This is a genomic window from Microbacterium trichothecenolyticum, assembly GCF_000956465.1.
GTDB classification, from domain to species: domain Bacteria; phylum Actinomycetota; class Actinomycetes; order Actinomycetales; family Microbacteriaceae; genus Microbacterium; species Microbacterium trichothecenolyticum.
In genome coordinates this window covers 115,344-171,812 of the sequence record NZ_JYJA01000033.1, presented here as the reverse complement: position 1 = coordinate 171,812, position 56,469 = coordinate 115,344, and the positions used below count along the sequence as shown (strand labels likewise).

The following is a 56,469-nucleotide window of genomic DNA, read 5'->3' as shown; positions in this document are numbered from 1 at the left end:
TCGACCAGATCCTCGCGCTCACCGGCGGAGGGCCGGCGGGGGCGACCGAGACTCTCGCCACGCAGGTCTACAAACAGGCGTTCTCGCTCGGCCAGTTCGGATTCGGCTCGGCGCTCGCCCTCGTGCTGACCGTCATCATCCTCGTCTTCGCCATCCTCCAGCAGTACGCGACCCGCGACCGCGACGCCGCGCGAAAGGCCTGATCCATGTTCCGGTACACCAAGCTCACGGCACTCCGCGAAGTCCTCATCTGGATCGTCGCGCTGATCGGCCTGCTGCCCTTCTACTTCCTGATCAACACGGCCCTGAAGTCCGACAAGGAGGCCTTCACGACCAGTGCGGTCGCTCCGACCACATCGCTCGACTTCGGTGCCTTCATCGAGGTGCTGACCACGGGTGGGCGCGACAGCATCCCGATGGCGATTCTGAACAGCGCCATCATCACCGCGGGCGCCATCGCCGGTCTCGTGCTCTTCGGCTCGGTCGCCGCGTACGTGATCACCCGTCGCACCCGGGCGTGGACGAACGTCACCTTCTACCTCGTGCTCATCGCGATCATCCTGCCCGCGCAGCTCGGCACCGTCCCGCTGTACATCGGCGCGCGCACCGTCGGGCTCACCGGCAACGCCCTCGGAATGATCCTGCTGTGGATCGGCATCCTGCTTCCGCTCTCCGTCTTCCTCTATGCCAGCTTCTTCCGGGGGCTCACGACCGAGTACGAGGAGGCCGCCGTGATCGACGGGGCTTCGCCGACGCAGGCGTTCTTCCGCGTGGTGCTGCCGCTGATGGCTCCGGCGACCGGCACGGTCGCGATCCTCGCGGGCCTGATCGTCTGGAACGACTTCTTCAACTCGCTGATCTTCCTCGGCGGCTCCACCACCCAGACGCTGCCGGTCGCGATGTACACGTACGTCGGCGGGCTCGTCTCGGCCTGGAACAAGATCTTCGCGGTGGTGATCATCTCGATGATCCCCATCCTGATCTTCTACATGGCCGCCCAGAAGAAGTTCATCCAGGGCTTCGCCGGCGGCCTGAAGGGCTAGCCGCCGGGATCCGACTCGATTCGAGAGCGGCCGGATCGTCGAGCGCAGGTGCCCGCGTCAGCGGGTTCCGGTGCATGCCGCCCACGACCACCTTGTTCCGACCTCCGACGGAGACCACATGTATCAGCTCGCACCCAACATCGAACTCCTCTTCACCGAGGCGGGCGATTACCACGACCGCGTGCGCGCGGCGGCGGCCGCCGGCTTCGACGCCGTCGAGATGTGGGGGCCGACAGGGGTCGACGCGCCGTCGACGCCCAAGGACCTTCCCGCTCTCAAGGCCGCGCTCGAAGAGACCGGCACGCAGCTGACCGCGCAGCTTTCGGAGCCGCGCACGCAGTTCATGATCCCGCCGTGGGATCACTCGGAGTTCTTCCGCAAGCTCGACGAGGGCGTCGAGATCGCGCACTTCCTCGGGACACCCCGCCTGGTGGTCGGCAGCGGAACCGGCTTCGGCGGCTGGAAGCGCCAGGTGCAGCTCGACAAGCTCATCGAGATCTACCAGAAGGCCATCGCGCAGATCGACGGCTCGGGCATCACGCTCGTGCTCGAGCCCGTCAACGTGCGGGTCGATCACCCCGGATCGCTCCTGGACCGCACGAGCGAGGGCGTCTATGTCGCGCGCGGCGTCGACTCGCCGTTCTTCGGCGTGCTGTACGACATCTACCACTCGGCCGTCGAGGGCGAGGACATGGAAGCGGAGCTCGCCAACGGCGGCGACCTGATCAGGTACGTGCAGCTCGCGGACGCGCCCGGGAGGGGTGAGCCCGGTACTGGCGACCTCGACTGGCCCGAGCGCCTTCGCATCCTTCGTGCGAGCGGCTACGACGGCCCGATCGGGCTCGAGTACTACCCGCAGACGGCGTCGGCGGAGTCGGTGAAGCACATCGCCGCCTTGGCGGCCTCGGCATGAGCACCCGCGTATACCCCGCGCAGGTCGACGTCGCGATCGTCGGCAGCGGCCCGGCCGGCGCGACCTATGCCCGAATCCTGAGCGAGCGGGCGTCATCGGCGACCATCGCGATGTTCGAGGTCGGCCCCACCGTGTCGGACCCGCCCGGGGCGCACGTGAAGAACATCGCGGACGCCGACGAGCGTGCCCACGCTCAGCGCCGGTCGGAGGGGCCGCACGCTCGCGAGGACGACGACCGTGTCGGCGGCATCGTGAAGTCCGCCCAACGGCGCGCGCGCCCGGGCACCTACCTGCTCGAGTCCGGCTATCAGGCGGACGGCGAGGACGGTCTGCCGGTCGCTGCGTTCTCGAGCAACGTCGGAGGCATGGCCGCGCACTGGACGGGGGCCTGCCCCCGGCCGAATGACAGCGAGCGCATCGGCTTCCTCGACGAGACGGGCGAGCTCGACGAGCTGCTCTCGGAGGGGGAGCGACTGCTCGGGGTCACCACCGACGCGTTCGATGCGTCACCTTATGCGGGGATCGTGCGCGAGCGGCTCGCCGCGGTGGAGGACGCTCATCGGGATGCGGATGAGCGCGTGCAGCGGATGCCGCTCGCGGTGCATCGCCGCGACGACGGGCCGCTGGTGTGGTCGGGTTCGGATGTCGTTCTCGGAGACATCACCCGCGGAAACCCGAACTTCACGCTGTTCGACGAGTCCCTCGTGACCCGCGTGCTGGTCGAGGACGGCCGGGCCGCCGGCGTGGTCGTCACGGACGTCCGGACGGGAGAACGGCGCGATGTGCGCGCCCGCTTCGTCGTGGTCGCCGCCGACGCGCTGCGGACGCCGCAGCTGCTCTGGGCCTCCGGCATCCGTCCCGATGCCCTCGGCCGGTATCTCAACGACCAGGCGCAGATCGTGTTCGCCGTGCGCATGCGCGACTTCACCCCCGTGGTCGATGCGGACGGTGTCCCGCAGACCGGCCTGAGCGAATACACCGGGGTGACGTGGGTGCCGTTCACCGACGACATGCCCTTCCACGGCCAGGTCATGCAGCTCGACGCGTCTCCGGTGAAGCTCGCCGACGACGACCCTGCGGCGCCGGGCTCGATCGTGGGGCTGGGGCTGTTCTGCGCGAAGGACCTCCAGGCCTCGGACCGCGTGGCGTTCTCGGACAGCGATGTCGACGGTTACGGGATGCCCGCGATGCAGCTGCACTACACGCTGAGCGACCGCGACCACGCGACGATCGACCGGGCCAAGGCCGAGATCGTGCGCCTGGGGAAGGCGATCGGCGACCCCCTCGACGACCGCCCGTTCGTGATGCCGCTCGGAGCGTCGCTGCACTATCAGGGCACCGTTCGCATGGGTCTGGCCGACGACGGCGCGAGCGTGTGCTCGCCCGACAGCGAAGTCTGGGGAGCGCCCGGGCTCTTCGTCGCGGGCAACGGCGTCATCCCGACGGCCACGGCCTGCAACCCGACGCTCACGGGCGTCGCGCTGGCGGTCCGCGGTGCACGGCATATCGCCGATGAGATCACCGCAGATCTTGCTTCTGTCTGATTCAGACATTACAGTGTAGAAACTAAGACAAAGTAGTCAGGAGAGAACTGTGATCCCCGATCGCATCATCGAGCAGGGCACGCTGCGGACCGACGGACCGCGTGCCGCGGTCGAGGTCCGGCTGCCCTGGTACCGGGCCCTGCCGGGGTCCTGCATCGCCGGCGCAGAGCTGACGATCGACGGCAAGACCGCCCCCGCGGAGTCGCTGCGCTGGGAGATGAACGGCGCTGAGTTCACGTTCGACGAGCTGCGCACGAACATCGACGAGTGGTGGTTCCCGACGGATTCGGCCGTGCTCTCGGGAGACCTCGACATCGAGGCGGACGCCGAGCACGAGGTGACGGTCGGGCTCACCCTCTACATCCCGTACATCATCATCTCCGACACCGAGACCTTGCACATCGACGAGAAGAACACCAAGACCATGAAGGCGGTGGCGGCATGACCGCGCTCGGCACTCCGATCCAGGGCGTGACCCTGTACAGCTTCACCCGGGCGTTCCATGGCCGGGAGTACGACCTCGAGGGACTCATCCGCAAGACGGCGGCGGACGGGTTCGGACCGGGCCTCGAGATCATCGGCTTCTCCAGCTTCCGCGGCTTCCCGGCGATCGACGATGCGTACGCGGGCTGGTTCCGCGATCTGATCGACGAAGTCGGGCTCGTGACGACCTCGCTCGCCGTCAACGCCGACATCGGCATCCACCGTGATCGCCTGCTGAACCAGGACGAGCTGATCGAGTACATGACCCTGCAGATCAAGGCGGCCGCGAAGCTCGGCTTCCCGATCGCGCGCGTGCAGATCTCGATCGAACCGGACTCGATGGAGGCTCTGGCCCCCATCGCCGAGGCGCACGGGGTCACCCTCGCCCTCGAGGTGCACGCCGACCAGTACGCCTCGCACCCGCGGATCCTCGCGCTGCGTGACCGCTACGAGAAGGTCGGCTCGCCGTTCCTCGGATTCACGATGGACTGGGGCGCCACCGTCAGCGGCTTCGCCCCGTCGCTGATCGAGGCCTACCGTCGCCGCGGTGCGTCCGAAGAGCTGCTCGGACAGGTCGTCGACCTCTGGAACACCTATTACGAGCAGGGCCCGCCGGCCGATCAGGCCGACCACGGCCAGCGCTTCGGCTCATTCATCGGACTCGCTGCGCGCCACGGTCGCCCCGACCTCGGGATCGACTTCGGCATCAACGGCACGGGCCTGTTCGGTCCGGCGCGCGTGGATGACTGGCGCACGATCGCGCCGTGGATCAAGCACGTGCACGGCAAGTTCTTCGGCATCGACGAGAACGGCGAAGAGCCATCGGTCCCGGTGCGCGACCTCGTGAAGCTGCTCGTGGAGAACGGGTACAACGGGGCCATCTCCAGCGAGTACGAAGGCTGGCACTGGAACTACTGGCAGTCCCCGTTCGACATCATCTCGGACGAGCAGGCTGTGCAGCGCTCGGCCGCCGAGGCGGCCGGTTCACGGATGATCACGGACCTCGCCGAGGCCCGCACGCAGCTCGGAGCCTGGCTGCCCAACACCGAAGGAGCACACGCATGAGCGACGGAATCGCCGGCACCGGCATCAAGCTGGGCACCACGCTGTATTCGATGACGAGCGAGTTCGCGGCGGGCCTCTATACGCCCGAGACACTGATCGCCGCGGTCGCCGAAGAGGGCATCGGCCCCGGCATCGAGTTCAACATCGCGCAGCTGCTGCGCACCTACCCCGACGTCGACGACGCGTTCGTCAAGCTCTGGTTCGACTCGATCGAGCGGTTCGGCCTCGAACCGAGCGCGGTCGGCACCAACCTCGACATGGGTCGTCGCAAGGACCGCGACATGACACCCGACGAGGAGCACGAGTTCCTGGCGCGCCAGCTGAAGACCGCGCACACCCTCGGCTTCAAGAGGGTCGTCATCCGCTCTCACGGCAAGGAGCTGCTGCGCAGTCTCCTGCCCCTCGCCGAGAAGTACGACCAGAAGCTCGGGTACGAGATCCACGCGCCCTCCGGGCCGAATGACCCCCACGTGCTGCAGATGCGCGAGATGTACGACGAGCTGCAGTCGGATCGCCTGGGCTTCACCGCGGACTTCTCGTCGACGATGCACTCGCTCTCGCCGACCCTGCTGCGCACGCTCAGCCAGATGGGCATGGACGAGAAGCACTTCTCGGTCATGGACGAGATCTGGCACGAGCCCACGCCGATGCACGTGCGCAACCAGAAGTTCGAGGACTACCTCACTGCCGAAGGAGTCGACTTCCTGAGGTTCGGTCCCTTCACCCGCCTCGCCTTCAACATGCACGGGCTCGTGCCGCCGGAGGAGTGGCTCGACATCATGCCGCAGATCTTCCACGTGCACGCGAAGTTCTACGACATCGGCGCCGACGGCGAAGAGCCCGCGATGGACATCCCGCGCATCGTGAAGCAGTTCGTGGAGGGCGGTTACCAGGGCTACCTCTCGAGCGAGTGGGAGGGTCACGCCTTCTCCGACCTCGGCGAGTCCGACCCGATCGATCTGGTCAAGAAGCAGCACACGCTGATGCGGCGTGCCATCGAAGAGACCGTCGCGCAGCGCCAGCCGGCCTGAGCGCGCACGCACGAGAACGAGCCGATCACAAGGAGTGACATGACCGACACCGTCGTCGACGCATCCATCGCCGGACTGGCCGCCGAGGTGGCCCGGCTCCGTGAGCAGGTCGAGGGCGCCCAGCGCCTCGCCCAGCGTGCGGAGGATCGGGGCCAGGTCGAGAACCTGTTCAACCGCTACATGTACCTGCACAACGCGTTCCAGGACGAGCAGATCATCCCGCTCTGGGTGAAGGAGGGTACCGAGGGCATCCGCGCGCGGTACACCAACGCCGGGCAGTACACCACGTGGGAGAGCGTCACGCGGTACCACCGCGACCGGCCGTCCCCGGTCGGAAAGCTCATCCTCCACGCCACCACGACTCCCGTCATCGAGGTCGCCGGCGACGGGCAGACCGCCAAGGGCGTGTGGCTGATGGCCGGTACGGAGTCGGGCCTGACCGACCCGACGGTCGCGGAGGCGTTCCCCGACATGTACTCACCGGAGGAGGTGCTCGGCAAGAAGGTCTGGGCGCACTGGGTGTGGTGCAAGTACGCGATCGACTTCCTGAAGCAGGACGGCGAGTGGAAGTTCTGGAAGTTCCGCTGCTACGAGCTCGCCCGTGCCCCGTTCGAGGAGAACTGGGTGAGCTTCGGCCAGAAGAACCAGGGCGCCTTCGACCTCGATCTGATGTACTTCGGCGACGACGGCAAGCCCGTCTTCATGCCGCCGGCAGACCAGCCGGTGCCGGAGACGAATCACCCCTACAGCCCCGAGACCGTGCAGAAGCTCGAGCCCGTTCCGCCGGTGCCGCACGACCACTTCACCGACACCTTCGCCTAGGAGACATCATGGCCACTCATAACTCCCTCTTCTCCGAGAAGGACGTCCGGCGCACCGACGACGGGCTGGCCGTCTCGGTGCAGCTGCCCTGGTACCGCAGCCTCTGGCTCTCGGCGGTCGACGGAGTGGCGGCATCCGTCGACGGCGTTCCGGTGCCGACGGAGAACATCCGCTTCGCTCTCGGCGGCCGCGAATACCGTGTCGAGGAGCTGCCCGAGCAGTCCGACACCCTCTGGTTCGTCGCGGACCGTCCGGACGTGCTCATCCACCTCGACGACGTGCCGGGGGCCGGTGCGAAGATCACGGTGGAGGTCGTGCTCACCATGCGCCTGCTGTACATGCAGATCATGCCGGGTGTCGACGGCGGCCCCGGCCGCTATGTGACCAACCGCGTACCGGTGGAGCGGGAACTGGTGCTGGCATGACGCTCCGGGTGGCCATGATCGGCTACGGGTTCATGGGCGCCGCGCACTCGGTCGGGTGGCGGCAGGCGCCGCACGTGTTCTCCCTGCCGGACGACATCGAGATGGCCGTCCTCGTCGGCCGCAATGCCGAGGCGGTGGCGGATGCTGCCGCCCAGTGGGGCTGGGCCGAATCGGCGACGGATTGGCGCGAGGTGATCGCCCGTGACGACATCGACATCGTCGACATCGTGACGCCCGGCGACTCGCACGCAGAGATCGCGATCGCGGCATTGGAGGCGGGGAAGCACGTGCTCTGCGAGAAGCCGCTGGCGAACACCGTCGAAGAGGCCGAGGCCATGGCGGATGCGGCCGCCCGCGCCGCCGCTCGCGGCGTTCGGTCGATGGTCGGGTTCACCTACCGTCGCGTCCCGGCTGTGACGTTCCTGCGGGATCTGATCGCACAGGGCGCGGTCGGCAGGATCGCTCACGTGCGCGCGGCATACCGTCAGGACTGGCTCGTCGACCCTGAGATGCCGCTGGCCTGGCGCTTGCAGAAGGAGCACGCGGGTTCGGGCGCGCTCGGCGACATCGGCGCCCACATCATCGACATGACGCAGTTCGTGACGGGCCTTGACGTGACCGCGGTGTCGGGCGTGCTCGACACGATCGTGAAGCAGCGTCCGCTGCAGGGATCCGGGTCGGGTCTGTCCGGGACCGCGGCAGACGGCGTGGGCGAGGTGACCGTGGACGACGTCGCCATCTTCACCGGGCGGCTGTCCACCGGCGCCCTGGTCTCGTTCGAGGCCACGCGATTCGCCACCGGACGCAAGAACGACCTCTCGATCGAGGTGTCGGGCGACAAGGGCGCCCTTCGCTTCGATCTCGAGGACCTGAACACGCTGTGGTTCTACGACCGCACCGCACCCGAGACCACCCAGGGCTTCACCCGGATCCTCGTCACCGAGGCGCAGCATCCGTACGTCGCCGCATGGTGGCCGGCCGGCCACATGCTCGGCTACGAGCACGGGTTCAGCCACCAGGTCGTGGACCTCGTGACCGCGATCAGCGAGGGCGCCGACCCGCACCCGTCGTTCGCTGAGGGGCTGTCGGTGCAGCGCGTGCTGGCCGCCGTCGAGGAGAGCTCGCAGAGCGACTCCGGCTGGGTGCGCGTCGGTGCGCCGGTCGTGGCCGAGACGAGCGCGGGATGACCCGCTGCCACCGGCGCATCGCCGGATAGGTTCATGACAACAAGCGAAGGAGCTTCGATGCCTCGTCCGATCACCCTCTTCACCGGCCAGTGGGCCGATCTGCCGTTCGAGGAGGTCGCGCGGCTCGCGGGCGAATGGGGCTTCGACGGCCTCGAGATCGCCTGCTGGGGCGACCACATCGACGTGTCCCGGTGGGACGACGCGGAATACGTGCAGTCCCGCAAGGACATCCTCGAGCGCAACGGCCTGAAGGTGTGGGCGATCTCGAACCACCTCACCGGTCAGGCCGTGTGCGACGACCCCATCGACGCGCGGCACAAGGACATCCTCCCGCCTCGCGTATGGGGCGATGGCGAGCCCGAGGGGGTGCGTCAGCGAGCAGCCGAGGACATGAAGAACACGGCCCGGTTCGCCGCGAAGCTGGGCGTGAAGACGGTGAACGGCTTCACGGGTTCGTCGATCTGGAAGGCGGTCGCGATGTTCCCGCCGGCGTCCGACGAGTGGATCGCCGCCGGGTACCAGGACTTCGCCGACCGGTGGAACCCCATCCTCGACGTCTTCGAAGAGGTCGGTGTGCGCTTCGGCCTCGAGGTGCACCCGAGCGAGATCGCCTACGACTACTGGACCGCCAAGGCGACGCTCGAGGCCATCGGGCACCGCCGGAGCTTCGGCCTCAACTTCGACCCGTCGCACTTCATGTGGCAGCAGCTCGACCCGGTCGCCTTCGTCCTCGATTTCGCAGACCACATCTTCCATGTGCACGTGAAGGAGTCGATCACCAACCTCGACGGCCGCAACGGCGTACTCGGCTCGCACCTGCCGTGGGCGAACCCTCGTCGCGGCTGGACGTTCGTGTCGACCGGACACGGCGCCGTGCCGTGGGAGCCGCTGTTCCGCGCACTCAACGCGATCGGGTACGACGGGCCCACCTCCATCGAGTGGGAGGACGCCGGCATGGACCGGCTGGACGGAGCCCCTGAGGCGATCGAGTTCGTGCGCAAGCTCAACGCGATCACGCCTCCCGCTGCGGCGTTCGACGCCGCGTTCTCGACCAAGGCCGACTAGGCCCCGACCCGCAGGGTCCCGGATGCACCGGGACCCTCTTCGGCGTGCCTTCGCACCGCCCCACACGAAGGAGTGTCCGCATGACCGACGTCCTTGACGTGCTCATCCTGTCGGGTCACATGACCCGCGAGCACGACAACGAGTTCCGCAGCTTCCGTCAGCACAACCAGTGGCTGACGACGCTGCTCGAAGACACCGGACGCTTCCGCGTCCGAGTGGTTGAGGACCCCCGCGGTCTGGGCGCCGAGATCATCGACAAGTACGACGTGGTCATCGTCGTCTTCGAGGGCCGCGACGGCTACCACGAGAAGGCCGTCGGCTTCGGGGCGGAGACGGATGCTGCGCTCCTGAAGTTCGTCCACGACGACGGCAAGGGCATCGTCTGGTTCCACGGCTCCGCCGCACAGGAGGATGACTGGGGCTACCCCGACGAGTACAACGTCATGCGCGGCTCTCGGCTCACCGTTGCCGGGGGACTGCGGCCCCGGCCGTGGGGCGAAGCGCAGTTGCGCACGGTCCATCCGCGCCACGCGATCACCGAGGGCATCAACGAGACGTGGACGGTGACCGGGGACGACATCCTCGTCGGCGTCGAGATCCTGGATGGCGCGCAGGTGCTGCTCACGACCTTCGACGACCTCGAGGCCTATGAGAAGGCCCCGGTGTGGCCGATGTCGCACTACCCGGTGGCCATCCCCGCGGAGGGGATCGCGGCGCTGCCCGGCATGAACACCGACCAGCCGATCGCGTGGATCAACGAGTACGGCCAGGGCCGTTCCTTCACGATCACCATCGGGCACGACATCGACACGTTCCGGCGCATCGAGTTCATCCGGATGTTCCCGCGGGGCGTCGAGTGGGCCGCGATCGGCGAGATCACGCTCAACGGCCCGGACCGCCGAGGCGAGCGGCGCTTCCTGCCGTGGCCGTACTACAACAAGGAGGGGTGAGCATGACAGCTTCACAGCTGCGCGTCGGGATCTTCGGGACAGGCGGCATCGCCGAGCGGGCCATGGTGGAGCCTTCGACTCTCGTCGAGAGCGTCCAGGTCATCGCGGTCGGATCGCGCGACCCCGAGCGCGCCCGCGCCTTCGCGGACCGGTTCGGCATCGAGGCCGCCGGGGACTACGCGAGCGTCATGACGAACCCCGACGTCGACCTCGTGTACGTGGCACTGCCGCCGACCGTCCACGCGCGGTGGGCGGTCGCGGCGCTGGATGCCGGCAAGCACGTGCTCTGCGAGAAGCCGCTCGCGGCCAACGGCACGGACGCGCGCGCGATCGCCGACGCCGCCCGCGCCAACCGCCGGTCGGCGTTCGTCGGGTTCCACTATCGGCTCCACTCGTTCACTCAGCGTCTGCTGGAGGTCATCCGGTCGGGCGTGCTCGGTGACATCGAGGACGTCGAGATCGACTTCAGCATCCCTCACTTCGTCGTCGGGCCCGGCAATATCCGGCTGAACGGAGATCTCGGCGGTGGAGCGGTGATGGACGTCGGCTGCTATGCCATCGACCTGCTGCGCGCCGCGTTCGGTGAGGCTGCCGTCCTTTCGTCGTCGGCCGAGCTGTACGACGACGACCCGCGCGTCGACCTGCATACCGACTTCGTGCTGTCGTTCGACGACGGCATCACCGCACGGGTGCGCGCGTCGTTCCTGGGCGACGACGAGGGGCAGATGTCGCTGCACATCGTCGGATCCTCGGCGACGCTGCACGCCACCAGCGTGATCGTCCCGCAATGGGGCGCCACGCTGCGCGTCACCGCGGGGGAGGACGTGCTCATCGATGAGAAGGCCGTCGATGGTGAATCGAGCTACGTGGCGCAGCTGCAGCACCTCGTGGAGGTCCTCGGCTCCGGCGCCGCCACGCCGCTGCGCGCCCAGGACGCCGTGGCCACGATGGAACTCGTCGACGACGTCTATCGCGCTGCGGGACTTCAGCCTCGCTGAACACACGACGATGGCTCCCGATCCGCGGATCGGGAGCCATCGTCGTACTCGTGCAGCGGCGCCAGCGCGCCTGATCGAGCATGCCGTGCCGCAGTGCGCCAGGGGATGTCGTCTTTCTCCTCCGGTCGACACAGGTCTCGAGTCGCTGCCCCGCGGGCCGCGTGCCTGTCGCACGAACGACCGCATCTCACGCTCTGACGGATGCTCCGGCCAGCGCGCGGCGCGAGAGCGCCAGGTGGGCTCGGGTCATCGTGGCGGCATCCGCGTCCAGCCACTCGTGGCCGCCCCACTCGCTCGTCAGTGTGCCGGCGAAGCCGGTGCGCCGCAGGGCTGCTCCGATGTCGCCGATCGGGCGCGACACCCGCCCTTCGGCGTCGTCGAGGTCCCAGAACTTCAGGTGCACGCCGGTGGTGAGGGGCAGCAGCGGTTCGAGGTCGGCCACCTCCGAGCGACCGAAGCGCACGAGCAGGTTCATGAAGAGCGTGTGGACCGACGGGGGCACTCGTCCCTCGCGGAGCGTCGCGATCACTGCTTCGTGGGTCTCGGGCGCCCGCCACGCGGTGTCGAGACGGTGAAGCAGAGAGTCGTCGACACCACCCCGGCGCAGCTCTTCGAGGTACGACGGCGGCAGCGACGGCATGAGCATGCTGATGTCGATCAGCACCCGGATGCGGGGATCGTCGAGCTCCTGGAGCAGCTCGAGGTTGGCCGCGTTCGCGGGCACGTCGAGGCTCTGCTGCCCCTGGATCTCTTCGTAGAGCACGACGCCGAGGTCGTGGAGAACCGGCTGCGCCAGGCGCAGCAGCTCGGACCCCGTCTGCCCGAAAGGGACGCGCACGCCCCGGGCGCCGAGGCGCGCGGCCGCGCGCAGCTGCGGCACGAGGAACGCGAGCCGCTCCTCGTCCGTGCGACGGCCCGAGGGCGACGCCCAATCGTCGAGGCTCGCGCCGACGATCGTCACGGCGCCGCCTGCAGCCGTCAGGCGCTCGCGGAACGCGTCGACCTCCGCGTCGGAGGGATCCGGGAACGAGCGCCACACCTGCCCGGCCTCGATCTCGATGGTCGCGGCGACACCATCGCCGACCACGCCGATCGCGATGTCGGACGCGGAGCGCTCTGCGCGGATGACCTCGGGCGTCCAGTTGAACGCGCTGGCTGAGACGGTCCACTCGCCCGGCAGGTCGCCGCCCGCCGGCACCGCCTGCTCGGCCGGGGTCGCCCTGTCTGCGACCGGGCGGCGAGCGACGGATGCCTCGTCCCGGAGGCCGAGCGCACGATCGGCGCGCAGCGGCAGCGCGAGCGGCCCGGACGGGCCCGCCTGCAGATACGGCACCACGAGCACGAACGACACCGAGACATCGTGCGCGCCGGGCGGCAGCATCCCGACGCCCCGCAGCTCGAGGCGGTCCTGGATGAACCACCATCCCGGCTCGGTGGAGAGGGCGCCCGGTGCGACGTCGCGCCCGTCGAGCCGGGCGGTGACCGAGACGGGGGAGCCGTCGATCGAGACCGCGAGATCGGTGACGGCCGCCAGCGGCATGGACCGGATCCACGGCAGGCTCACGCGCAGCGCGAAGCCGGATTCCGTCGAGACGAGCGCATCGTCCAGCAGCAGCGGCAACGCCATCGTGTTCACTCCCTTGTGCCGGCCGATCGGATCGGCTTCAGACAGGAAGCTACACGCTTTTGTCGTCTTTCGTAAGAAGTTTCCGGGTCTCTGTCACAGAGCTCAGGCCACGGCCTCGAGTGCCCCGCGGATGGCGACGACCGACGGCCTCCCGTCGCTGAACCACCGCGGGAAGGTGACCTCGAAGAGCTGCTCGCGCACCATCTCGACACCGCCGCGCAGCGGCTCGCGCCGGTCGTTGACGGACTGCGCGATCGTCAGGTCGCGCGTGGCGAGGGGGAGAGACAGCTCGTAGACGCGCTGGCGCACCTCGGCCAGCAGAAGCTCGCCGGCACCGGCCATGGCGCCGCCGATCACGATGACCGACGGGTTGAACATGTTGACGAGCGCGGCGATCGACTCGCCGACGACCCGGGCCGAGCGCTGCACGAGCCGGATGGCGAGGGCGTCGCCGTTCTCGGCCGCGATCGAGATGAGCTCGGGCGTGAGCTCCTCGCCGTCGGCGACGGCGGTGGTGAGCACGCCGGTGGCGCCGGCTTCGATCTCGGCGAGAGCGTCGCGGATCATCGCCCACCCGCCGGCGACGGCTTCGAGGCATCCGACCTTGCCGCATCGGCAGAGGGCGTCCGAATCGCGCACCCGCACGTGGCCGATGTCGCCGGCGGCGCCGTTGACGCCGCGATGGATGCGGCCGTGCGAGAGGAGTCCGGCGCCGATGCCGGAGCCGATCTTGCAGTAGATCAGGTCGAGGCGGTCGTCGTCGCGGCGGGCGCGCTCCCCGAACGTGAGGAGGTTCACGTCGTTGTCGACCCAGACGGGTGCGTCGTAGCGCTGCTCGAAGCGGCGCCGCACGTCGAAGCCGTTCCAGCCGGGCATGATCGGCGGTGCGACCGGCCGGCCGCTGTCGAAGTCCACCGGGCCGGGCAGGCCCACGCCGATGCCCCAGACCGGCACGTCCGGGGTGCGCGCGAGCACCTCGTCGATCATGCTCAGGGCCTTGTCGAGCGTCTCGGCAGGACCGCGGGCGATGTCCCACGGCGAATGCTCCTGATCGACCACGTCGCCGTCGAGGAGGGCGACGCCGACATGGATGTGGAGCGCACCGAGCGCACAGACGACGATGCGTCCGGCGTCGCCGCGGAAGCGGAGGGTGCGCGGTGCGCGGCCCCCCGACGAGGGGCCGAACTCGCCGTCTGCGAGGTAGCCCATCTCGATCGCGTGGTCGACGCGCTGCGTCACGACGCCGCGGCCGAGACCGGTCACGCGGCCGATCTCGGGACGGGTCGCGGCTTCGCCGGTGCGAACCATGTTGACGATCCGGAGAAGGCTCGTCATCTCGTCGGTCTGTGCGCCGAACCGCAGCGTGGACTCTCTGGCCATGGTCGATTCTTACATAACACCGGGCGTTAAACGCGGAAATCATGACATCTATAGTCAAACGACATCAAACTTAGGTACGCTTCCAGCCGAAGAAGGAGGCCTTCATGGCTCGTGGTGTGGGCATCATCGGTGCGGGACCGGGAGCGGCAGTGCTGCATCTCCCGACGCTCGCGCGGTTGAGCGACGCCTTCCGCGTCGTGCATATCGCCGACGGCGGCAGCGGGCGCTCGGCGGCGCTCGCGGCGCGCGTCGGTGCCCGGTCGTCGACCGGAGCCGAGGCGGTCCTTGCGGACCCTGAGGTCGAGGTCGTCGCGATCTGCAGTCCTCCCGCCCAGCACGCGGCGCAGATCATCGCGGCCGTCTCGGCCGGCAAGCGCGCGGTGTTCTGCGAGAAGCCCATCGGCACGACGGTCGCCGAGGCGGAGGAGGCCGTCGAGGCGTGCCGGCGTGCGGGTGCGGCGCTCATCATCGGCACGAACCACTACTTCGATCCGGCTTGGGGCCGGGCCAAGCATCACCTCACCGCGTCGGGCGGGCCGGTCGTGTCGATCTCGGTCACGCTCGCGCTGGCGCCCAACACGCGGTACCACGAGCTCGTGACCGAGCTGCCCGCCGCGGCGGCCGGTGGACGAGGCGCCCCCGACCTCACGCGACCCGCGGTGGCGGCCGGCGTCGTGCGTCAGCTGCTCACCGGGCTCGCGATCCACGATCTGCCGCTCGTGCGCGACCTCGTCCCGCGGTTCGAGCGCGTCGTCTTCGCGCGGGCGCTGCCCCCGCTCGGGTACGCGGTCGGCTTCGTCGCCGGCGGCGTCCCGGTTCAGCTCACGACGGTGATGCTCCCGGACGGCGGCGACACGCTCTGGTGCATCGCCGTCGCGACGGCCTCCGACCGGCTGGACGTGAGCTTCCCGCCGCCGTTCGTGCACGCGGGAGCTGCGCGGGTGCGCGTGCGCGCCGCGGACGGCCGCGACACGATCTACTCGCACGACCCCGGCGACGGATACGTCGCCGAATGGCGCGCCCTCGCGGAGGTGCTCGATGCCGGCCTGCCGGTGGAGTACGACGAACTGCTCGACGACGCACGCTACGCGCTGCGGCTGGCAGAGGCCGCGGCAGAGCTGATCGGAGCCGCAGCATGACGACGCCCGTTCGCACCGACCTCGACGCCTACCGCATCGCGGTGGCCGAGCTGCCCGAGAGCGCGGTCGCGAGCCTCGGCATGGAAGGCGCCGTCACCGTCGTGTCGGGGGGCGGCGCGTGGTGGGCGGTGGCCTCGGATGCGATCACCGCCGGCGCGGCGGCCGTCGTCGTCGCGCAACCTGCCGTCGCCCCGAGCGAAGCGCTCGATGCTCTTGCCTCACTCGCCGGTGCAACCCCCGTGATCGTCCAGCGCCCGCTGCTCCGCGCCGACGTGGTCGCCGCGGTGGGCGCCTCGATCCAGAAGCTGCCGGCCCCCGGCGCGCTCGCCGTGGAGTGTCATGCGCCCGCGCGCACGCTCGGTCCGGCGTTGCGCGACGCGATCGGGTGGGCGCGGGTCATCGCGGGCGCTCCGCTCGCACCTGGGGTGACGGAGTCGTGGGGCGGCCGCGTGCTCGCTCTCCTCGAATCCGCGCGGGGCTCAGCCGTGTCGATCGTCGCCGCGGCGCAGCCGGGCGCACCGTCCCTCGGCCGCGCGCGGATCACCTCGATCGCCCAGGCGCGCGTCGAGGTCGACGCCGATCTCGACACCGTCGCCTGCGTCACGGATGCCGCGGGTCGAAGCATCCTTCCCGCACTCTTCGAGAGCCCCGAGCGCGTCGCGCTGCGCCGTGCGATCGCCGCGGTGCGCGCGGCTGAACCACTGTCCGATCTCGCGGATCTGCGCCATGACACCGCGCTCGCCGCGGCGCTGCTTTCGGCACCTCCCGCATAAACGTCGGTGATCCGGGGGATAGGCGATATGGGATTCCTCGATATGCCTGAGTTCGGCGAAAGTGGTTGACGGGATCACCCCGATGACTCACCGAAAGGGATCGAAGATGATCAAGCTTCTGTCGCATCTGTCGTATGTGGCCATCACGTCGCCGGATGTCGAAGCATCCGTCGACTTCTACGTCAAGCAGGTCGGCCTCACCGTCGTCGACCGCGTCGACGGCGCCGTGTACCTCCGCTGCTGGGGCGACTACTACGCCTACTCGGTCGTGGTCGTGCCCGGCGACGAGCCGGGTCTCGTGACCGCCGCGTGGCGCACGTCGAGCCCCGAGGCGCTGGAGGAGGCCGCGAAGCGCGTCGAGGCCGCCGGCATCCAGGGCGAGTGGATCGACGTCCACAAGATCGGCCGTGCCTACCAGTTCACCGGCCCTTGGGGCCACACGCTGACCCTGCACTGGGACGTCACGCGCCACCACGACACCGAGGGCGACGCCGCGTCGATCTACCCCGACCGCCCGTCGCGTCGCAGCAAGGTCGCGGGCGCCCCGCGCCAGCTCGACCACGTCACGATCGCGACGAGCGACGTCGACGCCTTCGTCCAGTGGTACGTCGACGTGCTCGGCTTCCGCTTCATGGCGCGCACGCAGCTCGACGAGGCGCCGATCTCGGTGTTCTCGGTGCTCACGACGAACGAGAAGTCGCACGACCTCGGCGTGGTCCTCGACGGCTCCACCCGCGCCGGCCGCGTGAACCACTACGCCTTCTGGGTCGACACCCGCGAGGAGCTGCTCATCGCCGCCGACGTCCTCGGCGAGAACGGCTACCCGATCGAGTACGGCCCGTCGATCCACGGCATCGGCGAGCAGAACTTCCTCTACTACCGGGAGCCCTCGAGCCTGCGCATCGAGCTCAACACGGGTGGGTACCGCAACTACGTGCCGGACTGGGAAGCGAACACGTGGAAGCCCTCGCAGGGGTCGAACAACTTCTACCGCAACAGCGCGATGCCGATGTCGATGACCGAGTCGTTCCCGCCCGCCGACGGTCCGTCGGCGACGGAGGAGGGCGTTCCCGACGAGATCAAGGACGCCCTGCTGAACCCCTACGCCAAGCACGGCCAGGGCTGACAGGCTCGAGGGTGGGGATGCCGCGGAGGCGTCCCCACCCTCGCACCACGTTCCGAACCACGGATCTGGAGAGAACATGACGACGTCGTCACACGGACTGACCGCCCCCTTCGCCCTCGCGCGCTTCCGCGACGGCGATTCCGTGCGTCTCGGGCTCGTCTCCGGCGACCGCATCCGCGCGGTCTCGGACGACGATCTCGGGGCCGCCGGCCTCAACGCCTTCCTGGCGCATCCCGATTGGGACCGCCTCGGCGCGCTGGCCGGTGCTGCGGCGGGCCCCGAGCCTGTCGAGGGGTGGATGCCGCTCGCCGACGTCGTGCTCACCGCCCCCGTCGAGCCGCGCCAGGTGGTGCAGGCGGGCGCGAACTATCGCGAGCACGTCATCGAGCTGGTCGTGGCGGGCCTCACGCAGGACCCGTCCCGCTCGCCCGAGGAGGCGCGCGAGTTCGCGGCCAAGATGATGGACGACCGCCGCGCGAACGGCGAGCCGTACTTCTTCCTCGGGCTGCCCACCGTCGTCGTCGGCGACGACGTGCCGCTCGTGCTGCCCGGCTACAGCGAGGTGCACGACTGGGAGCTCGAGCTCGCCGTCGTGATCGGCACCGAGGCGTTCCGCGTCTCTCGCGAGGATGCGCTCGCTCACGTCGCCGGCTACACGATCGTCAACGACGTGACGACGCGCGATCTCGTCTTCCGCAAGGACATGAAGGAGATCGGCACCGACTGGTTCCGCGCCAAGAACGCCCCCGGCTTCCTTCCGACCGGTCCTTTCCTGGTGCCGGCGCCCTTCGTGGCGGGGCAGGACCTCACGGTGCGACTCGATCTCAACGGCGACACGATGCAGAACGGATCGACGAGCGACCTCCTCTTCGACATCCCGGCGCTCATCTCCGCCGCGTCGCAGACGACGGCGCTGCTGCCCGGCGACCTGCTCCTCACCGGAAGCCCTCCCGGGAACGGCCAGCACTGGAAGAGGTTCCTGCGGGACGGCGACGTCATGACGGGGTCCATCTCGGGCCTCGGGACCCAGGTGGTCCGCTGCCTCGCGGAAGGACCGGCGGTATGAGCGCGCCGAGCGAGGACCCCGCCGACCTCGACCGCACCGACCCCGCGGCCGAGATCGCCGCGCGCGCCGAGGCGTTCCGCAATTGGGGCCGCTGGGGTGAGGACGACGTGCTCGGCACGCTCAACCTCATCGACGCCGCCAAGCGCGTCGAGGCCGCCGCCCTCGTGCAGGATGGCGAGGTGATCTCGCTCGCGCAGGCGTTCGACACGAACGGCCCGCAGAAGGGGTGGCGCCGGCGCACCAACCCGGTGCACACGATGACCGACACCGGCACCGACGCCGAGCGCGGCAGCCAGGGCTTCCCGCACGGCATCGGCGGCGCCGACGACGTGATCGCGATGCCGCTGCAGTGCTCCACCCAGTGGGACGGGCTCGGCCACATCTTCGACCACGGCAACGCGTGGAACGGCCGGCGCGCGGGCGACGTCGTCACGAGCGACGGCGACCTCGTCACGGGCATCGAGCACGCAGCATCCGTCATCGTCTCGCGTGGGGTGCTGCTCGACGTGGGCCGCCATCTCGCGCCCGACACCGGCGAGCTCGCCGATGGCTACGCCATCACCGTCGCCGACCTCGAGGCGACCATCGCCGCGCAGGGCGCGTCGAGCCGGGTGGGCCGCGGCGACATCGTGCTGGTGCGCACCGGCCAGTACGCCCGCACCCGCCGCGACGGCTGGGGCGACTACGCCGGCGGACCGGCGCCCGGCCTCTCGCTGACAACGGCCGGGTGGCTGCACCGCACCGAGATCGCCGCGATCGCCACCGACACGTGGGGCTTCGAGGTGCGCCCCAACGAGTTCGACGCTCCGGCCTTCCAGCCGCTGCACCAGGTCGTGATCCCGAACATGGGACTCACGATCGGCGAGATGTGGAATCTCGACGCCCTCGCCGACGCGTGTGCCGCGCGCGGGCGCTGGGACTTCCTGCTGTCGGCGGCGCCGCTGCCGATCACGGGGGCGGTCGGCTCGCCGATCAACCCCGTCGCGATTCTGTAATCCCCCGAAGACGAAGAACAGAGAGGTTCTGACATGACCGCAGTGAACAAGGTCGCGATCGCCGGGAGCGGCGTCAGCGGACTCGCCGCCGCCATCCAGCTCGCCAAGGCCGGCGTCGAGATCGACGTCTTCGAGGCCAAGCCCGAGCTCAGCGCGCTCGGATCCGGCATCTCGCTGCAGGGCAACGCCCTGCGCGTGTTCGACGCGCTCGGCGCGTGGGACGACATCCGCGCCGCCGGCTACCCCTTCGAGGGGCTCAACCTGCGCGCTCCCGGGCCGGATGCGCCGATCGTCGCCGAGCTTCCGGACGTCAAGACCGGCGGACCCGACTACCCGGCGGCGATGGGGATGCCGCGGCCTGCACTCGCCCGCATCCTCCTGGACCACGCGCGGAAGGCGGGTGCGAACGTCCACTTCGGAACCAAGGTCACAGGTCTCGAGCAAGGCGGCGACGGCGTCGAGGTCTTCGTCGATGGCGCCTCCGTCGGCACATACGATCTGCTCATCGGCGCCGACGGCCTGAACTCCGCCGTCCGGGGGCTCATCGGCATCGAGACCAAGCCCGAGCCGACCGGCATGGGCATCTGGCGCTCGTTCGTCTCGCGGCCGGCAGAGGTCGTCCGGAGCGAGCTCTACTACGGCGGTCCTGTGTACATCGCGGGCTACACGCCGACCGGTGACGACACGATGTACGCCTTCCTCGTGGAGAAGGCGCAGGACCGCTTCGACGTCAGCGACGAGGAAGCCACCCGGATCATGCTCGAGGAGTCCCGCGCCTACAACGGCCCCTGGAACTCGATCCGCGCCGACCTCGAGGGCGGTGCGCACGCGAACTACACCTGGTTCACGAAGCACATCGTCGAGGGGGCGTGGAACCGCGGCCGCGTCGTGCTCATCGGGGATGCTGCGCACTCGTGCCCTCCGACGATCGCGCAGGGCGCGGCGCAGGGACTCGAGGACGCCCTGGTGCTCACCGAGCTGCTGGCCGGCCGGGACGCCGTCGACGCGTCGCTGTGGGACGAGTTCCACGCGCGCCGGCTGCCGCGCGCCACGGCCGTGGTGGAGGCATCCGTCCAGCTCGGCCAGTGGCAGCTGGACGGCGTCCGGGATGCGGACGTCGCGGGCCTCATGTTCGGCATCGCGCACCAGATGGCGGTGCCCGCATGACCGAGGTCATTTCGGTCAGCGGCGACCGGATGCCGGTCGTAGACGTCCACGCGCACCTGCTGCTGCCGGCCCTCCACGCCGAGGTCGAGCGCCGCGCGCCCGCCGAGGTGGCCGCGGCCGCCGATCTCGAACGCCGGCGCAACGGCGTCGAGAGCCTGCAGGCGTCGGGCGCCATGATCGGCGCCCGGATCCCGAAGCTCACCGACGTGAACGCCCGACTCGCGGCGATGGACGAGCAGGGCGTCGATCGGCAGTGGGTCAGCGTCTCGCCGAACCACTTCTACCCGTGGGCGAACGAAGGGCTTTCGGGCTGGATCGCGGGGGAGACGAACCGGCTCATCGCCGAGCACGTCGCCCAGGCGCCCGACCGCCTCGTCGGCCTCGGCGTCGTGCCCTTGCAGCACCCGGCTCACATCGTCGAGTACCTCGACGATGCGGTGCTCGGGCGCGGTCTCGCGGGCGTCGAGATCTCGTCGTTCGCCGGTGACGTCGAGCTCTCGGACGAGCGGCTCGAGCCGTTCTGGGCCCGTGCCGCCGAGCTCGGCTGCGTGGTCTTCCTGCATCCGTTCGGCTGCAGTCTCGACGAGCGCCTCGACCGCTTCTACCTCTCGAACACGGTGGGGCAGCCGACGGAGAACGCCGTCGCCCTGTCGCACCTCATCTTCGCCGGAGTGCTCGACCGGCATCCGGGGCTCAAGATCGTCGTCGCCCACGGCGGCGGCTACCTGCCGTTCGCGATCGGACGATCCGACCGGGCGTGGCGGGTGCGGCCCGAGGCGCGGCGCTGCGCGCACGAGCCGTCCAGCTACCTGAAGAAACTGTGGTTCGACACGGTCGTGCACGACCCCATCGCGGTGCGGCACCTCGTCGAGGTCGCCGGTGGCTCGCGCGTCGTGCTCGGCAGCGACTTCCCCTTCGACATGGGGCTCGACGACCCGGTCGCCTTCGTGCGCTCGGCGGACCTTCCGGCCGAGATCACCGACCGCATCCTCGCAGGCAATGCCGACGAGCTGCTGCGCACGAAGGTCTCGGCATGAGGCTCGCGCGCTGGAGCGACGGCACGGTCGTCGGCGAGGGCTTCGTCGTGGGCGATCGCGTCGTCCCGTTCCCGGACGGCCAGACCGTCGCCGACATCCTCACCGGGGGATTGGATGCTGCGCACGCCGCGTTCGGCCGGGTGGGGGGCGAGTCCGGAACGGCGCTCGCCGCGGTGCGCCTGCTGGCGCCGGTGGTGCCGGCGTCCGTGCGTGACTTCGTCGCCTTCGAGGAGCACGTCGAGGGCGTGAGCGCGTCGGTCGACGGCAAGAGCGAGGTCGTGCCCGAGTGGTACCAGGCGCCAACGTTCTACTTCACGAACCCGCACACGATCCTCGGGCCGGACGAGCCCGTCGCCCCGCCGGTGACCGAGCGCCTCGACTTCGAGCTGGAGGTCGCGGTCGTCGTCGGCAACGCACCCGGTGTCGGCGAGGCGAACCTGACGGCGGCGCAGGCCGCCTCCCGCATCTTCGGCTACACGATCATGAACGACTGGTCGGCGCGCGACCTCCAGTCTCGGGAGATGAAGGTGCGCCTCGGACCCGCGAAGGGCAAGGATTTCGGCACCAGTCTCGGTCCGTGGATCGTGACGGCCGACGAGCTGGAGCAGTACGTCGACGCCGACGGCTTCCTCGCGATCCGGGCGGAGGTGCGCATCAACGGCGACCTCGTCGGAGAGGACCTCGTGTCGAACATGGGCTGGCCGTTCCCCGAACTGGTCGCGTACGCCTCGCGCAACTCCCGGGTCGTGGCGGGGGACGTGCTCGGCAGCGGCACGGTCGGAAACGGCGGATGCCTCGGCGAGCTGTGGGGCAGGGGCTCGACGATCCCCGCTCTGCGCGAGGGCGACGAAGTGTGCATGACGGTCGAGGGCATCGGCGAGCTCGTCGGGACCGTGGGTGCGGAGGTCGCCGCACCCAGTCCGCCTTCCGCGCGTCCGCGCTCCCGCGCGAGGCAGCGCTCCTGAGTCTTTAGTTGCTTTTCGACTAAAGAATGGCTACAATCGACAGTGACGTCGGGGCCCACGGAGGCCCGTTCCCTGCGGCGAGGCCGCCCAGGGGCACACCCCGTCGCGTCGATCGCCCGGTCGTACGGGCCAGAACGCGTATGAGCATGTCACCGTGGAGGCTCCGCCTCCTGATCGTCTCCCTCCTGACCGTCGCGATCCTCGGAGCCCTCGACCACACGATCGTGTCGACCTCCCTCGCGACCGTCGCCGGAGAACTCGGAGCCCTCGCTCAGATGGGGTGGGTCGTCGTCGGCTACACGCTGGCGAGCACCGTGCTGCTGCCGGTCCTCGGAAAGCTCGGGGACGCGGTGGGACCGCGCGCCGTGTTCCTGGTGTCCCTGGTGCTGTTCCTCGTCGCGTCGCTCGCCTGCGGCTTCGCGCAGGACATGCCGCAGCTCATCGGCGCGCGCGTCGTGCAGGGCATGAGCTCGGCGGGCCTGCACCTGATGTCCCAGACGATCGTCGCCCGCGTGACCACCCCGCGCGAGCGGCCGCGGTATCTCGCCATCATCGGCGCCGCCTTCCCCGTCGCGATCCTCATCGGCCCCGTGCTCGGCGGCCTCATCACGGACTACTGGGGCTGGCAGTGGGTGTTCTGGATCAACATCCCGTTCGGCGTCGCCGCGCTCCTGCTCGCCCTCGTCGCCGTGCCGCACCTGCCGGGCTTCGGCCGGCGCCGGTTCGATGTCGGCGGGTCCGTCTCGTTCGCGATCGCGATGGTCGCGCTCGTACTCGCGGTGACGTGGATCGGTGATCCCGCGCTGGCTGCAGCATCCGTCGTCTCCTTCGTCGTTGCGGGAATGGCGTTCGCCGCGTTCTTGCTCATCGAGCTGCGGGCGCCCGAACCGCTGGTTCCCCTGCGGCTCTTCGTCGACCGGACCATCGCGGTCGGCACGGTGCTGTCGGCCATCATCGGCATCGGCCTGTTCTCGATCACGGCGTATCTGCCCACGTACATTCAGATGGCCTACCGCACGAGCGCGACGGTGTCGGGTCTCGTGCCCATCGCGACGGTGTTCGGGATGCTGGTCAGCAATCTCGCGACCGGGTGGCTCGTCAGCCGCACCGGCCACTACCGCGTCTACTGCATCGCGGGCACGGCGCTGAGCGCCGCCGGGCTGTTCGCCATGTCGGTCCTCCCGGTAGGCCTGCCGCTGTGGGTGCCGATGATCGTCATGGCCGTCGTCGGGGTCGGCACCGGCGCCTTCATGAGTCTCGTCATCGCGGTCGTGCAGAGCGCGGCGCCGCGTCGCGACACCGGCAGCATGACGGCGACGGTGAACCTCGTGCGACAGGTCGGCTCGACCGTCGCGACCGCGATCATCGGCGGGGTCATCGGCTTCGGCGTCGCGGCACTGCTCCCGTCCTCGCTCGATGCCGCGACGCTGACACCGCAGTTCGTGCACGAGGCGTCCGCCGCCGTGCAGAGCCAGGTCGCCGGGATCTACAGCGGCATCTTCGCTCCCGTGTTCGCGGCACTCGCCGTCGCCTACGCCGCCGGCGTCGTGGCCGCCGTGCTCCTTCCGGCCGGTCGCCTCTCGGACGAATCCGAGCCCGCACCGGCACCCAGCTCCGAACCCCTCACCGCGTGACCAGAAGAGGTACTCCCATGTCTTCCACCACCACCGTCGCCATCGTCGGCTCCGGCCCGATCGGCTCCGCGTACGCCCGCGTCATCCTCGAGGCGAGCCCCGACGCCCGCGTCGTGATGTTCGAGGCGGGACCTCAGCTCACCGCCGTTCCCGGTCAGAGTGTCCGCAACATCGCCGACCCCGACGAGAAGGCCCGTGCCCGCGAGATGTCGCAGGGGCCGCAGTCGGGCGCGTTCCGCGAGAGCCTCGGCATTCCCGCCGGCGTCGTCGTCGAGGGCATGTTCACCGCCCGCCAGGGGACCCACCTGCTCGACTTCGGGGGCCCGGGATCCGCGCACGCCGCCACGTTCCCCGCGGCGGCCGCGGCGACGAACGTCGGCGGCCAGGGCGCGCACTGGACCTGCGCGATCCCGCGCCCGGCCTTCAGCGAGAAGGTCGACTTCATCGACGACGCCGAGTGGGAGGACCTGATCTCGACGGCCGAGGGGCTGCTGCACGCGCAGCAGGCGGCGTTCGCGGATTCGGCCATCGGCACCGCGATCCGGTCGCTGCTGAGCGACGAGTTCGGCGCCGAGCTGCCCGCCGGCTACGGCGTGGGCACCCTGCCGGTCGCCGGAGACCCGCAGCCCGACGGCTCGATGATGTGGGCGGGCGCGAACACCGTCCTGGGGCCCCTCATCGAGGAAGGCACCCCCGAGGCGGCGCGGTTCGAACTGCGCGACCTCACGCTGGTGCGGCGGGTCGAGACCGAGGACGGCGTGGCCACCGGAGTCACGATCGAGGATCTCCGCACGAAAGAGGTCTCGTTCTTCGCCGCCGACGCGGTCGTCGTGGCCGCCGACGCGTTCCGCTCTCCGCAGCTGCTCTGGGCCAGCGGCATCCGCCCCCGCGCCCTCGGGCGCTACCTCACCGAGCACCACGTCGTCATCACGACGGTGGCCCTCGACGAGGAGCGCATGAGCGCGCGCATCACGGACGACGAGTTCGAGGCTGAGCTCGCCCGGCGCGCGCAGAATGCGGCCGATCCGGTCGCGGCCGTCAACCGGATCCCGTTCTCCGAGCCGGGGCACCCCTTCTCGCTCCAGGTCATGTACGCCGAGAACCCGCCGTTCCAGCTCGACCCGTCGCACCCCGCCGCGGGCAACCGCTGGGGCTACGTGAACATGGGCTACGGCGTGCGCAAGCACCCGCGCGTCGAGGACGGAGTCACCTTCGACGACAGCGAGCTCGACTACCGCGGCTTCCCCAACATGACGATCGAGTACGCGCTGACGGATGCCGAGCAGCCCGAGCTCGACGAGGCCACCGAGCGCGTGCGCCGCGCCGGCGCCGCCCTCGGCGCCTTCGTCGCCGAGCCGCGGCTGCTGCCCAACGGCTCGAGCCTGCACTACATGGGCACCCTGCGGATGGGACAGTCCGACGACGGCACGTCGGTCGCGGATCCGTACTCGCGGGTCTGGGGCTACGACAACCTCGTCGTCGGCGGGAACGCCCTGATCCCGACGGCCAACACCATGAACCCGACGCTCATGAGCGTCGCGATCGCCGTCCGCGGCGCCCGCAAGCTCGTCGAGCAGCTGGCCGCGGAGCGTGTCGAGGAGGTCGCCCGGTGACCGGGGGAGATGCTGCACTTCGCGCAGGGAATCGCGCGGTGGTCGAGGCGTTCTTCACCTCGAATCTCGGCAATCCGGCCGAGCGGATCGCACTGTGGCACCCGAACGGGGTGAAGGAGCTGCCGTTCGCGCCGTCCGAGCTGCCCAAGACACGGTGGGAGGGCCGCGACGACATCGTCGCCAACACGCACGCGAACGCCGGCATGTTCGAGAACGTCGTCCACACGGACCTCGTGATCCACGACTGCGTCGACCCTGGGCTGTTCTTCGTGACGAGTCGGATGGTCGATGAGGCGCGGTTCCTCGGTGAGCCCTACCCGCAGTCGTTCGTGCACCTGATCCGCGTGCAGGACGGCGCGGTGATCCTGCAGCAGGAGTTCTTCAACTCGGAGGTCCTCGCGGGCGCCGAGCGCGCCGCGCGCGCGAAGGGCCGCACGCCCCTCGAGTCGTGACGCGGGCGCTCGCCCTGCAGAACTCCACTGATCTGGTCGGTCAGCGGGTGAGGAACCGCTCCCTCGGCTGCCGCAGCCTCGAATCCGTGGAGTTCTGCGGGTGGGGTCAGGACCCCGCGATGCGGTCGGCCATGAACTTGGCGCCCGCCGACGACGTCGCACCACCGTCGACCGGGATCTCGGCGCCGGTGAGGTAGGACGCCGCGTCCGACAGCAGGAAGGCCACCGCCTCGGCGACCTCGTCCGCCTGCCCGAGACGGTCCAGCGGCGTCAGGGCCAGCTGAGCGGCCCGCATGGCCTCCGGCGCACCGGCGGTCATCGGCGTTTCGATGAAGCCGGGGTGCACGACGTTGACACGGATGCCGCGCGCCCCGAGCTCCGTCGCCGCGACATGCGTGAGACCGCGAAGCCCCCACTTCGACGTCGTGTACGCCACGGGGTAGTGCGCGTTGAGCGCGGCCGACGAGCCGATGTTGACGATCGACGATCCCGCGCCCATGAGCGGCGCGAGCGCCTGGATCCCGAGCATCGGCCCGGTGAGATTCACGGCGAGCACACGATCCCAGTCCGCACGCTCGACCGTGCCCAGCCGCGCGCGATGCGTGATGCCGGCGTTGTTCACGAGTCCGCGGAGCGGTTCGCCGTCGAGTATCTCCGTCAGGTGGGCGGCGAGTGCGGTCCAGTCGCCCTCGTCCGCCACGTCGAGCCGCCGGTACTCGACGCCCTCCGTGGGTGAGGCCGGGGCGTCCGTCACATCGGTGGCGATGACGCGCGCTCCCGCCTCCGCCAGCACCCGCGCCTCCGCCGCGCCCTGGCCGCCTCCCGCCCCGGTCACGACGATCGTGCGTCCCTCGAGGCCCGGATACCTGGTCATGGACGCGACGCTAGCCCGCCGCCCGGCGTGCGGGAACCGGCATCCGCTGATGCCGCGCATCGGAATCCCCGAACCCGCGCCGGGGCCCGGCGCGCGAGGATGAGCACATGGAGTCCTCGCCGCTCGCGCCTGCGCGGCTCTTCTCGTGCGCGGGCCAGGTCGCCGTGGTCACGGGGGCCGCGACCGGCATCGGGCGCGCGGCTGCCGAGGCGCTCGCCGCAGCGGGTGCGCGTGTGGTCCTCGCGGGTCTGGCGTCGTCGAAGCCCGAGCGTGCCGCAGCCGGACTGGTCGGCCAGGGCGCCGATGCGATCGGCGTCGTGTGCGATGTGACGGATGCCGCGGCCCTCGCGGGCCTCGTCGACACCACGGTGAGGCGATTCGGGCGCATCGACACCGTCGTGGCCAACGCCGGCGCCGCGCTCGACGACCCGGGCGCCGACGCCATGGAGATGCTCGACCGCATGTTCGACCTGCACGTGCGCGCGGTCGCACGGCTGGCCGACCGCGCGTTGCCCGTCATGGCCGGCGGCGGCGGGGGAGCGTTCATCGTGATGTCGAGCCTCTCGGGCCTGCGCGGGAATCGCCTGCTGTCGGGCTACGGCGTCACCAAGGCCGCGAACGCGCAGCTCGCGCGCAACCTGGCCGTGCAATGGGGTTCGCGCGGCATCCGCGCGAACGCGATCTCGCCCGGCGTCATCGCGACCGACTTCGCGCGGCCGATCACCGACGACCCGTCCGCCGCACCCGCGCGCCTGGCCAAGACGCCGCTCGGTCGCTTCGGGACGCCGGCGGAGGTCGCCGGTGCCGTCGTCTGGCTGGCGTCGCCCGCCGGCGCGTTCGTGAGCGGCCAGAACATCGTGATCGACGGCGGCACCCTCGTCTCGGACTGAGGATCACGCCTCCGGGCGATATCGAGCCACCAGCTGCCGGTAGACATCCGCGCTCGGCTTCTCGGTGCGTGCGAAGGTCTCGGGATCCACCTCGTGCAGACCGAGCCTCGGGCCGTAGCCGAAGATCCACTCGAAGTTGTCCATGAGCGTCCAGTGGCAGTACCCGATCACGGGGACGCCGTCGGCGATCGCCTGAGCGAGGCCGTCGAGCGACGGCTCGATGAAGTCGGCACGGATGCTGTCATCCGGCGTGCTCACGCCGTGCTCGCTGACGAGGACCGGGACGCCGGCCACGGCGTAGGCGTACTCGACGGCGCCGCGCAGCGAGTCGGGGTCGACCGTCGTGCCCATGCCGTTGAGCACGGCGCCCTCCGGCGCGGGGAGCAGTCCATCGGGTCCGTAGACCAGGCGCTCGTAGTTCTGCACACCGACGAAGTCGTCGTCGGCGGCCAGTCGCAGCCAGTAGTCGTAGACCTCCGCGCGCTTGCGGTCGCGGACCGCTTCGCCGCCGGGCACGGCGACGTCGTCGCACATCGCGAGCGAGAGACCGACCGGAAGGTCGGCGCGGCGCTGCTTGATGGTGGCCTTGGCCGCGACGTGCGCCGCCGTCATACCGGCGCGCATCCCGGGGAAGTCCTCACGGGTCATGACGTTGCCGGCCCGGTATCTCTCCACACCGGCGGCTTCGGATGCCGCCGCCAGTGTCGCGCGTTCGAGATCCGCGACGAAGGAGGGAAGGTCGGCCCACGTCAGCATCTCGGGCAGATCCGGTTCGTTGAAGGTCACACCGAGCTCGATGCGGTCGCCGAAGCGGTCCATCACGACGCCGCAGTAGCGGGCGAAGAGCTCCGGCGCCTCGGGGTCCAGCCACGCCCCGCGACCTGCGAACCAGTGCGGCGACGTGAAGTGGTTGAACGTCACGATCGGGGCGAGACCGCGGGCGCGGCATCCGTCCACGATCGCCTCGTAGTGATCGAGCGCCTCGGACGAGAACTCGCCTTCAACAGGTTCGACGCGAGCCCATTCGACCGAGAAGCGATAGGCGTTGAGCCCCAGGCCCGCGACGATGTCGAGGTCACCCTCCCACAGCTCCCAGCCGTTGGTCGCCTTGCCCGAGCGTGCCTGGAAGACGGTCGGCGTCACGTTCTCGAGGAACCACGTGTCGCTGGTGACGTTGTCGCCCTCGTTCTGGTGGCCGGCGGTGGCGACTCCCCAGAGGAAGTCGGCGGGGAAGGATGCTGCGGGCATGAGTGGTCCTCTCTGAACTCGTGCTCCATCATGCACTACTTGTTCATTCTACGAAAGGCGATTTCATCAGATGCAGTGGCGAGAATGGCGTGCGTTAGGCCGCGACTAACGCGTCGCAGAGGAATCCGAATGGCCAAACCGCCCGTGGATCGTCACTCTTGACCGAAAGATCGCATCCCGAATCGCGATCACGACACCGAAGTCCGCAGCAGCACACCGATCACAGGAGATCAGGATGTCCCGACTCATCACAGCACGCGGCGCCGCCGTCATTGCGGCCGTCGCCGTATCAGCCCTCGCACTCGCGGGGTGCAGCGGCGCCGGCGATCCCAGCCAGACCGGCGGTGCAGCCGACACGTCGAAGCTCGTCATCGGCCTCGACTCCGACCAGGCCGCGCTCGGGTACGACCCCGTCCGCTACGGCAGCGGGCAGCGCTTCTTCTTCGAGGGGATCTACGACTCGCTGTTCCTGCTCGACGAGGACGGTCAGGTCGTCCCCGATCTCGTCACCTCGTTCGAGTACAACGAAGACAACACCCAGCTCACGCTGGACCTCGACACCACCGCGACCTTCGACGACGGCACGGCGTTGAGCGCCGATCTCGTGAAGGAGAACCTCGACGCGCGCGGCAACCCGGATCTGTCCGCGTACAACGGCTTCGCGAGCGGCGGACAGAACGAGATCTCGGACGTGACCGTTGTCGACGACGACACCGTGACGCTCACCTTCGCGGCGCCGCAGCCGGGCTTCGAGGCGAACCTCGTGCTGCCCGCAGGAGCGATCGTGGGGCCGACGGGCGCCGCCGACCGCTCCACCCTCGACACGACGCCGGACGGCTCGGGACCGCTCACGGTCGACGAGGACGCCACGGTGAAGGGCAACTCCTACCTGCTCGTCAAGAAGGAAGGCAGCGACGCCGCCGCGGACTATCCCTTCGACTCCTATGAGTTCCGTCCGGTCCTCGACCCGCAGGCTCGCGTCAACGCGGTGATCTCAGGCGAGGTCGATCTGGCCTACATCACGGCCGACACGCAGGCTCAGGTCGAGTCCGCGGGTGTCGGACTCGTCGCCAACGGCGGCACAGTCCAGAACATCGTGGCCTTCGACAAGACGGGTGCTCTCGGTCCGCAGTGGGCAGACCCGCGTGTGTACCAGGCGCTCTCGATGGCGATCGACCGCGAGGCGTTCGTCGAGGCGATCCACCCTGGCGAGCTTCCCACGGCGAACGCGCTGCCCGCCGACAACCCGGGCTACCTTCCCGAGCTCGACGAGGAGTACGCCTACGACCCGGATGCCGCCAAGGACCTGCTCGCCGAGGCGGGCTACCCGGACGGCTTCGACTTCACCTTCACGATCTCCTCCGCCAGCCAGCGTGATCTCGAGGCGCTCCAGCCCTACTGGGAGGCCATCGGCGTCAACATGACGCTGAAGAACGCGGCATCGACAGAGGAGATCTTCGCCGTCGTGCAGACCGAGCCGCTCGGCGGGCCGCTCCCGCTGACGTGGACCAACCCGCTCGGCAACGTGTTCGGCGTGCTGTTCGGCTTCGCGAACTTCCACGGCGCGGACAACCCCGAGATCAAGGCCGCCGCCGGCGCGTACGGCGCGGCGACCGGCGATGAAGCGGCGCAGACCGCGGCTCTCAAGGACCTCAACCGCGCGATCGTCGACTCGGGGTGGCTCATCCCGCTGTTCGAGCAACTGGCGCCGTGGGCGTACAACGCGAAGAAGGTCGCCGAGCCGACGTTCCCGGGCGCCGAGGCCTTCCCGATCCTGGCCTCCATCCAGCCCGCATCCTGATCCGACGACGGTGCCGGCGACCCGCGTCGTCGGCACCGCCCGTCAGGGAGAGTTCTGATGCTCATCTTCATCCTCAAGCGCGTCGCCTGGGGCATCGCGACGCTGCTGATCGCATCATGGATCGCGTTCATGCTCGTCCACCTCTCGGGATCGACGCCCGGCGGCGTCGCCCTCGGCCAGTCGGCCACACCCGAGCAGGTGGCCGCGTACAACGAGTCGATCGGCTGGTACGACCCCTGGATCCAGCAGTACCTCGCCTGGGTCGCGCAAGTGCTGCAGGGCAACCTCGGGACGTCCCTCATCGACGGGCGCCCCATCGGCCCCGATATCGCCAAGCGGCTCCCCGTGACCGCCGCGCTCGCGGTCTTCGGAACCCTCGTCGCCGCCCTCATCGGCGTCGTGATGGGCGTGATCGCGGCGGTGCGCCGCGGAGCGGTCGACAAGGCCATCACGGCGACCTCCGGCATCCTGCTGTCCGTCCCGGCCTTCTGGGTCGGAGTCCTGCTCGTCTACGTCTTCGCCGTCCAGCTGCGGCTGCTCCCGGCGACCGGGTTCGTGCCGTTCGCGAACGACCCGGCTGCGTGGGCGCGCTCGCTCGTGCTGCCCGTCCTCACGATCGCGATCACCTCGGCCGCCGGGATCGCCCGGCAGACGCGGGCCTCGATGTCGGAGTCCCTCGCGCAGGAGCACATCCGCACCCTCCGCGCCGTCGGCACGCCGACGAACCGCATCATCTACGTCCACGCGCTGCGCGGAGCGAGCCTCCCGATCCTCGCGAGCGTGGCCGTCATGTTCATCGTCCTGTTCAGCGGCTCGGTGGTCATCGAGGTGCTCTTCGCCCTGCCCGGCATCGGTCAGGCCATGCAGAGCGCCGTCGGCTCCGCCGACCTCCCGTTCGTGCAGGCGCTCGTGCTCGTCGCCACCCTCGTGGTCGTGATCGTGAACGTCGCGCTGGAACTCCTCAACCGGACCCTCGACCCGAAGCTGCGTGCCTCATGACCGTCTCGACGACCTCGATCGTCCGCCCCCGCCGCTCGGAGCGGAAGCTGCGCCTTCGAGTGCTGCGCTCACCGGCCGCCGTCGTCTCGATCATCTGGCTCGTCGGGCTCGTCCTCGCGTCGCTCACCTCGCCGCTGTGGCTGCGGTACGGCCCGCTCGAGCAGGACCTTTCCGTCGTACTGCAGGGCCCCTCGCCCGCGCACCTCCTCGGGACGGACGAGCTGGGCCGCGACATCCTCTCGCGTCTGGTGACCGCCGCCGCCCCGACGATCTTCATCGGACTCGTGGTGCCGATCGTCGCGGTGCTCGTCACGATCCCCATCACGCTCTGGGCGGCTCGGAGCCGGCGCGGCGAAGGGGCGATGAACCAGGTCAGCGAGATCGTCCTGTCTCTGCCCGGAACCGTCATCATCCTGGCCTTCATCGCGGCGGTCGGCACCAACATGCCGCTCGTCATGGCGGCGTTCGGACTGCTGCTGTTCGGCGCGATGTACAAGATCTTCTTCGGCCAGGCGAAGTCGCTGCACACGCAGCTCTACGTCGAGGCGGCCGCGATCGACGGCGTTCGGCCGATGCGCGCCAGCATCCGCCACGTGCTGCCGAACATGTCGACGACCGTCATCGTGCAGTTCGTCCTGCTCTTCGGCGTCGGCATCGGGATGCAGGCCGCGCTCGCGTTCATCGGGCTCGGCCCCCAGCCGCCCGAGCCGACGTGGGGCGGGATGATCCAGACCGCCTCGCGCTTCATCTTCCAGCAGCCCTGGATGATGGTGCCGACCGGCGGCATCCTCGCGCTCACACTCATCGCCGCCAACTCCCTCGCGGACGTGCTCGCGGGCGGTACGGCCGTTCCGCCGCCGCTCGTCGCCCTCCGTCGCCGACTGCGACGCGCGCCAGCGACCGAGGTCGCCGCGTCCGCCGTCGCCGACGATCTCCCCGTCGTGGGGGTGACGGACGACGCCGCCCCCGAATCGCTCGACATGATCGCGGATGCCTCGTATCCCGGGTCGAATGCCGACCCGCTGCGCGACACAGCGGCGCCGGTCGACGTCATCGCGATCCCGCCGCTGCTCACCGGCGAGGCCGACGAGCCCACCTCCGGGCCGGCGACGCCGGGCGCCTCGACGAGCCACGAGCAGCTCGCGAACGACCGCCAAGGGCTGGTCGTCGAGGATCTCGTGATCGGTGTCGACGGGGGCCCCGCCCTCGTGACCGGCGTCTCGATGCGGGTCCGCCCCGGCACGGTCATGGGGCTCGTCGGTGAATCGGGCTGTGGCAAGAGCGTGACGTCCTACGCGCTGCTGGGCCTGCTCGCCCCGGGACTCTCCGTGCGCTCGGGGCGCATCGGATGGCGTGATGCCGATCTCGCCGGGGCCACCGAGAAGACCCTCCAGCGGGTGCGCGGCCACGAGATCGCCTTCATCTCGCAGGAGCCGACGCGGGCACTCGATCCCATGTTCACGGTCGGCGCGCAGCTCGCGGCCGCGATCCGGCGCCTGCGCGGAGTCCGTCGGGCCGAGGCCAAACGCATCGCATCCCAGCTGCTCACCGACGTCGGCATCGTCGATCCGCCGCGCGTGCTGAAGAGCTACCCGCACCAGATCTCGGGCGGCATGGCGCAGCGCGTCGCGATCGCCCTCGCGCTGAGCGGCACGCCGAGTCTGCTCGTCGCCGACGAGCCCACGACGGCCCTCGACGTCACGATCCAGGCCGAGATCCTCGCGCTGCTGCGCGGGCTCATCGCGGAACGCGGGATGTCCATCATCATCGTGACCCACGACCTCGGTGTCGTCGCCGACATCTGCGATGACGTGTCGGTCATGTACGCGGGCGAGATCGTCGAGACCGGCACCGTGCGCGACGTGCTGCTGCGGCCCGAGCATCCGTACACGATGGCGCTGCTCGCGGCAGATCCGCACGCCATCCTCGATCTCGAAGGGACCGCGCGCCTTGCATCGATCCCCGGTCAGGTGCCGCTCCCGGGTTCGTGGACGACCGGGTGCCGCTTCGCCCAGCGCTGCCGCTTCGCGCGCGACGAGTGCCTCGTGACGGTGCCGCTCGACCCGCGCGCTCATGGCGAAGGCGGAGTCCGCTGCGTCCGGCGAGACGAGGTGCAGGGTCGCCAGGACGAATGGCGGCTGCCCGTGACGACAGGAGCAGGACGATGAGTGCCCCAGACACGGTGTCCGTCGGCGCGCAGGGCACGGATGCGCCGCTGCTCGAGGTGCGCAACCTCGTCGTGCGCTACGGCAGGAATGGACCGGCCGCGGTCGACGACGTCTCGTTCGCGATCGCCCGCGGTGAGACGCTCGGGCTCGTCGGCGAGTCCGGTTCGGGAAAGACGACGATCGGCCGGGCGATCCTCGGTCTGCAGCCGGTGAGCGACGGGCAGATCCTCTTCGAGGGACGCGAGATCACGCGCGCCAGCGTCGCCGAGCGTCGCGCGTTGCAGGGAGACCTTCGCGCGGTGTTCCAGGACCCGTTCTCGTCGCTCAACCCGCGCCGGGTGATCGGGGACGCTCTCACGGAGCCGCTTCGCGTCGCCGGTGTCGCCCGCGAGGAGCGGGAGCGCCGCGCGAACGAGGTCCTGGCATCGGTGGGGCTTCCCGCCGGCTCGTACGACCGGTACCCGCGCCAGTTCTCGGGCGGGCAGCGGCAGCGGATCGCGATCGCGCGGGCACTCGTGACGGATCCGCGCCTCGTCGTGTGCGACGAGGCGGTGAGCGCGCTCGATCTCTCGACGCAGGCGCAGGTGCTGAACCTCCTCGCCGAGCTGCGTGCCGGCGCCGATCTCGGCTACCTCTTCATCGCCCACGACATGGCGGTCGTCGAGTTCCTCGCCCAGCGCGTCGTCGTGCTCCATCGCGGAAAGGTCATGGAGCAGGGAGCCACGGTCGACGTCATCCGCAGCCCGCAGAGCGAGTACACGCGTGTGCTCATGGCAGCCTCGCCCGTGCCGGATCCCGACGAGCAGGCCCGCCGCCGCGAGGTCTGGCAGAGGCTGCGGGCGCAAGCGAAGGCCGCGGCCGGCTGACCCGACAAGTCAGTGGAGCGTCCCATCGACGAGCGGCGAGAGCTCCTGCGCCGTCTCGCGGAAGGTCCTGACCATCGGGTTGGGCGAATCGCTGAGGCTGCACAGCACGATCGTCGCGGGCTCGATGTCGGAGATCGGCACGAAGGCGAGTTCGTCACGGCGGTACTGGCGCGACGCGGACTGCCCCGCGATGTTCACCCCTGCCCCGGCCGCGACCAGTTCGAAGAGCCCGTCGACGCTGTCGGCCGTCGGGCCGCGTCGGGGCCGCGTCCCGTCCGGGCGCGGGTCGACGATCCACCAGTTCACGACCTCGGGAACCCCTCGGGCGACGGCCACGAACACCTCGTCGTTGGTCTCGGCGATCGTGACCGACTCACGTCCGGCGAGGGCGTGATCAGCGGGCACGACGAGCACCCGCGGTTCGCGCCACAGCGGCTCTACACGGATCCGCGGTGGCAGCACCATGGGTGACGGCGCGAACACGACGTCGACCCGCCCGGCTTCCAGCTCGGAGGCCACGTCGAAGAAGCCCAGCCGCCGCATCTCGATCCGCGCCGCCGGGATCGCCTGCATCGTTGCGGCGATCGCCGCCGTCGTCAGCGCGCCGGCCCCCGCGGCCACGACACCGACGCGCAGGAGCGGCGTGTGCTGATCCCGGCGCACCGACTGCGCCCAGGCGAGGAGCTGGTCGTGGTCGTCCTGGACCCGGCGGGCGAGGGGGAGCAGGTCGCGCCCGTAGCCGGTGAGCTCGACTTTGCGGGGACTTCGATCGAACAGCTTGACACCGAGCTGCTGCTCGAGGCGGCTGATCTGCTGGCTCAGCGACGGAGGCGTGATGCTGAGGCGCTCGGCGGCGCGACCGAAGTGCAGCTCTTCGGCGAGCACACAGAAATACCGGATCACGTGGATGGGCACGTCCATGCTCGGATCTTAGCCTCAGGCTAACGCCGGGTAGGGATGTCGAACTTCCTCCGGCCGCGGAACGTCGTGAGACTTGAGGCATCTGGAACGGTCGATCGGAATGGCCCGATGTTCCCGTCTGCCTAACGGCACCACCGTCTTACATGGAGGTAAGCATGACCACTTTCGCCGCTGACGACCCCGACAAGGTCGCGTTCGCCGGAATCCTGCCCGCGGCCCCGAAGCCCTACGTGATCGGCAACGGGCAGGGTGAGAAGTCGCTCGTCTTCGACCAGCTCTTCGAGATCCTGGTCTCGGGAGACGAGACGGACGACCAGTACGGCGCGTGGACGATGAAGGCGCGTCAGGGGGACCGCATCCCCGCCCACACGCACCTCAGGACCCACGAGTTCTTCTACGTCGTCGACGGCGAGATCTCGGTGTGGATGGACGACCAGGCGGAGTACCACACCAAGACCACGCTCACCACGGGCGACTTCGCGTTCGTGCCGGCGAACATCGTCCACGCATTCAAGATCGAGAACACCACGACGGTGTTCGGCGCAGGCACGGCGGGCTTCGAGCGGTTCTTCCACGCGATCGGCCAGAAGACCGACCTCGACCAGCCGCAGGGCGTCTACGTGCCGGACTTCTCGATCATGCGCGCCGCCGGCGAGAAGTACGCCACTGTCTTCATGCCCGAGTTCCGGTTCCGCGACTGACCTCCTCGTGTCGTCGCTGTTCGAGGTCGACTTCGCCCAGCCCGAGGGCTTCCGGCCGCTCTCGCTCGACCTGCGCACGCCGGAGTCCGCCGGCGCGCCCCTCATCGTGTTCCTGCACGGTGGGGGGTGGCTGCGTGGCAGTCGCAAGGTCTTCACCCCGGGGATCGGCGTCGGCCGGTCCTTCGATCTCATCGTCGCGGCGGGCTTCGCGATCGCCTCGTGCGAGTACCGCCTGAGCGGCGAAGCGCGATTCCCTGCGCAGCTGGACGACGTCGACGCCGCCCTCGAGTGGCTGAGGAATCACGCGGCCGACTACGGAGTGGATGCCTCGCGCCCCGTGCTGTGGGGAGTCTCGGCGGGCGCGACGCTCGCCGCGCTCACGGGGCTCGGTCGCCGTGATGTGCGCGGCGTCGTGGACTGGTTCGGTCCCGCCGACCTCTTCACGATGGCTGAGCACGACATGGGCGATCCACCCGAGAAGACCCGTGAGGCTCGCTGGATCGGCGGACCCGCCGCAGAGCATCCCGAGATCGCACGCCGGGCGAGTCCCGCCTACCAGGTGCACGCCGGCGCTCCGCCGTTCCACCTCGCGCACGGCACCGCCGACGAGCATGTTCCGTTCTCGCAGAGCGAGGCGCTCGCCGAGGCGCTCCGAGGCGTCGGAGCCGATGTCGACTTCCACACCGTTGCGGGCGGAAAGCACTTCTGGCAGGGGCTCGACGACCCGTCCACGGTGTTCGACGCCGCGATCGACTTCTGCTCGCGCGTCACACATTCACAAGGAGACTGAAGTGACAGACCCCGCTCGAGCCGACGATGCCGGCGCTCCGCGCGCTCGCGTCATCCTCGACAACGATTTCGGCGGTGATCCCGACGGACTGTTCCAGCTCGCGCACCATCTGCTGAGCCCTTCGGTGCATGTCGCACTGGTCGTCGCGTCGAAGATCCCCGACTCCTTCGCCGAGTTCGACCCGGGAGTGGTGGAGCGCGGAGTGATCGCGGCGGATCGCATCGTCGAGATGCTCGGTCGTCCCGAACGCGCTCTTGCGGGCGCCGAGACGGGCTTGCGCGCCGGGGTCACGCCGCGGCTCACCGACGCGGCGCGGGCGATCATCGCGGAGGCGCTCCGCGATGATCCGCTGCCGCTCTTCTACTGTGCGGGCGGGGGGCTGACGGACCTCGCCACGGCGTATCTCCACGAACCCGGCATCGCGGATCGACTGACGCTCGTCTGGATCGGCGGTCCGGGCTATGACCCGGCGCATGCGGACGATTGCCGCCCGGCGGAGTTCAACACGACCATCGACCCTGTCGCCGCGGGGGTGGTCTTCGCGTCTTCGATGGCCATCTGGCAGGTCCCCGAGACGACCTACGAACAGTGCCTCATCACCTGGGCCGAGCTCCACCGCCACGTCGCACCGCTCGGACCTCTCGCGGCACACCTCGTCGATTGCCTGGACACCTTCACGGCGATGATGTCCGCGATGCTCGGGTTCAACCGAGGCGAGACGGTCGTCCTCGGCGACAGCCCGCTCGTCCTGCTGACCGCCCTCCGCGGGCCCTTCCATGTCGACCCGTCGTCGTCGCCGTCAGCCCTGCAACCACGGCGTGCGATCAGCGATGACGCCACTTACGGCGACCTACTCGCCGGGGCGCCGCCCGTTCGCGTCTTCACCGCCCTCGACACCCGGCTCATGTTCGGCGACCTGGTCGCGAAGCTCGCTGAAGTCGGAGGGGCCGCATGACGAAGGCGATGATGATCGCGCCCGATCATCCGGCGGAGGCGGCGCCTCTCCTGCGTCGCGAGTTCACGCTCGATCCAGGGCACGGCCCGGTGGACAGCGCGATTCTGCGCACGTCCGCCCAGGGGGTCATCGAGGCGTGGGTGAACGGCATCCCGTCGTCCGACGAACTGCTCGCGCCAGGGTGGACGAGTTACGAGTGGCGCGTGCGTCTCGTCGAGCACGATGTCACCACCGCCGTCGCCGAGCGGACCGTCGTCGCGCTGCGGCTCGGGAACGGGTGGTACCGCGGCTGGCTCGGCTTCACCGGCCAGCGCGCGGTTTACGGAGACGAGCGCGCCGGGTACGCCGAGCTCGAGATCCGCTTCGCCGACGGTCACGTTCAGCGCGTCGGCACCGACGAGTCGTGGCGCGCCGGAACGGGTGAGGTCCTCGCCGACGACCTCTACAACGGCGAGACGATCGACGCCCGCCTGCGGGACCGCTCCTGGCAGCGTCCGGGATTCGACGACGCGCAGTGGGATGCGGTGCACGCCGTCGACGTCGACCCGGGCCGCCTCGTCCCCCGAACCTCACCGCCCGTCCGGCGGCTGGGTGAGCGGGCCGTGGAGCGGGTCTGGACCTCGCCATCAGGGCGGACCCTCGTCGACTTCGGTCAGAACCTCGTCGGGTTCGTACGGGTGCGGGTCTCAGGTCCGGCCGGCAGCGAGATCGTCCTTCGTCATGCGGAAGTGCTCGAAGGCGACGAGCTCGGCACACGCCCGCTGCGGCGCGCCGAGGCGACGGATCGATTCGTCCTCAGCGGCGGCGACGACGTGTTCGAGCCGACGCTCACTTTCCACGGGTTCCGCTATGCGGAGGTCACCGGCTGGCCGGGCGAGCTCGACCCCGAGGCGCTGACCGCGGTCGTGGTCGGATCCGACATCCGCCCCACCGGCACGTTCGCGTGTTCCGACGCACTCCTGAATCAGCTGCACAGCAACGTGGTGTGGGGGATGAAGGGCAACTTCCTGAGCGTGCCGACGGACTGCCCGCAGCGCGACGAGCGTCTCGGCTGGACGGGTGACCTCGCGGTGTTCGCTCCGACGGCGGCGTTCCTCGGCGATGTCGAGGGCTTCCTCGCGGACTGGCTCATCGACGCCGAGCTCGAGCGGCAGGCGACGCCGTTGAGGACAGTGCCCGTCGTGGTCCCGAACGTCATGAAGCACCTCGAGACGGGATTCCCCGAACCGGGCGCGACCGCCGTCTGGGGCGATGCCGCCGTGTGGGTGCCGTGGGCGCTGTGGACCGCGTACGGCCACGAGCAGACGCTCCGCGACGCCTACCCCCTCATGACCGCGCACGTTCGCAGCGTCGAGGCGGCGCTCGCACCCGACGGTGCGTGGGACTCCGGGTTCCAGTTCGGGGACTGGCTGGATCCGGACGCGCCCGCCGATGACCCGGGCAAGTCCAAGGCGCCGGCAGAGGTCGTCGCCACGGCGAGCGCCTATCGCAGTGCGGGCCTTGTCGCCGGGGCGGCGGCGGTGCTGGGCGCGGAGTCGGATGCTGCGGAGTTCCGCGCGCTGCGCGATCGCATCGGCGTCGGCTTCCGCACTCGGTACGTCCACGACGGGCGTGTCGAGAGTGACAGCGCCACGGTCTATGCGCTCGCGATCGTGTTCGGCATCCTCGACGATGCCGACGTGCAGCGCGCCGGCGATCGGCTGGCCGAACTCGTGCGCGAGGCGGGGCATCGCATCAGCACCGGGTTCGCCGGGACCCCGTTCATCCTCGATGCCTTGACGTCGACCGGCCACCTCGACGATGCCTACGCACTGCTGCTGCAGCGCGAGGTGCCGTCGTGGCTCTACCCGGTGACGATGGGCGCCACCACGATCTGGGAGCGCTGGGATTCGATGCTGCCCGACGGCAGCGTCAACCCGGGCGAGATGACGAGCTTCAACCACTATGCGTTCGGGGCCGTCGCCGACTGGATGCACCGGTCGATCGGCGGCATCGCACCCCTCGACCCGGGTTACCGACGCATCCTGGTGGCACCGCAGCCGGGCGGCGGCCTCACGTGGGCGGAGGCGAGCCTCGAGACGCCGCACGGCCGCGCCGCGGTCCGCTGGGATGCGGATCCCGAGCTGCGCCTGCGCGTCGAGGTGCCGGCGGGCGTCGAGGCTGTGCTCCGGCTTCCCGGGCGTGCGGACGAGACGCTGGCGTCCGGCATCCACCATCGATGAAAGGAACCGACCGATGACCGAGATCCACGACGTCGCCCTCGCTGGTGGCGGCTTCGACTTCCGCGTTCGCGTGTATCCCGCGGCCGAGCCGAACGGCTCGCTGCTGGTCTGGCTGCACGGTGGCGCCTTCATGTTCGGCGACCTCGAGATGCCCGAGGCTGACCAGGTCGGTCGCCGTCTCAGTGACAGCGGGATCACCGTCGTCTCCGTCGATTACACGCTCGCGCCACTGGACGCACTGGAGTCGCTCGGTCCGCCCGAGCCGGGCCTCGACATCCCGTCACCCGCCGAGATCCGGACCACCGCGGAGGCTGCGGGGCCGCGGGCGCGGTTCCCGGTCGCGTCGCTGCAGATCGTCGCGGCCTTCGACTGGGCTGTCGCGAACGCGGGCGAGTACGGTGCGGACCCGGGCCTCGTGTCGCTCGGCGGGGCGAGCGCGGGCGGCAACCTGGCCACAGGTGCCGCGATGCGGCTTCGCGACCGCGCGACGTCGCTGCCCGCTCTTCTGGCCCTCGTCTACCCGGTGCTGCATTCGCCACTGCCGGCGGCTGGAGCGGAGCTCGAGTCGCTGCTCGAGGGGCTGCCGCCGTTCCTGACGTTCCCGCCAGAGTCCACGCAGGCGATCAACGCGAACTATCTCGGGGGCGCGACCGACGACGAGGGCTACGCGTTCCCGGGCGGACACGACCTCGCCGGCCTGCCGTCGACGCTCATCGTGAACGCCGACCGCGACCGCTTGCGGGCATCGGGTGAGGCGTTCGCCGCGGAACTCGCGCTCGCCGGTTCCGACGTCAGGCTCGTCCGTGAGCGCGGCGCGGTGCACGGCTTCCTCAACGAGGTCGGCGACGCGGCCGCCGAAAGGACGCTCGGGCTGCTCGCGGGTGCCATCACCCACGCGCGACCGGTTGCCGTCGCGCGGGCGGTGTGACGGGCGATCAGGTGGCGCGCAGGAGCCTCGAGATGTCGTCCGCCGTGGCCCGCAGGCGATCGAGGATCGGTCCGCGCAGCGAGGCGAGATCATGACGCTGCGTCGACACGGCGATGTTGATCGCGGCGGCGGGCTTCGAGGCATCCCGTCCGAACACGGGCACCGAGACCGAGCGCAAGCCGGCCGCGACCTCCTGGTCCTGCAGCGAGTAGCCCTCCTCGCGGATGACGGCCAGGCGCTCGCGCAGCTCGTCGAGCGACGCCGCGGCGTTGGGTCCGGCATCCGTCCCGAACTCGTGAGCAGCAAGCGCCGCGGCCAGCTCCGCGTCGCTCAGGTAGGCCAGCAGGAGCTTGCCCATCGAGGTATAGGCGGCGGGCAGCGTCGACCCGACCTGGATGTTCGCGGTCACGAGATCCGAGTTGCGCAGGCGCGCGAGGTAGAGAACCTGGTCGCCGACGAGCACGCCGAGGTTGACGGTCTCGCCGGACTCCTCGGCGAGGTGGCGCAGCGGCTGCTCGCTGAGCTGGACGAGGCTCGACCCGCGCAGTGCGGCCGAGCCCAGCAGCAGCACAGCGACACCAGGACGGATGGCTCCGTCAGCCAGGCGCTCGAGGTAGCCGCCCTCTTCGAGGGTCGCGACCACGCGGAAGGCGGTCGGCATCGGGATACCCGTGCGCTCGCTGATGTCGCGGAGCTTGAGCGACGTGACGGACTCGTCGAAGAGCCGCAGGACGTCGAGTCCTTTCGCGAGCGCCTCGATGCGATAACGGCTCGGCGTCTTCTCGGCGGACTCGCTCGGGGTCTCTTCGGCTTTCATCGTGTGAAACCGTATCTCTCGGTCCGGAGGCGTGCAATCTCAGCTATCGACGCGGAACGCGCGCAGCTGCAGGGCGAGGGTGGCGTAGTAGCCGACGAGCGTCGTGAGCTCGAACACGACGGCTGCGCCGAGGGCGACGGATGCCGCGTCCCACAGTTCGTCGTCGAGATCGCCGCCGACCAGCTGGAGGGTGACGGCGCCGACGAGCCCTTCGTCGCCCTCGAAGGGCGTGATGTCGCCCCTGCGCAGCGCGGCCAGCTCGGCGTCGCCGAGGCCCACAGCGGCGCCCACCGCCTCGTGGGCTTCGCGCTCGAAGGCGCTGTCCCAGTGGGCCGCCACGAGCAGGATCGCGATCTCTCGCGCGCGCTCGGTGAGCGCACCCCGGTAGCGGATGGCGGAGCCGACGTGCTGGAGCGCGCCGCCCAGGTCGGGGGCGAGCAGAAGGGCATTGAAGGGGCCGCGCAGCGAACCGTCCGGCCTGGTCAGGGCGAAGTGCTGCGGCCCCTGGGCGCGCGGCCCGCCGGCGATCGCGCCGTACAGGTCGGCCTGTGCGGGGGAGAGCTCCTCGGGGCGGAGCGGGGGAACGCGGGGCGGCATCTGTCTCCTCCATTTGACGAATCGCTGGGATCAGCCTACATTCAATCAACGAAAGTCGCTTTCACCCAATGAACTCGATTGCGAGAGACGTCATGGCAGACACCATCCACGCCGCGAAGGCCGCATGGCTCGGACTCGAGGGCGCGCGCGTGCTCGTCGCCGGAGCCGGCGGGATCGGCGGTGCGTGTGCCCTCGCGTACGCCGACGCCGGGGCATCCGTCGCCGTCGTCGACCGCGACCAGCGGGCGCTGGACGCGATCGGCGCCGACCTCGACGCCACAGGGGCGCGGTACGCCCTCTTCCAGGCCGACCTCACCGAGCACGGCGCGGGGGAGCGGGTCGTGGTCGACGTCGTCGAAGAGCTGGGCGGCCTCGACGTGCTGCTCCATGCCGTCGGCATCAACGATCGGCGTCCGATCCTCGAGTTCACCGAGGATGAGTGGGACCACATCCTGCGGGTCAACCTGTCGTCCCTCTTCGGCTTGGCGCAGGCAGCCGGCCGCCACATGGTCGCGCAAGGTCACGGCCGCGTGCTCGCGCTGTCGAGCGTCTCCGGACTTCTGGCCCACCACTCCCACGGCCCCTACGCGGCTTCGAAGGGCGGGATCAACCAGCTCCTGCGGGTCATGGCACGCGAGTGGGCCGCGTCGGGGGTCACGGTGAATGCCCTGGCGCCGGGCTACATCGAGACGCCGCTCACCGCGGGCGAGCTCGCCAAGCCCGGCAAGCGCCAGGATCTGGAGAGCCTCGTCCCGGCCGGCCGTCTCGGCACCCCCGACGAGCTCACCGGCCCCGCGCTCTTCCTGTCCTCACGGCATGCCGGGTTCGTCACCGGCCATGTCATGTACATCGACGGCGGACGCACGCTCGTCTGAGCGCGCTCGACGATTGGAGAACCCCATGACCGACCCCACCCCGCAGATCTTCCCCCGCTTCGCCGGCAAGACGGTGCTCGTCACCGGTGCCGGCACCGGCTTCGGCGCCGAGATCGCCGTCCGCGCCGCACAGGAGGGCGCGAAGGTCGCCGTCCACTACCGCTCCTCGAAGGCGGGCGCCGAGGCGACCCTCGAGCGCATCCGCAAGGCGGGCAGCGACGGCATCCTGGTGCAGGCCGACATCGGCTCGTGGGACCAGATCAAGCGCATGGCCGACGAGGTATGGGCCGCGTTCGACACGCTCGACGTGGTCGTCAACAACGTCGGCGACGTCTCGAGCGAGCAGATGAACTGGGACGAGCTCACGCAGGAGGCCCTCGACGCCGTCATCGACATCGACGTCAAGGGCACGCTCCTCATGACGCACGAGTTCGGCGAGCGGATGCTGGCGCAGGGGCACGGCAACATCGTGCAGGTCGGTTCGACGGTGATCGTGCGCGGCTCGGCGCGGGCACCGCAGTACGCCGCGGCGAAGTACGCGATCCTCGGCATCACCAAGTCCTACGCCAAGGCGTTCGCCCCGGCGGTGCGCGTCAACACCTTCGCGCCCGGGTTCATGGAGACCGAGCGCCTGCTGAACCGCGAGGACTGGAAGAACGGACGCCGCGAGGTGCTGCTGTCGCAGACGCCGATGGGCGTCATCCCGCCGCCCGAGTTCGTGACCGGCGCATGCCTCTGGCTCGCGACCGACGAGGCGGCGCACCTGACCGGCGGCTACATGCTCGCCGACGGCGGATTCAACATGGTCGGCGCCTGAGCGCCCGCCCGATATCTAGGAGACAGAACCCATGAAGCTCATCACCTTCGACGGCGGACGCGTCGGCCGGCTGGAACTCGAGGAGGGAGTCGTCATCGAGCTCGACGTCCCCTCGACCCGCGAGTACTTCGAGCGCGGCGGCGATGTCCGCGAGACCGGAGAGCGGCTCGCATACGCCGACGTGAAGCTCGAGGCGCCGATCCGCCCCAAGAAGTTCTTCCACACGGCGGGCAACTTCGCGGACCACCACAACGAGCTCGAGGCCGTCAATTGGTCGCACCCCGTGCACAAGGGCATCGTGTTCTTCCAGAACGTGGACGCGATCATCGGCCCCGATGACGACATCGTCTACCCCGACCACCTCACGAAGGAGATGGACTACGAGCTCGAGCTCGCCATCATCATCGGCAAGTCGGGAAAGTTCTTCGGTCCCGACGAGGCCGACGACTACATCGCGGGCTTCACGGTGTTCAACGACATCTCGGCGCGCGACATCCAGCGCAAGGAGATGGAGTCGGGCGTCTTCTCGTTCTCGAAGGCGATCGACACGTTCTGCCCCATCGGCCCGTGGATCGTCACGCGCGACGAGGTGCCCGACATGCACGAGCTGCCGATGCAGCTGCGCGTGAACGGCGAGGTGCGCCAGCAGGGCAACACGAACCAGACCCGCATCAAGTTCCCGCACCTGGTGGCCTACCACTCGCCGCAGATCTACAGCGCCGGCGACATCATCACGACCGGCACGATCTCGGGCGTCGCGGCGATCCAGGACAACCCGTTCGACTTCTACCTGAAGCCCGGCGACCAGATCGAGGCGGAGATCACCGGCATCGGGACGCTGCGCAACAAGGTCATCAGCTGGGAGGACCGCTACGGCGAGCCCGCCCCGCAGCGGGTCGACTGGTGAGGCTCGCGAACCTCGCCGGTCGCGCGGTCGTCGTCATCGGCGACCGCGCGGTCGACGTCGAGCAGGCATCGCGTGGGCGCTTCGGCCCCGATCCGCAGGCGCTGTTCGGCGACTGGCAGGCGTTCGCGGAATGGGCGGCGACGATTCCGGATGCCGCCGCTGCAGCATCCGTCGCCCTCGAGGCGACCGAACTCGGCGCACCCGTGCCTCGCCCGCGACAGGTGTTCGCGATCGGGCTGAACTACGCCGAGCACGCCGCGGAGGCCGGATACCCGCCGGACTCGATTCCGGTCACGTTCACGAAGTTCCCGTCGTCGATCGTCGGCCCGAGTACGGTCGTCGAGCTCCCCGAGGGCAACGTCGACTGGGAGGTGGAGCTCGTCGTGGTGATCGGCCGTGAGGCCCACCGTGTCGACCGCGAGCACGCGTGGGAACACGTCGCCGGGCTCACGATCGGCCAGGACCTCTCGGAGCGCGTCACGCAGCTGCAGGGCGCGGCCCCGCAGTTCAGCCTCGGCAAGTCGTTCCCGGGCTTCGGGCCGACCGGCCCCTGGCTCGTGACGCCCGATGAGTTCGCCGACCGCGACGACCTCGCGATCTCCTGCGCGCTGTCGGGGGAGCCGATGCAGTCGTCGAGGACCTCGATGATGCTCTACGACGTGCCCGAGCTGCTGGTGCGGCTGTCGGCCGTGTGCCCGCTCCTGCCCGGCGACATCATCTTCTCGGGCACACCCTCCGGTATCGGCAACCGGCGCACGCCGCCGCGGTTCATCGGCGGGGACGATGTGCTCGTGAGCGAGATCGAGGGCATCGGCACGCTCACCACGCGGTTCACCGACGCGCGCTGACACCCGGTCACCGATGACAGTCGCGCCCTACGACCTCCGCGTCGAGTACCTCCGTGCCCCGATCGGCGTCGGCACGCGCAGCCCGCGCTTCTCGTGGTTCGTCGACCATGCGCGCGCGGCGTGCCAGCTCGAGGTGTCGACCGCGGACACGGTGGTCTGGGCGAGCGGCGAGATCCGGATCGCGGATGCTGCTCCCGTCGTCTACGCCGGCGAATCGCTGACCTCGAACACCGCGTACGAGTGGCGAGTGCGCAGCCGTGCCGCCGACGGCGAGTGGTCGGACTGGGCAGGTTCCACGTTCGAGACCTCGCTGCTGGACGCCGCCGACTGGGTCGCGCCCTGGATCGAACCCGTTCAGCAGGACGCGGTCGTCGAGCGGTGGAGCATCGTCGACTGGGTCCGGGGGCTCGGTCCCGACTCAGCGCCCGAGGATCGGCTCCGGCCCACGCAGCTGCTGCGGCAGCGGTTCGAGGTCGGTCCCGGTGCCGTGCGGGCGCGGCTGTTCTCCACAGCTCGCGGCGTGTACTCCGCGTTGATCAACGGGCGCCGCTCTGACGACCACGTGCTCGCACCGGGCTTCGACAGCTACGAGCATCGAGTGTCGTTCTCGTCGGCGGACGTGACAGCGTCGCTCGTCGAGGGTGAGAACATCCTCGCCGTTGCGCTGGCCGACGGCTGGTGGGCGGGCAGGATCGGCCTCACCGGATCGAGCGCGCAGTTCGGCGCGCGTACCTCGGCGATCTGGCAGCTGCATGTCGACTACGCCGACGGCACGACGCAGATCGTCACGTCGGGCGCCGACGTGCGCAGCGCGATCGGGCCGTGGACCTACGCGGACCTGTTCGTGGGCGAACGATTCGACCGGCGCGCGGTGCCTGCGGGCTGGGATCGGGCCGGCTTCGATGATGACGAATGGATGCCGGTGGCCGAGGCCGGCACGGATCACGCCGCCCTGACACCGTTCCGCGGCGAGCCGATCCGTCGCATCCTCGAGGTCCGCCCGGTGGCGCTCGTCGAGACCGCGCAGGGCACGATCGTCGACTTCGGGCAGGTGCTCGTCGGCCGCGTGCGGCTCCGTCTGCGCGACACGACGGCCGGACAGCGTGTGGCGATCGAGCACACCGAGACGCTCACGGCCGACGGCTCCTGGTTCGCCAACATCGTCGGGATCAACAAGGAGCAGACCGACGTGTTCGTGGCGGCCGGCGGCCCCGACGAGTGGGAGCCGGAGTTCACCTTCCACGGGTTCCGCTACGCGCGCGTCAGGGGCCTGACGACGGAGCTCGCGGTCGACGATGTCGTCGCCGTCGTGCTGGCAAGCGATCTGGAGCAGACCGGCTCGTTCGAGGCATCCGATCCCCGTCTCGACCGCCTTCATCAGAACGTCGTCTGGAGTCAGCGGGGCAACTTCCTGTCGGTGCCGACCGACTGTCCGCAGCGCGAGCGTGCGGGCTGGACGGGAGACATCCAGGCGTTCGTCGGCGCCGCGACGAACAACGCGCAGGTCGTGTCGTTCCTCGAGCGGTGGCTCGACAACCTGCGCGCCGACCAGCTGCCGGACGGCCGGATCCCGATCTTCTCGCCGCGCTCGCCGTTCGATGCCGAGGCCGCGGCGAAGGCGCACGGGATCGGCTCGATCGTGGCCGCTGCCGGATGGAGCGACGCGATCGCCATCGTGCCGTGGACCCTGTACGAGCGCACCGGCGATCGACGCGTGCTCGAGGAGAACCTCGACGCGATGCTGCGGTGGATCGAGTACCAGCGGGCGACGGCGGCGGCGGAGCTGCCCGAGTCCCTCGCGGGCGCCGACCTCGACGCGCCTCGCGTCCGCGCGCAGGCGCTGCTCTACAACTCCGGCGCGCAATTCGGCGATTGGCTGACCCCGAGCACGATGGAGGGGCGGCCGATGCACGAGGCAATCGGTATCGCTCCGGCCCTCACGGGCGAATACCTGGCGCCGATGTTCCAGGCCAACACGCTCACGATCGCGGCGCGCGCCGCCGCGGTCCTCGGGCGGGAGACGGAGGCTGCGGGCCTCGCCGAGCGGGCCGCCCAGGTGCGCATGGCCTTCGCCGCGGAGTACGTCGATGCCGACGGCGACCTGCCAGTGCGACTGCAGGGCGTGTACGTCGTCGCGCTCGCGTTCGACATGATCCCCGCCGAACTGCGCGCCCGCACCGCGGCGCGCCTCGGGGAACTGATCCGCGAGCGCGGGAACCGCCTCGACACCGGATTCCTGTCGACCCCCTATCTGCTGGACGTGCTGTGCGAGAACGAGTATGCCGACGTCGCCCGCGCGCTGCTGTGGCAGTCCGAGATGCCGTCGTGGCTCTACGAGGTCGACCGCGGGGCCACCACGATCTGGGAGGCATGGGACGCGATCTCACCCGACGGCCAGATCCGCCCGATGTCGCTCAACCACTACGCGCCGGGAAGCGTCGACGACTTCCTGTACCGCCAGGTCGCCGGCATCCGCTCCACTGCGCCCGGCTACCGCACCGCGGTGATCGCGCCCGACTTCGAGGCCGGGCTGGATCACGTGCGTGCGCACGTCGGAACGCCCTACGGACGACTGGCCGTGCACTGGTCTGTCGCCGGCGATGCGGCATCCGTGACCGTCGACGTGCCCCATGGCATGTCCGCCCGGCTCGCGATGTACCAGGGCGAGATCGCGCTGGAAGCCGGGCGCTCGCGCCACACGCTGCCTATCGGACGCCGCGCATCAGCTTCAGCACGGGTCTGACCGCGGCGAGCAGGGCGAGGCCGAGCACGATCGCGATCGCCCCGAGGACCGTGAAGTAAGGGACTTCGTCGTCGGGGTTGTAGAACCCGGCGAGCCAGCCGGCGATCGAAGTGCCGAGCGCCACCGAGAGGAAGAAGAGCGCGACCATCTGCGTGTGGAACTTCTCGGGGGCGAGCTTCGTGGTCACCGACAGGCCCACCGGCGAGAGCAGCAGCTCGGCGATGGTGAACACGAACAGGATGCCGACGATCGCCATGAGGGGGGTCGAGTTCGGGCCGCCGTTCGCCCACGGCAGGAACAGCAGGAACGCGATGCCCATGATGATCGACGCGAGGCCGAACTTGACGGGAGTGGAGGGCTGTCGGTCGCCGAGCTTGGTCCACAGGGCCGCGAACACTCCCGACAGGATGATGATGAAGATCGGGTTGATGGACTGGACGAATGACGGCGGCAGTGTCACCCCGAAGATCGTCCGGTCGAGCTGCTTGTCGGAGTAGATCGTCAGCACCGTGAACTGCTGCTGGTACAGCGACCAGAACCCGACGCTCACCAGGAACAGCGGGATGAAGCCGAACACGCGGGACCGCTCATCGGCCGAGATGGCTCTCGAGCGCAGGATGACGACGAAGTAGGCGACTGCCGCGACGGCGGTGACCACGATGACCACCTGGGCGAGGTTGTCGGCGCGGATCACCTGGACGAGCACGAGCACCGCGATCACGACCAGCGCGCCGGCCGCGATCCCGATCCACAGACCGTACCGGTTTCGAGGGAGAGGGTTCGCGACGACGCTCGCCTGAGCAGGCAGCCCGCGCCGCCCGATGGAGTATTGGATGAGGCCGGCGGCCATGCCGATCGCCGCGAGCAGGAAGCCCGCGTGGAAGCCCCACGTCACCTGCGCCCAGCCGGTCAGGATCGGCCCGAGGAAGGCGCCGAGGTTGATTCCGAGGTAGAACAGCGAGAAGCCGGCGTCGCGTCGCACGTCGCGGGGGGCGTAGAGCGTGCCGACGACGGCGGTCGCATTGGCCTTCAGCCCGCCCGATCCCACCGCGACGAGGATGAGGCCGATGCTGAGCCCCCAGTTGCCGGGGAGCAGCGAGAGCGCGATGTGCCCGCCCATGATGACGATCGCGCTGTAGAACAGCACCCGCTCCGAGCCGAGCAGGCGGTCGGCGACCCAGGCGCCGAGGATCGTGGAGAGGTAGACCGTGCCGCCGTAGGCGCCGACGATGCCGGTGGCGATGACCTCCGGCATCCCGAGCCCGCCCTGGGCAACGGAGTAGTACATGTAGAGGAGCAGGATCCCCTGCATGCCGTAGAAGCTGAACCGCTCCCACATCTCCACGAAGAAGATGTGCACGAGCGACCACGGCTGCCCGAAGAACCGCGTGTCGTGGTCGCTCTCCGTGGCCGTGGTGCCTGCGGAATCCGTTCCGCTCGCTGCGGCGACCGTGCCGGTGCGCGTGGCGTCGGCTGCGGCGGTGGCGCCGTCGGGCGGACCTACCGGGACCTGATCGGGCTCCCCTCGGCTCGGATCGTCACCCTGGAAACCCTGCCCACGCCCGTCCATGCGCCTGCTCCCGTCGCCCCGGTAGACGTCAGGCTAGCGACGGGTCGCGCGGCCGCGATAGACCCCGGGGTGAACGCCCTAGTCTGAGCGGGGGCTCACAGAACGGCGCGCACATGCGGATCGGCATCATCGGCGGCGGCGCCGCGGGGCTCGCGGCCGCGTGGCTGCTCGAGCACGACCACGACGTCACGCTGTTCGAGAAGGACGACCGGTTCGGCGGCCACGCGCACACCCTCGACGTCGAGGTCGACGGCCAGGCGCTCCGCATCGACGCCGGGTTCCAGTTCTTCGCGCGCAGCGCCGCCTACGCGAGGTTCAACCGGCTGCTGGACGCGCTCGAGGTGCCGCGCACGACGTACCCGGCGACGCTCACGGTGTCGCACATCGACGGCGCACGGCCCGTCGCGATGCCGCCCTTCCGGCGCGGCCGGCCGGTGTGGTCGTCGCTCACACCGCGGGCGATCGACCATCTGCTGCGCTTCCGTGCGTTCCTGTCGCGCGTGCCGGCGTTCCTCGCCGAGCACGACACGACCGTGACGATCGCGGAGTACGTCGAGCGCGAGCGGCTGCCGAAGGCGTTCGTCGACGACTTCCTCTTCCCGCTGCTGCTCGCGTTCTGGTGCGTCGACCTCGCCGACTTCCGCCGGTTCGCCGCCTACAACGCGCTGTACTACCTGGGGGCGAACCTTCCACGCGGGCTGACGCCGCCCGACCAGAGCGAGATCCCGGGCGGGCTCCGCGTCTACGTCGACGCCCTCGTCGCCTCGCTCGAGCACGCGAACCTGCGCACCAGCGCGCCGGTCGAGTCCGTCACGCGGGATGCCGACGGCACGTTGCTCGTCGAGGTCGCCGGGGCGCAGCATCCGTTCGACCATCTCGTGTTCGCGTGCGACGCGGCGACCGCGCACGATCTGCTGGTGCCGCTGCCGGAGTTCGCCGAGGTGACCTCGCAGCTCGCGCGCTTCGGGTACTTCGACACGACGATCGCGATCCACGGCGACCGGCGGCTGATGCCGCGCGACGAGCGCGCGTGGTCGGTCGTGAACGTGCGGACGGATGCTGCGCACAGCTCGCTCTCGATCTGGAGCCCCTCGCGCGGGGTCGACGTCTTCAAGAGCTGGGTGACGTACGACGACGAGCTGCCGCAGCCGCTCTACGCGACGGCGACCTACCGGCACGGCCTCATCGACACCGGGTACTTCGACGCGCAGCGACGGCTGCGCCCGCTGCAGGGGCGGCACGGGGTGTCGCTCGCGGGGCTCTACACCGCCGACGCCGACTCGCACGAGAGCGCGATCCTCTCTGCGGTCGCGGTCGCCGAGCGGCTCGCGCCGGACTCGGCGCGGCTCGCGCGCTTGCGCGGCTGAGGTCCCGGATCACTCCGGGAGCGACGGATGCCGCTCCTGGGGCGCGCGGTGGCGCGGGATGAACAGCGCCACCACGAGCGCGACGATCGCCGCGGTCCCGCCGAGGATCAGCGACAGGGTGAAGCCGGTCGTCGTCGGCACGGGCACTCCCTCGAAGTCGACGGTGTAGGTGGCGAGCACCGCGCCGACGACGGCGGCGGCGGTGCTGGTGCCGAGGGACCGGAACAGCGCGTTGAGGCCGTTCGAGGCTCCGGTCTCGCTCTGCGGCACGGAGCGCATGATGAGCATGGGCATCGAGGCGTATCCGAAGCCGATCCCGGCGCCGATGAGGATGTTCGCGACGAGGATGTGCCACACCTCGGACGAGAACAGCAGCGTGAAGCCGTATGCGGCGATCAGCGAGATCGCGCCGAGCAGCAGCAGGAGCTTGGGACCGGTGCGGAACGCGATGCGTCCTGCGATCGGCGACAGCAGCATCATCACGAGTCCCGAGGGCATGACGATGAGGCTGGCGACCAGCAGCGACAGCCCGAAACCGGCGCCGGTCGCCACCGGCAGCTCCAGCATCTGCGGGTAGACGACGTTCGAAGCGAAGAGCGAGAAGCCCATGGCCACCGAGGCGATGTTGGTGAGCAGCACCGCGGGGCGGGCGGCGACCCGCAGGTCGAGCAGCGGCTCGTCGATGCGCAGCTCGTACCATCCCCACACCAGCAGCACGGCGAGTCCGCCGAGCCCGCAGGCGAGCACGGGGGCCGACCCCCAGCCCCACTCGTTGCCGCGCGAGATCGCAAGCAGGATGCCGATGAGGCCCACGGCGAGCCCCGCTGCGCCGAGGTAGTCGAACCGGCCTGCGGTGCGCAGGACGCTGACCGGGACGATCCACAGCACCAGGCCGAACACGATCACCCCGAGACCGGCGGCCATCCAGAACAGCAGGTGCCAGTCGCTGCGCTCGGTGATGAGCGCGCTGATGGGCAGACCGAGCGCGCCGCCGACGCCGAGCGTCGCGCTCATGAAGGCGATCGCCGAGTCGACGCGGTCCTCGTGGAGGACGTCTCGCATGATCGAGATGCCGAGCGGCACGACGCCGACGATGGCGCCCTGCAGCGTGCGCCCGACGATGATCCCGACGATGCCGGGCGACAGCGCCGCGACGACGGAGCCGGCGACCATGACCGCGACCAGGACGAGCACGATGCGCCGCTTGCCGTACATGTCGCCCAGACGCCCCGAGATCGGGGTGATCACGGCCGCGGCGAGAAGCGTCGACGTGACGACCCACGCGGTGTCGTCGCGGCTGGCGTTCAGCAGCTCGGGCAGCTTGGACTGGATCGGCACCATGAGGGTGAACATGAACGACGAGCACAGGCCGGCGATCGCGAGAACCGCGACGATGGCGCCCTGGCTCGGCATCCGGGTGAGTCTTCTTCTCGCGTCCTCGTCACCCGTGCCCATCAGTTCAGGTTATCGGGGGCTGCGAGCACCCGGCTCCGCGGGTTGCGCTGCAGAACTCCCTCGATGCCGCGTCCGGGCAGCGGCATCGCGCGGGGTTCCGCGATGCACGGGCCGGACCGGAGGAGTTCTGCCGGGCCTGCGGGTGCAGACTTAGGGCATGGCCGAGATACCGACGCCGCCCGGCATCGACATCCGCTTCCTCGACACCGTCGAGGAAGTGCACCGCGCATCCGCCGTGCTCGCCGAGGTGTGGGGCGGCGACCGGGGCGGAATGCCGCCGAACCTGCTGCGCGCCCTCGCCCACGCCGGCAACTATGCCGTGGGCCTGTACGACGAGGACCGCATGATCGGGGCCTCCGTCGCGTTCTTCGCGGAGCCTGCCGCGCGCTCGATGCACAGCCACATCACCGGCGTCCTCGCCGACCACCAGTCGCAGGGGCTCGGCCGCGTGCTGAAGCGGCATCAGCAGGAGTGGGCCCTGGCGCGGGGCGTCGGCCACATCACCTGGACGTTCGACCCGCTCGTCGCCCGCAACGCCCACTTCAACCTGCGTGTGCTCGGCACGCGGGTCACCGAATACCTCGTGAACCACTACGGCCCGATGGACGACGGCGTCAACCGCGGCGACGAGACCGACCGCATCATGGTGTCGTGGGCGCTCGCCGCGCCGCCGGTGCCCACCCCCGACGACGAGCGCGTGGCCGTGTCGGTCGAGATCCCCCGCGACATCGAGACCCTCCGCCGCGAGACGCCGGTGGATGCCGCGGTCTGGCGCACGCGCGTGCGCGAGCAGCTCGTGGCGCACCTCGCCGAGGGCCTCGTCATCGGCGGCTTCGACGACGCGCGGGGGTACCTGCTGGTTCGGCCCTGACGGCGGTCATCGCCCCGCCGGGTGGAAGGCGCGGCCCCGAGCTTCGGAGAAACGGCCGGATGTCGGAGGGATTCTGCCGTGAGTGAGCGGAAACCCTGCCATTCTCCGAATTCCGGATGGGCAGCGGATGCTGCGCGCCTACGCTGACCGCATGCCCGACTACCGCGCCCACTTCGACTTCGACATCCGCTTCGCCAACGGGGGCGGCCTCGCCGGCAGCGGGTTCCGGCTCGACCTGCCGGGCGCCCACGCCACCGAGGACGAGATCGCCCGGCTGCTGATCGCCCACCTCGGGCTGGCCCTCGTGGACGAGGTCGAGCTGCGGGGCGTCCGCATCGTCGAGGAGGCGCACCGCGGCAGCAGGGGAGTGGATGCCCCGTCCCCGGCCGCCGGCGGGACGCGCGTGGTCGATCTCAGCCACCCGATCCGCGCCGGGCTCGTGACCTATCCCGGCCTTCCCGCGCCTACCATCACGCCGCATCTCACGCGCGAGGACTCGCGCGCCCGCTACGCGCCGGGCACGGAGTTCGCGATGGACATCATCCACATGATCGGCAACACCGGCACCTACCTCGATTCGCCGTTCCACCGATACGCCGACGGCAGCGACCTGGCCGGCCTCGACCTGTCGTCGCTCGTGGGCCTGCGCGCCGAGGTGTTCCACCTCGAGGACGCGTGGGATGTCTCGCGCCGAGGCATCCGTTCCGCCACGCTCGCCGATCGTGACGTGCGCGGCGCGGCCGTCCTGCTGCACACCGGCTGGGACGGGTGGTTCGGGCAGCCGGAGTACGGGGAAGGGGCGCCGTTCCTCACGGGCGAGGCCGCACAGTGGCTCATCGACGCCGGGGCGGTGCTCGTGGGCATCGACTCGGTGAACATCGACGACACCGAGTCGGGCGGCGAGCGCCCGGCGCACTCGCTGCTGCTGGGGGCGGGCGTGCACGTCGTCGAGCACCTCACGAACCTCGGCGCCCTGCCGCCGCGCGGCGCCCGGTTCACGGCTGCGCCGCCCGCCGTGGAGGGGTTCGGCACGTTCCCGGTGCGCGCCTTCGCCGAGGTCCCCGCCTGACCCCCGGACCGATCGCCGAATCCCCGTCGCCGCGCCCATCCCACGCGGGCAGATCACCGACGCCGATGTCGCAACCCCCTCGTACCGTGGGGGTCATGGACGGGTACGCAGGTGTACCGATCAGCTCGACGGCCGACCGGACGGCCTTCGAAGAGCTCGCCCTCGCGACGCGGCGGGTGATGTATCAGCGCACCTCGCACCATCTCCTCTCCTTCGAACGAGGAGGAATCATGCGCGAGCACATCGAGACCCTGATCGTCGCTATGAGCGACGCGCTGCGGGGAACGGCGCACCACACGGCGCCGGCAGAACCGCGTCGCCGGCGGCCGCGGGTCGCCCGGTCCACCTACGTCCCGGTCCTCCGGGACGCCGCGACCGCGCGCTTCGCGCACTGACCGCCTCGCTCTGTCGCCGGCCGGGCGTACGCTGAGCGCATGCCCATCGCCCGGCCGGCGGCATCCGTCACCCTCGAAGGATTCGAGCTGCGGGTGCTGCATCTGCCGCTCGTCGCACCGTTCACCACGTCGTTCGGCACCGAGACGGTGCGTGAGGTCATCGTCGTCCGCGCGCTGACCGCCGACGGCGACGGCTGGGGCGAGATCGTCACGCAGGCCGACCCGCTGTACTCGAGCGAGTACACGCAGGGCGCATGGGATGTCGCGCTGCGCTT

At 70.0% G+C, this 56,469-nt stretch carries 53 protein-coding genes (2 of these 53 running past the window's edge); 44 read left to right on the top strand and 9 right to left on the bottom strand.

Going from position 1 to position 56,469, the window contains the following annotated elements; all coding sequences use genetic code 11:
- From RS82_RS09360 to RS82_RS09300, 13 genes are all read left to right on the top strand, one after another.
- Positions 1-203: the final stretch of a carbohydrate ABC transporter permease gene (locus tag RS82_RS09360; RefSeq protein WP_045298618.1), read on the top strand. 757 nt of this gene lie to the left of the window's left edge; the window shows 203 of its 960 coding nt (coding positions 758-960); the start codon falls outside the window, past its left edge; it ends in the stop codon at positions 201-203.
- 3 nt (positions 204-206) lie between these two features.
- A complete protein-coding gene (locus tag RS82_RS09355) occupies positions 207-1,043 on the top strand; it encodes a carbohydrate ABC transporter permease (RefSeq protein WP_045298615.1) in 837 nt (278 codons plus the stop codon).
- Between the two features lie 118 nt (positions 1,044-1,161).
- Complete coding sequence (locus RS82_RS09350; protein WP_045298613.1) at positions 1,162-1,956, top strand: TIM barrel protein; 795 nt, start codon at positions 1,162-1,164, stop codon at positions 1,954-1,956.
- On the top strand, positions 1,953-3,500 hold the full coding sequence (locus RS82_RS09345; RefSeq protein WP_045298611.1) for a GMC oxidoreductase: 1,548 nt from the start codon (positions 1,953-1,955) through the stop codon (positions 3,498-3,500). Before RS82_RS09350 ends, RS82_RS09345 begins: the two co-directional genes overlap by 4 nt.
- Positions 3,501-3,549: 49 nt before the next feature.
- Positions 3,550-3,945, top strand: coding sequence for a C-glycoside deglycosidase beta subunit domain-containing protein (locus RS82_RS09340; protein WP_045298609.1), 396 nt, complete (start codon positions 3,550-3,552; stop codon positions 3,943-3,945).
- On the top strand, positions 3,942-5,048 hold the full coding sequence (locus tag RS82_RS09335) for a sugar phosphate isomerase/epimerase family protein (RefSeq protein WP_045298606.1): 1,107 nt from the start codon (positions 3,942-3,944) through the stop codon (positions 5,046-5,048). The genes RS82_RS09340 and RS82_RS09335 overlap by 4 nt, the downstream gene beginning before the upstream one ends.
- Complete coding sequence (locus tag RS82_RS09330) at positions 5,045-6,079, top strand: sugar phosphate isomerase/epimerase family protein (protein ID WP_045298604.1); 1,035 nt, start codon at positions 5,045-5,047, stop codon at positions 6,077-6,079. Before RS82_RS09335 ends, RS82_RS09330 begins: the two co-directional genes overlap by 4 nt.
- Before the next feature lie 39 nt (positions 6,080-6,118).
- Positions 6,119-6,901 carry a nuclear transport factor 2 family protein gene (locus RS82_RS09325; RefSeq protein WP_045298602.1) on the top strand — a complete coding sequence of 261 codons (783 nt, stop codon included), beginning with the start codon at positions 6,119-6,121 and terminating at the stop codon, positions 6,899-6,901.
- 8 nt (positions 6,902-6,909) lie between these two features.
- On the top strand, positions 6,910-7,326 hold the full coding sequence (locus tag RS82_RS09320) for a C-glycoside deglycosidase beta subunit domain-containing protein (protein ID WP_045298600.1): 417 nt from the start codon (positions 6,910-6,912) through the stop codon (positions 7,324-7,326).
- A complete protein-coding gene (locus tag RS82_RS09315) occupies positions 7,323-8,513 on the top strand; it encodes a Gfo/Idh/MocA family protein (RefSeq protein ID WP_211255897.1) in 1,191 nt (396 codons plus the stop codon). Before RS82_RS09320 ends, RS82_RS09315 begins: the two co-directional genes overlap by 4 nt.
- Before the next feature lie 57 nt (positions 8,514-8,570).
- On the top strand, positions 8,571-9,578 hold the full coding sequence (locus RS82_RS09310; RefSeq protein WP_045298598.1) for a sugar phosphate isomerase/epimerase family protein: 1,008 nt from the start codon (positions 8,571-8,573) through the stop codon (positions 9,576-9,578).
- A gap of 80 nt (positions 9,579-9,658) precedes the next feature.
- Positions 9,659-10,528, top strand: a complete 870-nt coding sequence (locus RS82_RS09305) for a ThuA domain-containing protein (RefSeq protein ID WP_045298596.1) — start codon at positions 9,659-9,661, stop codon at positions 10,526-10,528.
- 2 nt (positions 10,529-10,530) lie between these two features.
- Positions 10,531-11,526 (top strand): Gfo/Idh/MocA family protein, encoded by a 996-nt coding sequence (locus RS82_RS09300; protein WP_045298593.1) that lies wholly within the window; start codon positions 10,531-10,533, stop codon positions 11,524-11,526.
- 187 nt (positions 11,527-11,713) lie between these two features.
- On the opposite strand, the gene RS82_RS09295 is transcribed toward RS82_RS09300, so the two are convergent.
- Together RS82_RS09295 and RS82_RS09285 are read right to left on the bottom strand one after the other, a co-directional pair.
- On the bottom strand, positions 11,714-13,153 hold the full coding sequence (locus RS82_RS09295) for a sugar phosphate isomerase/epimerase (protein ID WP_245619569.1): 1,440 nt from the start codon (positions 13,151-13,153) through the stop codon (positions 11,714-11,716).
- A gap of 102 nt (positions 13,154-13,255) precedes the next feature.
- The gene (locus RS82_RS09285) at positions 13,256-14,533 is read right to left on the bottom strand and encodes an ROK family protein (RefSeq protein ID WP_045298591.1); all 1,278 of its coding nucleotides are present in this window, start codon (positions 14,531-14,533) and stop codon (positions 13,256-13,258) included.
- Positions 14,534-14,637: 104 nt separating this feature from the next.
- Between RS82_RS09285 and RS82_RS09280 the strand changes: the two genes are divergently transcribed.
- From RS82_RS09280 to RS82_RS20680, 11 genes are all read left to right on the top strand, one after another.
- Positions 14,638-15,672: a Gfo/Idh/MocA family protein gene (locus RS82_RS09280; RefSeq protein WP_045298589.1), complete on the top strand. Its 1,035-nt coding sequence runs from the start codon at positions 14,638-14,640 to the stop codon at positions 15,670-15,672.
- Positions 15,669-16,445 (top strand): hypothetical protein, encoded by a 777-nt coding sequence (locus tag RS82_RS09275; protein ID WP_045298586.1) that lies wholly within the window; start codon positions 15,669-15,671, stop codon positions 16,443-16,445. The genes RS82_RS09280 and RS82_RS09275 overlap by 4 nt, the downstream gene beginning before the upstream one ends.
- 106 nt (positions 16,446-16,551) lie before the next feature.
- On the top strand, positions 16,552-17,571 hold the full coding sequence (locus tag RS82_RS09270; RefSeq protein WP_045298584.1) for a VOC family protein: 1,020 nt from the start codon (positions 16,552-16,554) through the stop codon (positions 17,569-17,571).
- Between the two features lie 76 nt (positions 17,572-17,647).
- Complete coding sequence (locus RS82_RS09265; protein ID WP_045298582.1) at positions 17,648-18,637, top strand: fumarylacetoacetate hydrolase family protein; 990 nt, start codon at positions 17,648-17,650, stop codon at positions 18,635-18,637.
- Entirely contained in the window at positions 18,634-19,632 is a 999-nt protein-coding gene (locus tag RS82_RS09260; protein ID WP_045298579.1) for a cyclase family protein, read from the top strand. Before RS82_RS09265 ends, RS82_RS09260 begins: the two co-directional genes overlap by 4 nt.
- 33 nt (positions 19,633-19,665) lie before the next feature.
- Positions 19,666-20,799: an FAD-dependent monooxygenase gene (locus RS82_RS09255; RefSeq protein ID WP_045298577.1), complete on the top strand. Its 1,134-nt coding sequence runs from the start codon at positions 19,666-19,668 to the stop codon at positions 20,797-20,799.
- A complete protein-coding gene (locus RS82_RS09250) occupies positions 20,796-21,836 on the top strand; it encodes an amidohydrolase family protein (RefSeq protein WP_045298575.1) in 1,041 nt (346 codons plus the stop codon). The genes RS82_RS09255 and RS82_RS09250 overlap by 4 nt, the downstream gene beginning before the upstream one ends.
- Entirely contained in the window at positions 21,833-22,801 is a 969-nt protein-coding gene (locus RS82_RS09245; protein ID WP_045298573.1) for a fumarylacetoacetate hydrolase family protein, read from the top strand. The genes RS82_RS09250 and RS82_RS09245 overlap by 4 nt, the downstream gene beginning before the upstream one ends.
- 146 nt (positions 22,802-22,947) lie before the next feature.
- The gene (locus RS82_RS09240) at positions 22,948-24,435 is read left to right on the top strand and encodes an MFS transporter (RefSeq protein ID WP_245619568.1); all 1,488 of its coding nucleotides are present in this window, start codon (positions 22,948-22,950) and stop codon (positions 24,433-24,435) included.
- A 17-nt stretch (positions 24,436-24,452) separates the two neighbouring features.
- Complete coding sequence (locus tag RS82_RS09235) at positions 24,453-26,048, top strand: GMC oxidoreductase (protein WP_045298569.1); 1,596 nt, start codon at positions 24,453-24,455, stop codon at positions 26,046-26,048.
- A complete protein-coding gene (locus RS82_RS20680; protein WP_157005501.1) occupies positions 26,045-26,500 on the top strand; it encodes a nuclear transport factor 2 family protein in 456 nt (151 codons plus the stop codon). The genes RS82_RS09235 and RS82_RS20680 overlap by 4 nt, the downstream gene beginning before the upstream one ends.
- 106 nt (positions 26,501-26,606) lie before the next feature.
- On the opposite strand, the gene RS82_RS09225 is transcribed toward RS82_RS20680, so the two are convergent.
- Positions 26,607-27,374 carry an SDR family oxidoreductase gene (locus RS82_RS09225; protein WP_045298567.1) on the bottom strand — a complete coding sequence of 256 codons (768 nt, stop codon included), beginning with the start codon at positions 27,372-27,374 and terminating at the stop codon, positions 26,607-26,609.
- A gap of 107 nt (positions 27,375-27,481) precedes the next feature.
- Here RS82_RS09225 and RS82_RS09220 point away from each other — a divergent pair, with 107 nt between their 5' ends.
- The gene (locus RS82_RS09220) at positions 27,482-28,264 is read left to right on the top strand and encodes an SDR family NAD(P)-dependent oxidoreductase (protein WP_045298564.1); all 783 of its coding nucleotides are present in this window, start codon (positions 27,482-27,484) and stop codon (positions 28,262-28,264) included.
- Between the two features lie 3 nt (positions 28,265-28,267).
- Here RS82_RS09220 and RS82_RS09215 read toward each other — a convergent pair whose 3' ends face one another.
- Positions 28,268-29,512 carry a glycoside hydrolase family 1 protein gene (locus tag RS82_RS09215; RefSeq protein ID WP_052676763.1) on the bottom strand — a complete coding sequence of 415 codons (1,245 nt, stop codon included), beginning with the start codon at positions 29,510-29,512 and terminating at the stop codon, positions 28,268-28,270.
- A gap of 235 nt (positions 29,513-29,747) precedes the next feature.
- Between RS82_RS09215 and RS82_RS09210 the strand changes: the two genes are divergently transcribed.
- From RS82_RS09210 to RS82_RS09195, 4 genes are read left to right on the top strand one after another with little or no spacing between them, the layout of a single operon-like run.
- Positions 29,748-31,313, top strand: coding sequence for an ABC transporter substrate-binding protein (locus RS82_RS09210; protein WP_045298560.1), 1,566 nt, complete (start codon positions 29,748-29,750; stop codon positions 31,311-31,313).
- Between the two features lie 57 nt (positions 31,314-31,370).
- Positions 31,371-32,312 carry an ABC transporter permease gene (locus RS82_RS09205; protein WP_045298559.1) on the top strand — a complete coding sequence of 314 codons (942 nt, stop codon included), beginning with the start codon at positions 31,371-31,373 and terminating at the stop codon, positions 32,310-32,312.
- Entirely contained in the window at positions 32,309-34,480 is a 2,172-nt protein-coding gene (locus RS82_RS09200) for a dipeptide/oligopeptide/nickel ABC transporter permease/ATP-binding protein (protein ID WP_045298558.1), read from the top strand. The genes RS82_RS09205 and RS82_RS09200 overlap by 4 nt, the downstream gene beginning before the upstream one ends.
- Positions 34,477-35,346 carry an ATP-binding cassette domain-containing protein gene (locus RS82_RS09195; protein WP_045298557.1) on the top strand — a complete coding sequence of 290 codons (870 nt, stop codon included), beginning with the start codon at positions 34,477-34,479 and terminating at the stop codon, positions 35,344-35,346. The genes RS82_RS09200 and RS82_RS09195 overlap by 4 nt, the downstream gene beginning before the upstream one ends.
- 9 nt (positions 35,347-35,355) lie before the next feature.
- Here RS82_RS09195 and RS82_RS09190 read toward each other — a convergent pair whose 3' ends face one another.
- Positions 35,356-36,267, bottom strand: coding sequence for a LysR family transcriptional regulator (locus RS82_RS09190; protein ID WP_045298556.1), 912 nt, complete (start codon positions 36,265-36,267; stop codon positions 35,356-35,358).
- A 155-nt stretch (positions 36,268-36,422) separates the two neighbouring features.
- Here RS82_RS09190 and RS82_RS09185 point away from each other — a divergent pair, with 155 nt between their 5' ends.
- The 5 genes from RS82_RS09185 to RS82_RS09165 are packed head-to-tail and all read left to right on the top strand — an operon-like array spanning position 36,423 to position 41,863.
- Complete coding sequence (locus tag RS82_RS09185; RefSeq protein ID WP_052676762.1) at positions 36,423-36,968, top strand: quercetin 2,3-dioxygenase; 546 nt, start codon at positions 36,423-36,425, stop codon at positions 36,966-36,968.
- A gap of 7 nt (positions 36,969-36,975) precedes the next feature.
- Positions 36,976-37,758 carry an alpha/beta hydrolase gene (locus RS82_RS09180; protein ID WP_084695548.1) on the top strand — a complete coding sequence of 261 codons (783 nt, stop codon included), beginning with the start codon at positions 36,976-36,978 and terminating at the stop codon, positions 37,756-37,758.
- Between the two features lies 1 nt (position 37,759).
- A complete protein-coding gene (locus tag RS82_RS09175) occupies positions 37,760-38,713 on the top strand; it encodes a nucleoside hydrolase (RefSeq protein WP_052676761.1) in 954 nt (317 codons plus the stop codon).
- Positions 38,710-40,935, top strand: a complete 2,226-nt coding sequence (locus tag RS82_RS09170) for a family 78 glycoside hydrolase catalytic domain (RefSeq protein WP_045298554.1) — start codon at positions 38,710-38,712, stop codon at positions 40,933-40,935. Before RS82_RS09175 ends, RS82_RS09170 begins: the two co-directional genes overlap by 4 nt.
- Before the next feature lie 13 nt (positions 40,936-40,948).
- Entirely contained in the window at positions 40,949-41,863 is a 915-nt protein-coding gene (locus tag RS82_RS09165; protein ID WP_045298553.1) for an alpha/beta hydrolase fold domain-containing protein, read from the top strand.
- A gap of 7 nt (positions 41,864-41,870) precedes the next feature.
- Here RS82_RS09165 and RS82_RS09160 read toward each other — a convergent pair whose 3' ends face one another.
- Both RS82_RS09160 and RS82_RS09155 read right to left on the bottom strand, forming a co-directional pair.
- A complete protein-coding gene (locus tag RS82_RS09160; RefSeq protein ID WP_045298552.1) occupies positions 41,871-42,680 on the bottom strand; it encodes an IclR family transcriptional regulator in 810 nt (269 codons plus the stop codon).
- A 39-nt stretch (positions 42,681-42,719) separates the two neighbouring features.
- On the bottom strand, positions 42,720-43,277 hold the full coding sequence (locus RS82_RS09155) for a carboxymuconolactone decarboxylase family protein (protein ID WP_045298551.1): 558 nt from the start codon (positions 43,275-43,277) through the stop codon (positions 42,720-42,722).
- A 92-nt stretch (positions 43,278-43,369) separates the two neighbouring features.
- Between RS82_RS09155 and RS82_RS09150 the strand changes: the two genes are divergently transcribed.
- The 5 genes from RS82_RS09150 to RS82_RS09130 are packed head-to-tail and all read left to right on the top strand — an operon-like array spanning position 43,370 to position 49,467.
- Complete coding sequence (locus RS82_RS09150; protein WP_045298747.1) at positions 43,370-44,152, top strand: SDR family NAD(P)-dependent oxidoreductase; 783 nt, start codon at positions 43,370-43,372, stop codon at positions 44,150-44,152.
- Positions 44,153-44,177: 25 nt separating this feature from the next.
- Entirely contained in the window at positions 44,178-44,969 is a 792-nt protein-coding gene (locus tag RS82_RS09145) for an SDR family NAD(P)-dependent oxidoreductase (protein WP_045298550.1), read from the top strand.
- A gap of 31 nt (positions 44,970-45,000) precedes the next feature.
- Complete coding sequence (locus RS82_RS09140) at positions 45,001-45,876, top strand: fumarylacetoacetate hydrolase family protein (protein WP_045298549.1); 876 nt, start codon at positions 45,001-45,003, stop codon at positions 45,874-45,876.
- A complete protein-coding gene (locus RS82_RS09135) occupies positions 45,873-46,724 on the top strand; it encodes a fumarylacetoacetate hydrolase family protein (protein ID WP_045298548.1) in 852 nt (283 codons plus the stop codon). Before RS82_RS09140 ends, RS82_RS09135 begins: the two co-directional genes overlap by 4 nt.
- 13 nt (positions 46,725-46,737) lie before the next feature.
- Complete coding sequence (locus tag RS82_RS09130) at positions 46,738-49,467, top strand: family 78 glycoside hydrolase catalytic domain (protein ID WP_052676760.1); 2,730 nt, start codon at positions 46,738-46,740, stop codon at positions 49,465-49,467.
- On the opposite strand, the gene RS82_RS09125 is transcribed toward RS82_RS09130, so the two are convergent.
- Positions 49,430-51,037 carry a peptide MFS transporter gene (locus tag RS82_RS09125; protein ID WP_045298547.1) on the bottom strand — a complete coding sequence of 536 codons (1,608 nt, stop codon included), beginning with the start codon at positions 51,035-51,037 and terminating at the stop codon, positions 49,430-49,432. The genes RS82_RS09130 and RS82_RS09125 overlap by 38 nt on opposite strands.
- A 113-nt stretch (positions 51,038-51,150) precedes the next feature.
- Between RS82_RS09125 and RS82_RS09120 the strand changes: the two genes are divergently transcribed.
- Entirely contained in the window at positions 51,151-52,404 is a 1,254-nt protein-coding gene (locus RS82_RS09120) for an FAD-dependent oxidoreductase (protein WP_045298546.1), read from the top strand.
- Between the two features lie 9 nt (positions 52,405-52,413).
- Here the strand turns inward: RS82_RS09120 and RS82_RS09115 are convergent, their stop codons facing one another.
- A complete protein-coding gene (locus tag RS82_RS09115) occupies positions 52,414-53,817 on the bottom strand; it encodes an MFS transporter (RefSeq protein ID WP_045298545.1) in 1,404 nt (467 codons plus the stop codon).
- 199 nt (positions 53,818-54,016) lie between these two features.
- On the opposite strand from RS82_RS09115, the gene RS82_RS09110 reads away from it, so the two are divergent.
- The 4 genes from RS82_RS09110 to menC form a co-directional block, all read left to right on the top strand.
- Positions 54,017-54,730 (top strand): GNAT family N-acetyltransferase, encoded by a 714-nt coding sequence (locus tag RS82_RS09110; protein ID WP_045298544.1) that lies wholly within the window; start codon positions 54,017-54,019, stop codon positions 54,728-54,730.
- A gap of 151 nt (positions 54,731-54,881) precedes the next feature.
- Entirely contained in the window at positions 54,882-55,799 is a 918-nt protein-coding gene (locus tag RS82_RS09105) for a cyclase family protein (RefSeq protein WP_045298743.1), read from the top strand.
- A gap of 95 nt (positions 55,800-55,894) precedes the next feature.
- Positions 55,895-56,194 (top strand): hypothetical protein, encoded by a 300-nt coding sequence (locus RS82_RS09100; RefSeq protein ID WP_045298543.1) that lies wholly within the window; start codon positions 55,895-55,897, stop codon positions 56,192-56,194.
- 39 nt (positions 56,195-56,233) lie between these two features.
- Positions 56,234-56,469 carry the start of an o-succinylbenzoate synthase gene (gene menC / locus RS82_RS09095; RefSeq protein ID WP_045298542.1) on the top strand. The gene runs 898 nt beyond the window's last position, so 236 of the gene's 1,134 nt are visible here — the first part of the coding sequence; its start codon is at positions 56,234-56,236; the stop codon falls past the right edge of the window.

Bases quoted from the DNA above. Each gene is read 5' to 3' on its own strand.
- RS82_RS09220 (WP_045298564.1), top strand. From the start codon at position 27,482: ATGGAGTCCTCGCCGCTCGCGCCTGCGCGGCTCTTCTCGTGCGCGGGC.
- RS82_RS09215 (WP_052676763.1), bottom strand. From the start codon at position 29,512: ATGCCCGCAGCATCCTTCCCCGCCGACTTCCTCTGGGGAGTCGCCACC.
- RS82_RS09130 (WP_052676760.1), top strand. From the start codon at position 46,738: ATGACAGTCGCGCCCTACGACCTCCGCGTCGAGTACCTCCGTGCCCCG.
- RS82_RS09255 (WP_045298577.1), top strand. From the start codon at position 19,666: ATGACCGCAGTGAACAAGGTCGCGATCGCCGGGAGCGGCGTCAGCGGA.
- RS82_RS09275 (WP_045298586.1), top strand. From the start codon at position 15,669: ATGACGACGCCCGTTCGCACCGACCTCGACGCCTACCGCATCGCGGTG.
- RS82_RS09310 (WP_045298598.1), top strand. From the start codon at position 8,571: ATGCCTCGTCCGATCACCCTCTTCACCGGCCAGTGGGCCGATCTGCCG.
- RS82_RS09320 (WP_045298600.1), top strand. From the start codon at position 6,910: ATGGCCACTCATAACTCCCTCTTCTCCGAGAAGGACGTCCGGCGCACC.
- RS82_RS09285 (WP_045298591.1), bottom strand. From the start codon at position 14,533: ATGGCCAGAGAGTCCACGCTGCGGTTCGGCGCACAGACCGACGAGATG.
- RS82_RS09195 (WP_045298557.1), top strand. From the start codon at position 34,477: ATGAGTGCCCCAGACACGGTGTCCGTCGGCGCGCAGGGCACGGATGCG.
- RS82_RS09315 (WP_211255897.1), top strand. From the start codon at position 7,323: ATGACGCTCCGGGTGGCCATGATCGGCTACGGGTTCATGGGCGCCGCG.
- RS82_RS09250 (WP_045298575.1), top strand. From the start codon at position 20,796: ATGACCGAGGTCATTTCGGTCAGCGGCGACCGGATGCCGGTCGTAGAC.
- RS82_RS09110 (WP_045298544.1), top strand. From the start codon at position 54,017: ATGGCCGAGATACCGACGCCGCCCGGCATCGACATCCGCTTCCTCGAC.
- RS82_RS09295 (WP_245619569.1), bottom strand. From the start codon at position 13,153: ATGGCGTTGCCGCTGCTGCTGGACGATGCGCTCGTCTCGACGGAATCC.
- RS82_RS09185 (WP_052676762.1), top strand. From the start codon at position 36,423: ATGACCACTTTCGCCGCTGACGACCCCGACAAGGTCGCGTTCGCCGGA.
- RS82_RS09350 (WP_045298613.1), top strand. From the start codon at position 1,162: ATGTATCAGCTCGCACCCAACATCGAACTCCTCTTCACCGAGGCGGGC.
- RS82_RS09155 (WP_045298551.1), bottom strand. From the start codon at position 43,277: ATGCCGCCCCGCGTTCCCCCGCTCCGCCCCGAGGAGCTCTCCCCCGCA.
- RS82_RS09335 (WP_045298606.1), top strand. From the start codon at position 3,942: ATGACCGCGCTCGGCACTCCGATCCAGGGCGTGACCCTGTACAGCTTC.
- RS82_RS09235 (WP_045298569.1), top strand. From the start codon at position 24,453: ATGTCTTCCACCACCACCGTCGCCATCGTCGGCTCCGGCCCGATCGGC.
- RS82_RS09100 (WP_045298543.1), top strand. From the start codon at position 55,895: ATGGACGGGTACGCAGGTGTACCGATCAGCTCGACGGCCGACCGGACG.
- RS82_RS09260 (WP_045298579.1), top strand. From the start codon at position 18,634: ATGAGCGCGCCGAGCGAGGACCCCGCCGACCTCGACCGCACCGACCCC.
- RS82_RS09125 (WP_045298547.1), bottom strand. From the start codon at position 51,037: ATGGACGGGCGTGGGCAGGGTTTCCAGGGTGACGATCCGAGCCGAGGG.
- RS82_RS09170 (WP_045298554.1), top strand. From the start codon at position 38,710: ATGACGAAGGCGATGATGATCGCGCCCGATCATCCGGCGGAGGCGGCG.
- RS82_RS09245 (WP_045298573.1), top strand. From the start codon at position 21,833: ATGAGGCTCGCGCGCTGGAGCGACGGCACGGTCGTCGGCGAGGGCTTC.
- RS82_RS09210 (WP_045298560.1), top strand. From the start codon at position 29,748: ATGTCCCGACTCATCACAGCACGCGGCGCCGCCGTCATTGCGGCCGTC.
- RS82_RS09225 (WP_045298567.1), bottom strand. From the start codon at position 27,374: ATGACCAGGTATCCGGGCCTCGAGGGACGCACGATCGTCGTGACCGGG.
- RS82_RS09345 (WP_045298611.1), top strand. From the start codon at position 1,953: ATGAGCACCCGCGTATACCCCGCGCAGGTCGACGTCGCGATCGTCGGC.
- RS82_RS09165 (WP_045298553.1), top strand. From the start codon at position 40,949: ATGACCGAGATCCACGACGTCGCCCTCGCTGGTGGCGGCTTCGACTTC.
- RS82_RS09270 (WP_045298584.1), top strand. From the start codon at position 16,552: ATGATCAAGCTTCTGTCGCATCTGTCGTATGTGGCCATCACGTCGCCG.
- RS82_RS09150 (WP_045298747.1), top strand. From the start codon at position 43,370: ATGGCAGACACCATCCACGCCGCGAAGGCCGCATGGCTCGGACTCGAG.
- RS82_RS09160 (WP_045298552.1), bottom strand. From the start codon at position 42,680: ATGAAAGCCGAAGAGACCCCGAGCGAGTCCGCCGAGAAGACGCCGAGC.
- RS82_RS09300 (WP_045298593.1), top strand. From the start codon at position 10,531: ATGACAGCTTCACAGCTGCGCGTCGGGATCTTCGGGACAGGCGGCATC.
- RS82_RS09140 (WP_045298549.1), top strand. From the start codon at position 45,001: ATGAAGCTCATCACCTTCGACGGCGGACGCGTCGGCCGGCTGGAACTC.
- RS82_RS09190 (WP_045298556.1), bottom strand. From the start codon at position 36,267: ATGGACGTGCCCATCCACGTGATCCGGTATTTCTGTGTGCTCGCCGAA.
- RS82_RS09280 (WP_045298589.1), top strand. From the start codon at position 14,638: ATGGCTCGTGGTGTGGGCATCATCGGTGCGGGACCGGGAGCGGCAGTG.
- RS82_RS09355 (WP_045298615.1), top strand. From the start codon at position 207: ATGTTCCGGTACACCAAGCTCACGGCACTCCGCGAAGTCCTCATCTGG.
- RS82_RS09240 (WP_245619568.1), top strand. From the start codon at position 22,948: ATGTCACCGTGGAGGCTCCGCCTCCTGATCGTCTCCCTCCTGACCGTC.
- RS82_RS09325 (WP_045298602.1), top strand. From the start codon at position 6,119: ATGACCGACACCGTCGTCGACGCATCCATCGCCGGACTGGCCGCCGAG.
- RS82_RS09205 (WP_045298559.1), top strand. From the start codon at position 31,371: ATGCTCATCTTCATCCTCAAGCGCGTCGCCTGGGGCATCGCGACGCTG.
- RS82_RS09120 (WP_045298546.1), top strand. From the start codon at position 51,151: ATGCGGATCGGCATCATCGGCGGCGGCGCCGCGGGGCTCGCGGCCGCG.
- RS82_RS09330 (WP_045298604.1), top strand. From the start codon at position 5,045: ATGAGCGACGGAATCGCCGGCACCGGCATCAAGCTGGGCACCACGCTG.
- RS82_RS09105 (WP_045298743.1), top strand. From the start codon at position 54,882: ATGCCCGACTACCGCGCCCACTTCGACTTCGACATCCGCTTCGCCAAC.
- RS82_RS09265 (WP_045298582.1), top strand. From the start codon at position 17,648: ATGACGACGTCGTCACACGGACTGACCGCCCCCTTCGCCCTCGCGCGC.
- RS82_RS09115 (WP_045298545.1), bottom strand. From the start codon at position 53,817: ATGCCGAGCCAGGGCGCCATCGTCGCGGTTCTCGCGATCGCCGGCCTG.
- RS82_RS09305 (WP_045298596.1), top strand. From the start codon at position 9,659: ATGACCGACGTCCTTGACGTGCTCATCCTGTCGGGTCACATGACCCGC.
- RS82_RS09200 (WP_045298558.1), top strand. From the start codon at position 32,309: ATGACCGTCTCGACGACCTCGATCGTCCGCCCCCGCCGCTCGGAGCGG.
- RS82_RS09145 (WP_045298550.1), top strand. From the start codon at position 44,178: ATGACCGACCCCACCCCGCAGATCTTCCCCCGCTTCGCCGGCAAGACG.